This is a genomic window from Planosporangium flavigriseum (assembly GCF_011947225.1).
In the GTDB taxonomy this organism is placed as follows: Bacteria; Actinomycetota; Actinomycetes; order Mycobacteriales; family Micromonosporaceae; genus Planosporangium; species Planosporangium flavigriseum.
Genome location: NZ_JAATVW010000012.1, coordinates 57,672 through 115,342 on the forward strand (window position 1 = coordinate 57,672; position 57,671 = coordinate 115,342).

General features: G+C 69.5%; 51 protein-coding genes, 1 tRNA gene and 1 pseudogene (2 of these 53 cut by a window edge). 38 read left to right on the forward strand and 15 right to left on the reverse strand.

The genetic code is table 11. The annotated features are described in order from the left end of the window. Both HC028_RS17245 and HC028_RS17250 read right to left on the reverse strand, forming a co-directional pair. Nucleotides 1-951, reverse strand: the 5' portion of a protein-coding gene (locus HC028_RS17245) for an NAD(P)-dependent oxidoreductase (RefSeq protein WP_168078375.1). The gene continues 576 nt to the left of window position 1, outside the view; only the first 951 of its 1,527 coding nucleotides appear in the window; its start codon is at nt 949-951; the stop codon falls past the left edge of the window. Nucleotides 952-1,387: 436 nt separating this feature from the next. After that, complete coding sequence (locus HC028_RS17250) at nt 1,388-1,660, reverse strand: hypothetical protein (RefSeq protein WP_168078376.1); 273 nt, start codon at nt 1,658-1,660, stop codon at nt 1,388-1,390. A gap of 436 nt (nt 1,661-2,096) precedes the next feature. Between HC028_RS17250 and HC028_RS17255 the strand changes: the two genes are divergently transcribed. The 4 genes from HC028_RS17255 to HC028_RS17270 all read left to right on the forward strand — a co-directional run bounded on the left by HC028_RS17255 (nt 2,097) and on the right by HC028_RS17270 (nt 5,550). Then, nucleotides 2,097-2,948 carry a helix-turn-helix domain-containing protein gene (locus HC028_RS17255; RefSeq protein WP_168078377.1) on the forward strand — a complete coding sequence of 284 codons (852 nt, stop codon included), beginning with the start codon at nt 2,097-2,099 and terminating at the stop codon, nt 2,946-2,948. Nucleotides 2,949-2,966: 18 nt separating this feature from the next. Then, on the forward strand, nt 2,967-3,167 hold the full coding sequence (locus tag HC028_RS17260; protein ID WP_168078378.1) for a DUF397 domain-containing protein: 201 nt from the start codon (nt 2,967-2,969) through the stop codon (nt 3,165-3,167). A 185-nt stretch (nt 3,168-3,352) separates the two neighbouring features. Beyond that, complete coding sequence (locus tag HC028_RS17265) at nt 3,353-4,681, forward strand: NsdA family TPR-like regulatory protein (RefSeq protein ID WP_239075545.1); 1,329 nt, start codon at nt 3,353-3,355, stop codon at nt 4,679-4,681. Beyond that, a complete protein-coding gene (locus tag HC028_RS17270) occupies nt 4,678-5,550 on the forward strand; it encodes an aminoglycoside phosphotransferase family protein (RefSeq protein WP_168078379.1) in 873 nt (290 codons plus the stop codon). The genes HC028_RS17265 and HC028_RS17270 overlap by 4 nt, the downstream gene beginning before the upstream one ends. A gap of 468 nt (nt 5,551-6,018) precedes the next feature. Here the strand turns inward: HC028_RS17270 and HC028_RS17275 are convergent, their stop codons facing one another. Together HC028_RS17275 and HC028_RS17280 are read right to left on the reverse strand one after the other, a co-directional pair. Further along, nucleotides 6,019-9,393 (reverse strand): hypothetical protein, encoded by a 3,375-nt coding sequence (locus tag HC028_RS17275; RefSeq protein WP_168078380.1) that lies wholly within the window; start codon nt 9,391-9,393, stop codon nt 6,019-6,021. A 203-nt stretch (nt 9,394-9,596) separates the two neighbouring features. Further along, entirely contained in the window at nt 9,597-9,767 is a 171-nt protein-coding gene (locus HC028_RS17280; RefSeq protein ID WP_168078381.1) for a hypothetical protein, read from the reverse strand. Nucleotides 9,768-9,962: 195 nt separating this feature from the next. Between HC028_RS17280 and HC028_RS17285 the strand changes: the two genes are divergently transcribed. Continuing rightward, entirely contained in the window at nt 9,963-10,379 is a 417-nt protein-coding gene (locus tag HC028_RS17285; protein WP_239075546.1) for a helix-turn-helix domain-containing protein, read from the forward strand. Continuing rightward, nucleotides 10,367-11,515 (forward strand): tyrosine-type recombinase/integrase, encoded by a 1,149-nt coding sequence (locus HC028_RS17290; RefSeq protein ID WP_168078382.1) that lies wholly within the window; start codon nt 10,367-10,369, stop codon nt 11,513-11,515. The genes HC028_RS17285 and HC028_RS17290 overlap by 13 nt, the downstream gene beginning before the upstream one ends. 171 nt (nt 11,516-11,686) lie before the next feature. Here the strand turns inward: HC028_RS17290 and HC028_RS17295 are convergent. Then, nucleotides 11,687-11,761 (reverse strand) — tRNA-Val (locus tag HC028_RS17295). A gap of 94 nt (nt 11,762-11,855) precedes the next feature. Next, the gene (locus HC028_RS17300; RefSeq protein ID WP_168078383.1) at nt 11,856-12,203 is read right to left on the reverse strand and encodes a PGPGW domain-containing protein; all 348 of its coding nucleotides are present in this window, start codon (nt 12,201-12,203) and stop codon (nt 11,856-11,858) included. 384 nt (nt 12,204-12,587) lie between these two features. Here HC028_RS17300 and HC028_RS17305 point away from each other — a divergent pair, with 384 nt between their 5' ends. The 3 genes from HC028_RS17305 (at nt 12,588) to HC028_RS17315 (ending at nt 15,582) form a co-directional block, all read left to right on the forward strand. Continuing rightward, a complete protein-coding gene (locus HC028_RS17305; RefSeq protein ID WP_168078384.1) occupies nt 12,588-13,019 on the forward strand; it encodes an SsgA family sporulation/cell division regulator in 432 nt (143 codons plus the stop codon). Between the two features lie 134 nt (nt 13,020-13,153). After that, nucleotides 13,154-13,963: an SDR family oxidoreductase gene (locus tag HC028_RS17310; protein ID WP_168078385.1), complete on the forward strand. Its 810-nt coding sequence runs from the start codon at nt 13,154-13,156 to the stop codon at nt 13,961-13,963. Further along, nucleotides 13,963-15,582 (forward strand): CocE/NonD family hydrolase, encoded by a 1,620-nt coding sequence (locus tag HC028_RS17315; protein ID WP_168078386.1) that lies wholly within the window; start codon nt 13,963-13,965, stop codon nt 15,580-15,582. Before HC028_RS17310 ends, HC028_RS17315 begins: the two co-directional genes overlap by 1 nt. Nucleotides 15,583-15,641: 59 nt before the next feature. Here the strand turns inward: HC028_RS17315 and HC028_RS17320 are convergent, their stop codons facing one another. Next, entirely contained in the window at nt 15,642-16,103 is a 462-nt protein-coding gene (locus HC028_RS17320; protein WP_168078387.1) for an SRPBCC family protein, read from the reverse strand. Nucleotides 16,104-16,438: 335 nt separating this feature from the next. On the opposite strand from HC028_RS17320, the gene HC028_RS17325 reads away from it, so the two are divergent. Continuing rightward, nucleotides 16,439-17,269, forward strand: coding sequence for an MHYT domain-containing protein (locus tag HC028_RS17325; protein ID WP_168078388.1), 831 nt, complete (start codon nt 16,439-16,441; stop codon nt 17,267-17,269). 147 nt (nt 17,270-17,416) lie between these two features. Here HC028_RS17325 and HC028_RS17330 read toward each other — a convergent pair whose 3' ends face one another. After that, complete coding sequence (locus HC028_RS17330) at nt 17,417-18,181, reverse strand: hypothetical protein (protein WP_168078389.1); 765 nt, start codon at nt 18,179-18,181, stop codon at nt 17,417-17,419. Here HC028_RS17330 and HC028_RS17335 point away from each other — a divergent pair. From HC028_RS17335 to HC028_RS17345, 3 genes are all read left to right on the forward strand, one after another. Beyond that, nucleotides 18,180-18,899: a hypothetical protein gene (locus HC028_RS17335; protein ID WP_168078390.1), complete on the forward strand. Its 720-nt coding sequence runs from the start codon at nt 18,180-18,182 to the stop codon at nt 18,897-18,899. The genes HC028_RS17330 and HC028_RS17335 overlap by 2 nt on opposite strands. Nucleotides 18,900-19,043: 144 nt before the next feature. Continuing rightward, on the forward strand, nt 19,044-19,703 hold the full coding sequence (locus HC028_RS17340; RefSeq protein WP_168078391.1) for a response regulator transcription factor: 660 nt from the start codon (nt 19,044-19,046) through the stop codon (nt 19,701-19,703). A gap of 53 nt (nt 19,704-19,756) precedes the next feature. Continuing rightward, complete coding sequence (locus HC028_RS17345) at nt 19,757-21,118, forward strand: sensor histidine kinase (RefSeq protein WP_203981395.1); 1,362 nt, start codon at nt 19,757-19,759, stop codon at nt 21,116-21,118. Here HC028_RS17345 and HC028_RS17350 read toward each other — a convergent pair. Both HC028_RS17350 and HC028_RS17355 read right to left on the reverse strand, forming a co-directional pair. Further along, on the reverse strand, nt 21,075-21,332 hold the full coding sequence (locus tag HC028_RS17350; protein ID WP_203981390.1) for a GntR family transcriptional regulator: 258 nt from the start codon (nt 21,330-21,332) through the stop codon (nt 21,075-21,077). The genes HC028_RS17345 and HC028_RS17350 overlap by 44 nt on opposite strands. Nucleotides 21,333-21,887: 555 nt before the next feature. Continuing rightward, nucleotides 21,888-22,298 carry a hypothetical protein gene (locus HC028_RS17355; protein ID WP_168078393.1) on the reverse strand — a complete coding sequence of 137 codons (411 nt, stop codon included), beginning with the start codon at nt 22,296-22,298 and terminating at the stop codon, nt 21,888-21,890. A gap of 181 nt (nt 22,299-22,479) precedes the next feature. Between HC028_RS17355 and HC028_RS17360 the strand changes: the two genes are divergently transcribed. Next, nucleotides 22,480-23,034 (forward strand): MerR family transcriptional regulator, encoded by a 555-nt coding sequence (locus HC028_RS17360; protein WP_168078394.1) that lies wholly within the window; start codon nt 22,480-22,482, stop codon nt 23,032-23,034. 26 nt (nt 23,035-23,060) lie between these two features. Next, entirely contained in the window at nt 23,061-25,439 is a 2,379-nt protein-coding gene (locus HC028_RS17365) for a VIT domain-containing protein (protein WP_168078395.1), read from the forward strand. Here HC028_RS17365 and HC028_RS17370 read toward each other — a convergent pair. Together HC028_RS17370 and HC028_RS27110 are read right to left on the reverse strand one after the other, a co-directional pair. Further along, the gene (locus tag HC028_RS17370; RefSeq protein WP_168078396.1) at nt 25,436-26,581 is read right to left on the reverse strand and encodes a class I SAM-dependent methyltransferase; all 1,146 of its coding nucleotides are present in this window, start codon (nt 26,579-26,581) and stop codon (nt 25,436-25,438) included. The two genes, HC028_RS17365 and HC028_RS17370, sit on opposite strands and share 4 nt — an antisense overlap. A 42-nt stretch (nt 26,582-26,623) precedes the next feature. Continuing rightward, the gene (locus tag HC028_RS27110) at nt 26,624-28,663 is read right to left on the reverse strand and encodes a GGDEF domain-containing protein (RefSeq protein ID WP_239075548.1); all 2,040 of its coding nucleotides are present in this window, start codon (nt 28,661-28,663) and stop codon (nt 26,624-26,626) included. Nucleotides 28,664-28,784: 121 nt separating this feature from the next. Between HC028_RS27110 and thrS the strand changes: the two genes are divergently transcribed. From thrS to HC028_RS17390, 3 genes are all read left to right on the forward strand, one after another. Continuing rightward, on the forward strand, nt 28,785-30,782 hold the full coding sequence (gene thrS / locus HC028_RS17380) for a threonine--tRNA ligase (RefSeq protein WP_168078397.1): 1,998 nt from the start codon (nt 28,785-28,787) through the stop codon (nt 30,780-30,782). A gap of 73 nt (nt 30,783-30,855) precedes the next feature. Next, a complete protein-coding gene (locus HC028_RS17385; RefSeq protein ID WP_168078398.1) occupies nt 30,856-31,416 on the forward strand; it encodes an HIT family protein in 561 nt (186 codons plus the stop codon). A 308-nt stretch (nt 31,417-31,724) separates the two neighbouring features. Further along, nucleotides 31,725-32,534, forward strand: coding sequence for a polysaccharide deacetylase family protein (locus HC028_RS17390; RefSeq protein WP_168078399.1), 810 nt, complete (start codon nt 31,725-31,727; stop codon nt 32,532-32,534). A 45-nt stretch (nt 32,535-32,579) separates the two neighbouring features. Here HC028_RS17390 and HC028_RS17395 read toward each other — a convergent pair whose 3' ends face one another. Beyond that, the gene (locus HC028_RS17395; protein ID WP_168078400.1) at nt 32,580-34,739 is read right to left on the reverse strand and encodes an elongation factor G-like protein EF-G2; all 2,160 of its coding nucleotides are present in this window, start codon (nt 34,737-34,739) and stop codon (nt 32,580-32,582) included. A 168-nt stretch (nt 34,740-34,907) separates the two neighbouring features. On the opposite strand from HC028_RS17395, the gene pgsA reads away from it, so the two are divergent. The 16 genes and pseudogenes from pgsA (at nt 34,908) to HC028_RS17475 (ending at nt 51,016) form a co-directional block, all read left to right on the forward strand. Beyond that, nucleotides 34,908-35,519 (forward strand): phosphatidylinositol phosphate synthase, encoded by a 612-nt coding sequence (gene pgsA / locus HC028_RS17400; protein WP_168078401.1) that lies wholly within the window; start codon nt 34,908-34,910, stop codon nt 35,517-35,519. Next, nucleotides 35,516-36,478 carry a phosphatidylinositol mannoside acyltransferase gene (locus tag HC028_RS17405; protein WP_168078402.1) on the forward strand — a complete coding sequence of 321 codons (963 nt, stop codon included), beginning with the start codon at nt 35,516-35,518 and terminating at the stop codon, nt 36,476-36,478. The genes pgsA and HC028_RS17405 overlap by 4 nt, the downstream gene beginning before the upstream one ends. Nucleotides 36,479-36,492: 14 nt before the next feature. Next, on the forward strand, nt 36,493-37,638 hold the full coding sequence (locus HC028_RS17410; RefSeq protein ID WP_168078403.1) for a glycosyltransferase family 4 protein: 1,146 nt from the start codon (nt 36,493-36,495) through the stop codon (nt 37,636-37,638). A gap of 14 nt (nt 37,639-37,652) precedes the next feature. Then, complete coding sequence (locus tag HC028_RS17415) at nt 37,653-38,174, forward strand: LemA family protein (RefSeq protein WP_168078404.1); 522 nt, start codon at nt 37,653-37,655, stop codon at nt 38,172-38,174. Between the two features lie 108 nt (nt 38,175-38,282). Continuing rightward, nucleotides 38,283-39,203 carry a pyridoxal 5'-phosphate synthase lyase subunit PdxS gene (gene pdxS / locus HC028_RS17420; RefSeq protein ID WP_168078405.1) on the forward strand — a complete coding sequence of 307 codons (921 nt, stop codon included), beginning with the start codon at nt 38,283-38,285 and terminating at the stop codon, nt 39,201-39,203. 81 nt (nt 39,204-39,284) lie between these two features. Further along, nucleotides 39,285-39,893 (forward strand): pyridoxal 5'-phosphate synthase glutaminase subunit PdxT, encoded by a 609-nt coding sequence (pdxT, locus tag HC028_RS17425; RefSeq protein WP_168078406.1) that lies wholly within the window; start codon nt 39,285-39,287, stop codon nt 39,891-39,893. Beyond that, nucleotides 39,893-40,645 carry a YebC/PmpR family DNA-binding transcriptional regulator gene (locus HC028_RS17430; protein WP_168078407.1) on the forward strand — a complete coding sequence of 251 codons (753 nt, stop codon included), beginning with the start codon at nt 39,893-39,895 and terminating at the stop codon, nt 40,643-40,645. Before pdxT ends, HC028_RS17430 begins: the two co-directional genes overlap by 1 nt. A 136-nt stretch (nt 40,646-40,781) precedes the next feature. After that, a complete protein-coding gene (locus tag HC028_RS17435; protein ID WP_168078408.1) occupies nt 40,782-41,891 on the forward strand; it encodes an aminotransferase class V-fold PLP-dependent enzyme in 1,110 nt (369 codons plus the stop codon). A gap of 41 nt (nt 41,892-41,932) precedes the next feature. Next, nucleotides 41,933-42,430 (forward strand): annotated as a pseudogene (gene ruvC / locus HC028_RS17440) (crossover junction endodeoxyribonuclease RuvC); the annotation flags it as partial. A gap of 107 nt (nt 42,431-42,537) precedes the next feature. Beyond that, on the forward strand, nt 42,538-43,140 hold the full coding sequence (ruvA, locus tag HC028_RS17445; protein WP_168078410.1) for a Holliday junction branch migration protein RuvA: 603 nt from the start codon (nt 42,538-42,540) through the stop codon (nt 43,138-43,140). Continuing rightward, nucleotides 43,137-44,177, forward strand: a complete 1,041-nt coding sequence (ruvB, locus tag HC028_RS17450) for a Holliday junction branch migration DNA helicase RuvB (protein WP_168078411.1) — start codon at nt 43,137-43,139, stop codon at nt 44,175-44,177. The genes ruvA and ruvB overlap by 4 nt, the downstream gene beginning before the upstream one ends. Nucleotides 44,178-44,321: 144 nt before the next feature. Further along, nucleotides 44,322-44,666 carry a preprotein translocase subunit YajC gene (gene yajC, locus HC028_RS17455; protein WP_373313950.1) on the forward strand — a complete coding sequence of 115 codons (345 nt, stop codon included), beginning with the start codon at nt 44,322-44,324 and terminating at the stop codon, nt 44,664-44,666. A gap of 53 nt (nt 44,667-44,719) precedes the next feature. Beyond that, the gene (gene secD / locus HC028_RS17460) at nt 44,720-46,519 is read left to right on the forward strand and encodes a protein translocase subunit SecD (protein WP_239075549.1); all 1,800 of its coding nucleotides are present in this window, start codon (nt 44,720-44,722) and stop codon (nt 46,517-46,519) included. A gap of 2 nt (nt 46,520-46,521) precedes the next feature. After that, a complete protein-coding gene (gene secF, locus HC028_RS17465) occupies nt 46,522-47,667 on the forward strand; it encodes a protein translocase subunit SecF (protein ID WP_168078412.1) in 1,146 nt (381 codons plus the stop codon). A gap of 42 nt (nt 47,668-47,709) precedes the next feature. Next, entirely contained in the window at nt 47,710-48,294 is a 585-nt protein-coding gene (locus HC028_RS17470) for an adenine phosphoribosyltransferase (RefSeq protein WP_205861471.1), read from the forward strand. 106 nt (nt 48,295-48,400) lie between these two features. After that, nucleotides 48,401-51,016 carry a RelA/SpoT family protein gene (locus HC028_RS17475; RefSeq protein WP_275408262.1) on the forward strand — a complete coding sequence of 872 codons (2,616 nt, stop codon included), beginning with the start codon at nt 48,401-48,403 and terminating at the stop codon, nt 51,014-51,016. 61 nt (nt 51,017-51,077) lie between these two features. On the opposite strand, the gene HC028_RS17480 is transcribed toward HC028_RS17475, so the two are convergent. After that, on the reverse strand, nt 51,078-51,851 hold the full coding sequence (locus HC028_RS17480; protein ID WP_168078478.1) for a peptidylprolyl isomerase: 774 nt from the start codon (nt 51,849-51,851) through the stop codon (nt 51,078-51,080). A 112-nt stretch (nt 51,852-51,963) separates the two neighbouring features. Next, nucleotides 51,964-52,785, reverse strand: a complete 822-nt coding sequence (locus HC028_RS17485) for a peptidylprolyl isomerase (RefSeq protein WP_168078414.1) — start codon at nt 52,783-52,785, stop codon at nt 51,964-51,966. Between the two features lie 222 nt (nt 52,786-53,007). Between HC028_RS17485 and HC028_RS17490 the strand changes: the two genes are divergently transcribed. From HC028_RS17490 to aspS, 4 genes are all read left to right on the forward strand, one after another. After that, on the forward strand, nt 53,008-53,694 hold the full coding sequence (locus HC028_RS17490; protein ID WP_168078415.1) for an MBL fold metallo-hydrolase: 687 nt from the start codon (nt 53,008-53,010) through the stop codon (nt 53,692-53,694). Between the two features lie 8 nt (nt 53,695-53,702). Next, on the forward strand, nt 53,703-55,055 hold the full coding sequence (gene hisS, locus HC028_RS17495; protein WP_168078416.1) for a histidine--tRNA ligase: 1,353 nt from the start codon (nt 53,703-53,705) through the stop codon (nt 55,053-55,055). Nucleotides 55,056-55,247: 192 nt separating this feature from the next. Beyond that, nucleotides 55,248-56,045, forward strand: coding sequence for an ATP-binding protein (locus HC028_RS17500; protein ID WP_168078417.1), 798 nt, complete (start codon nt 55,248-55,250; stop codon nt 56,043-56,045). An 89-nt stretch (nt 56,046-56,134) separates the two neighbouring features. Then, a protein-coding gene (aspS, locus tag HC028_RS17505) for an aspartate--tRNA ligase (RefSeq protein WP_168078418.1) crosses the window boundary here: on the forward strand, nt 56,135-57,671 show its 5' portion. It continues 314 nt past the right edge of the window; 1,537 of the gene's 1,851 nt are visible here — the first part of the coding sequence; it begins with the start codon at nt 56,135-56,137; its stop codon lies beyond the right edge, outside the window.

Below are 57,671 nucleotides of genomic sequence, written 5' to 3' on the forward strand. Positions count from 1 at the left end.
GAACCCGAGCACCAGCGCCGCCTGGCCCTCGAACTTCTCGTGCGGCGTCAGCGCCAGGATGTTGCGCACGGCGGCGTCGGCGACGCCGTAGGACTCGATGGTGGCCTTCAGCCGCGACTCGGCCACCGAGAACACCGGCACCGGGATCGCGCCGGCGAACGGCGCCAACCTGGTGATGCCGGAGATGGTCTGCTCCACCAGCCCGACGAACGCGCCAGCGAGGTCCGGGCGTTGCGTGAGCAGGACCGGCAGGGTGTAGCCGCCGTCGTCGACGAGCAGCCCGGCCCGGCCGAGCGCACGTGCGCGACGGGTGTGGTCGTCGAGCGCGGCCGCGGTCGCCGTCCACGGCCACACGGCGATACCGGCCCGACGTAAGTGCGCGTCGACGCGGTGGGTGTGCCGGTACCGGTAGCCCTTGTCGATGACGGTGAGCGCCTCCGGCAGCACCCCCATCGCCTGGATCGCCTCGACCATCACCAGGAAGTCGGTCATGTGGTGCACGGTGAGCACCGGCGCGATGCCGGCAAGACATCGCGCCGGCAGGTAGGCGGGCATGGTCGCGGTCAGCGGCAGTTGCGCGCGCAGTTGGCGCAGCTCGCCGTCGGTGAACCCGATGCGGCCCACCGCGGCGGCGACCTCGCACAGTCGCCCGTCGGTGAGTCGGCCCGGGTCGTCGATGACGACCGACACGACGGAGCTCGGAGACGGGTACGCCTCGGGCCGCGCCGGGGCGGTGACGCTGACCCGCACCACCGCCCCGCCGTCGAGGGTGAGCCGCAGGTCGCTGCCGGAACCGACTTTCCCGGTGACGCCGACGATGGCGGCGATGGCGTCAACGACTTGCGCGACGAGATCTGGCCGGTCCGCAGGGTCCGCACCGACCGTCACGGTGGCCACGGACGGGGTCCCGGTTCGGTGCCTGTCGATCACGGGTGCGGTCGCGGTGATCATCCCAGGACTCCGTCGGAGGTGGCGGTGGCGACGACTGGCAGGTAGTGCCCGTCTACGTCACCGAAGGCTGCGATCGGGACATCGTGCATCTTGTGTCTCCTTGGAGCGGCTGATGCGGGTGGCGGGGGACCAACGCGGCTGGAGTGGTGCAGTGCGAGATACCAGTCCGCGACGCAGGGGTGGGGTCGCCGGGGCAGGATCACCTGGGTGAATAGGGCAGAGGAGCGCCGGACTAGCGCCGTAGCGGGTACTCATCGGCGGCTAGCCGGCTGTCTCGGCCATGCGGCCCGCCACCCAGGCCGACGGGTACACGTCGGGCACACCAACACATCGCCGCAATGGGGGCACCAGGCAGTAACTGCCCGCAGGTACCACCCAAGGGCAAGTCCGATAATCATTGCGCTGGCCGCGATGGCGGTACCGGCGATCAGCGTGGTCATGCCGCACCGTCCTCACCCGCAGCCGCGGCCCAAACCGACGGACCGGACAACGGACGGAGTCCGGCCAGATACGCCCTAGTTGCCTGTGGCGCTCGGCGAGGCAGCTCGCCGCGTAGGGCAAGGGTTCGCATCGCGTCCTGGGCAACGGCGCAGGGCCCCTCGACGCCGCACGCCGCGCATAGCTGGGTCCAGAGCGTCACGTGCTCGGCCAACTGGCGGTGCGCCTCGGCGATCACCTCGGCCGTCGGGCGGAAGGTGGCGGCCGGCATCAGGCGCTCGCTCTGAGGAGAGCCGACTCGTCATGCCCTAGGCGAAGAACCTCGGGCAGCGTGGCGAGGACCTGCTTGGCCCACTGCGCGGTCAGGCAGGGGACAGATGCCCATTGGCCCAACAAGGCCCAGCGTCTGCGGCGCCAGCCACCTATATCGGACAGGGACGGCGATAGCGCCGTTCCTGGTGTCGTTGTCACCCGGTGTCACCTCCCGCCTCGTCGGCGTGACTGGTTCCACGGTGGCCAAACGTCGGAGGGGCGCGGCAGGGATTTAGGCAGGGAGGGATTTGGGGATTTCCACCGGCCGGTGGAAATCCCGACCACGCCTGGGAGAAGTTCCCTGGCGCGTGCGGACAGGTCGCCGTTGTACGCTCGGCGCATCGACGTGCATGGCGGTGCACGGTGCGGGTGAGCGCTACAGCAGGAGGTAGGGCGTGATCAGTCCGTACGTCCGCCGCCTACGGTTGGGCCGGGAACTACTGGCGCGGCGCCAAGAGCAAGGGATGTCGTCAGAGCAGGTCGGACGGGCCACGAGACTGCACCGGACCTCGATCTCGCGATTGGAGAATGGGCAGGTCCGACCGGACGTCAACAACGTCATCAAGATCCTTGATTGCCTTGGGGTGACCGGCGACGACTGGACGAAGCTGATCCAGATCGCCCGTGAGGCCGGCGAGCGGGGTTGGTGGGAGTCGCACGCCGAGGAGATGGGCGAGCGGCAGGCGATGGTGGCGAACTTGGAGGCCGGAGCAGCCAGCATTCGCGAGTACCACCTGACGCTGATCCCCGGCCTGCTACAGACCCCGGAGTACACCGCAGCGCGCGCCGCCGTTGACACCGCAGAACGCTCGGCCGCCTTCAACGCCGCCCGCTCCATCGAGGCACGGGCGGCCCGGCAACGGATGCTGCACCGTCCCGGCGGCCCAACCTACGAAGTAATCGTCGACGAGCTGGCGGTGCGGCGCCTGAGCGCGGCGGTCTCCGTCATGCGCGGTCAGCTCGCCCACCTGGCGAAGATGGCGCAAGCCTCGCAAGTCACTGCGTACCTGCTGCCCGTCGATGTCGAGATCGAAGGCCACACCGTCCCTCGATCCTCGTTTTCGATCTACACCTATCCGGACCCCGATGATCCAGTCGTTGTCGCGGTCGACACCGTCACATCCGATCTCGTCTTGACCGAGCCCGACCAGGTCGGCCACTACCTTGCGCTCTATGAGCGCCTGCGCACCAGCGCACTGGCCCCTGCAGAAAGCGCCCGAGTTCTGGCCAAGGCGGCCAAGCGATAGTCCAGGAAGGAAAGCACCGTGAGCGATGGACGCTTCGACAACTGGCGCACGTCGAGCTTCAGTGGCGGTGGTAGCAACTGCGTAGAGGTCGCTTTCACTCCCGATTTGGTGGGCGTCCGGGACAGCAAGAACCGAGACGGTGGAGTCCTCGCGTTCGGCGCCGAGCAGTGGCACCAGTTCATTGCCGCCGTCCGTGAGGGCGAATTCGACCTGGACTAACGAACGGTTTCCCGGCGAGGCCGGGCCAGCAGGGCAGACCTCGCGGTGCCAATTCCGGCAGTGATCGGCCGCTTACCGATCCCTTGTCATCGATGGAGCACGGTGCCATGCTGTGCACTGTGCGCGGTGCAACAGGCTGAGGCGCTGTACTGCTCCATCGGCAAGGGAAGTCCTTCGGAGGACCGGTGGCCCGCAACGACAAGCTCATCCACGCTCGCCTGCGGCAGCCGTCGCGAATACGGCCCGGCAAACCAATGTCGCGCGAAGAAGTGGTTGAACTAGTCAACAAGATCGTCGACCCCGACCCCGCGGTGAAGAGCTCGTTTGACGCCAACCACCTAGGCAAGCTGGAAAGCGGGAAGATCGGTTGCCCTCGGCCCGCGCTGCGAGCGGCGTTGCGGGCGGTTCTGAAGGCCGACTCGGATGCCGACCTTGGATTCGCACCACCGGCCGCCTGCGCCGTTACCGTCGACGACATGAATCGACGCGAGATGCTGTCCACCAGCATCGGCACTCTCGCAGGCACGGCCCTTGCCGTGTATCCGGTGATCGAACTGCTGGCGGCGACCGATCCACAGAACGCGCCCGCGAGCGTTGGCCGCGACCACATCGATCACGTCCTGTCAGTCGCGGATCTCCTAGAACACTGCGACAACACTCGCGGCGGCGCCGTGGCCGCACGTACCATCGCCGACCAGCAGCTCCGCGAAGCGGCCCGGCTGCTCACCGTCCCATGCTCTCCGGACCTGCGCGCCGACCTGTACACCGCGCTGGCCCATCTCGCCGGCGTCGTCGGCTTCATGCTCTTCGACGCCTACGCTCACGACGATGCGCGAAATCGCTTCACCTTCGCGTTGCAGTGCGCTGACATCGCCAACAACTGGCACCAGCGCGCCATGCTGCTGTCCAGCATGGCGCGGCAGGCGGTGTGGTGCGGGCAACCCGACGACGGCCTGACATGGACCGAGATGGGACTGGTCCGCGCCGACCGGCTCACCGCCACCGAACGCGCGATGCTCCACACCGTGCGGGCGCGTGCCTTGGCCAAGCTCGGACCCGCGCGGGCGCAGGACGTCCTCGCTGCGGTCGGCGCGGCGGACGAAGCGTTCGCCAAGTCCGACCCGGGCGAAGATCCCCCGTGGATGCGCTTCTATGACGTGGCCCAGCACCACGGCGACACGGCCCACGCACTGTTTGATGTCGCGATGCGTACCGGGCTCACCACGGAAGCCGCTGACCGCTTCGCGTACTCAGTGCTGCACCACGCACCGGAGTACGCCCGGTCGCGCGCCATTTCCCGCACGAAGCTCGCCACGCTGACGATGATCAAAGACGATCCTCGCAAGGCCGCCTGCATCGGCCACGAGGCCCTCGATGATGCCGGTCCTGTCCAATCACTGCGCGCCAGAGACGACCTACGCGCCCTGTACCGGGCCTCCGGTAGGCACGCCACGATCGAAGACGTCCGGGACCTGCGCACCCGGGTCGCCGCGACCGTCGGGGTCGGCACTTGACCGCCCGGCAGGCACTCGAGTTGACCGCCAAACAGGCCGGGTTCGACAGCACGGACGCCGAACTCATCCGAGCGGGGGAGAACACCCTCTTTCGCCTCGTCGACGGCGTTGTCGCCCGTGTCGGGCGACCCGGCCAAGAAGCGGCCGCGAACAAAGAGGTCCAGGTGTCACGCTGGCTGTCCACGGCGGGTATCGCGGTCGTCGAGGCGATGCTCGAGATCACCCAACCGATCGTGGTCGATGGCGTGCCGGTCACCTTCTGGCGAGAGCTGCCTCTGCACCGGGAAGGCTCGGTGGACCAAGTCGCCGACGTCCTTCGCCAACTCCACGCCCTTCAACCACCGCCATACCTCGATCTGTCGCCGCTAGCGCCCTTCGTGCGGCTGGACGAGCGGATCGCCGAGGCTTCCGTGTTCAGCGACGCCGACCGACAGTGGCTGCACGAACACCTACACCGTCTACAACAACGGTATGCCGAGCTGCCCGCGGGGCTGCCGCGCGGCGCCGTCCACGGCGACGCGTGGGGCGGCAACATCGTCGCTACCGCGGGCGGACCAGTGGTCCTCGACCTGGAACGATTCGCGTACGGGCCCCCAGAGTGGGACCTGGTCAGCATCGCCGTCGATCACTTCACGTTCGGGTCACTCTCCGACGCGGAGTGGGCTGAATTCTGCCACCGCTACGGCTACGACGTGACCGACTGGGCCGGGTACACGGTCCTCCGGGACGCACGAGAGCTGCGGAAGGTGACCTTCGCGGCTCAGATGGCCGCTCAATACCCCCACCTGCGAAAGCAGGCGCAGTACCGCCTAGCGTGCATCCGGGGCGAGCGCGGCTCGCGGCCGTGGAATTGGGAGCCGGTGCCCTAGCTCCGGCTGGGCGGCCTGCCAGAAGTCGTCCGGCGCCCAGGTCCTGACCATGTTGACAACGACGTCCGTCACTCAATCAGGATCACAGAGCAGGCCGCAGCCCAACCATCTGGGATGAGCCCTTACACGGCGATGCGCTCGGTGTCGCTCCCGATCGTCAGGCAAACACGAGGATGCCCCGGCGTAGATGCCGGGGCATCCTCGTGTGGTCATGTGAGCGGAAAACATACTTCTACGTTCAGTAACCGACCGGCCACGTCTCGTTTTTGCAGTTCTGTACCGTGCTCCCGGCTAGACACAAGCCTGCATGACCGACTCGTGGATTGTGCCGACTTGAGCTGCAAGAACATATCGGTTGGCCCGCGGGGGTTCGGCTCCTTAGTAGGTTGCAGGTTGTTGGTTCCACGTGCCCTACCCGGTCGGCCCGGACATCCCCAGCGGGCGGCCATGAAGTGGACGGCGGCGGCATCAAGTCGGAGTAGCACTGCCTGGCAAGGACGTCACAAGCCCGGCTATGTAGCTGCGGATGCTCCGTCGGGCGTCGGAAGCCAAGATGTTGACCACCACGTTGGTTGTCTCGTCGTTCGTCGCAAGACCGTGGTTGTCACGTACAGCGCGAGCCAGCACGTGTCTTACTCGGTGGTCGTCATCGCGGGCCAGTTGGACGGCGGTTGCCGCTGGTAAGGCTGCTGGATCCCGTGCCCACCGTAATGCGGCGAGCGCTCTCAGAGCTGGGCTCGGATGGACGGCGCAATGATCCAGTCGAAGTTCGGAGGCACGGGCCGGAAGCAGAGCGAGCGCACGACCGATACGCCACTGGCCGGGCTCGTCAGCGGTGCGCAGTAACGCAATACCAATTTGCTCGACCGCCACGAGGTCGGACTGGTCAGCGGCAAGACGTGCGGCGCACTCGAGAGCGAGATCCGACAAAGTCGGCGACCCATCCGCGATCTTGAGCATGCTAAACCCGCTGGAGCCATGGAGAATGTCGTCGGCCGGGCCACCGTCGTGTTCGCCGCGAGCCATCTCCAAGACGGACGGCAGGAGGGTCGCCCGGGTGCTGTCGTCGACGTCAGCGACGATGTTGATCAGTCCTTTTAGGCTGTCTCGGCGGCTGACGGTAGCTTCCCTGCGGTCCAACGCCCGGTCGAGCATGGTGCGGGCAACCCGGATGCGAGTTTCCGAGTCGAGTACCGATGCCAAGATTGCGACCTGAGCCGCGCCAGCGTAGTAGGTGATCCGCCCAGGCTGGTGCTCGCGGGCGGTCAGTTCTTGATCAACTCGGCTCCTCGCGTACTCCAACGCCGGCGCGGGCTCCACGCCAGCGAGAATGAGCGCAAGGCAGGCGTGCTGCTTGGCTGGAGCGGCGGGCTCAAGGAGTTTGCCAACCACGTCCTTGTGCGTCTTGAAGACGTCTGTCGCTCCAGCAAGAATGATCTCCGCCATCCGCTGGTCCGCGAGCAGCGCCCGGACCAGCAGCGGCACCACGTCAGTGCGCTTCGCCGCTGCCGACATCAGGATCTTCGCGACGGCCTCGTCGGTGTGCCTGTAATGATCCGCTGGCCGGTCGATCAGCGGCGCTACGAGCAGCAGCAGCTTGTCGACCTGGTCGTCGGACAAGGAGTCGCAGAGCGCGGCGAGGGCGTCGAACGCCTGCAACCGGGCCGACCGGCCAATCAGCCGCTCGTCATGATCGGCGGCGATTTCCGCGAGTGCGGCGTCTGCCCACGTCCGCGCATCGTCGTCGCTGATCAGGTCGGCGGCAGCGGCGACGGCCGCGTAGGCGGCGGTACGGCATGACTCGACTGGGGCGAGCATATCCGTGTCGAGGTGGGCGGGCGCATCGGGAAGGTAGCGTGCGGCTGCAGCGGCCTCTTTCTCCGCACCGGCGCGGACGAAGCATTTGATTGCGGCTTGGATCTCGTCATGCCGCTGGAGCAGCGTGCCCAGCGACTCGACCGCATCGATTTCTTCAGTGAGCTGGGCGCGGACGACGGCTTGCCACCGCCACCGCTGGACTCGTTGAAGCGCCTCGCGCGGCTTGCCCTCATCCAGCATGGCGCGGAGAGCGTGCTCCGCGGTGTGGGGTGACCCGGGAAGTTGGCTGGGTTTCGCGTTGGGTCGTAGGGCCTGCGCCAACGGGTGCTGGTCATCGGTCTCGAAATCGGCGTACCAGAATCGCACCGTCCGCAGGGCGTAGAGCCAGTCGGCAGCTTCGTCGAACATCTCGGCCACGCAGGCGCGTTCGATCGCGAGCAGGTACTGCGTCTGAGCGCCAGCGCCATCACCGGACAGCGCGAGGTGGCGGCCATATCGGGCGTGCGCCCACGCCACAATCGGCCGGGGGTACCGACGATGGATTTCCGGGAGAAGCGGAGCCCACTGGCCGGTGGCATCCGCGATACACATCTGGATACGCGCACCGCACCGTCGCGTCGGGCCGTCGCCGTGACCCGCCGCTGTACGCGCGACTGCCTCCAGCAAATCGCGGCGGTCCAGCATCACGTCTGGCCGGGCGTCGGCGATGGCCTCCTCACACAAGAACGCCGCCGCGCGCTCGCGGTACGGATCGCCCTCCTCAAGCCCGTCGAATGCCGTAACAAGCCCGTCAAGATCGGAACCCTTGGCGACCCAGACTGCGGCGTCCACCGCCTTGCTGACACGGGCCGCCAACGCGCTGACCCGCTCGGCCACCCCAGGCCGCCGTCCGTCGTTGAGCGCGAAACCCGCCTCCCACGGTTGAACCGCATCGAGATGGGCCCACGCCAGGCCGACCCTGCCGATGACCGCATCGTCTGAGTAGCCAGCACTCTGACGTGCGTCCGCCTCACGTCGGCGCATGATCGCCGCGTGCGGCCAGAATCGAGCCTCCTCCAGGCGGTTAGCCATGTCGGCAAAAAGATCGGCCGCCGATGGATCCCCAGCAGCGAGCAGCCGCTCGGCCTGGTCGAGGGCGCCGTCGAGTTCCAAGGCCGCGACGGGGCCACGAACGACCGCGTCGGCGTCAACCTTGTGTGGGTCGACCACCGGGCCATCCCCAGCGGTCTTTCGAAGGCCCAATCCACGGCGTCGGAGTTGGCGGCGGATGCTGGTCGCGTCGACCACGCCAGCCACTACCCCCCAGCCCTGTGCCAGCGACGCGAGGTGCCCGAACAGATCTACTGGATTCACACCGAACGACTCGGCGGCCGGAGTGAGCCGGTCGAGTGCCGCCAGATAGTCGGCCCCGTCATCCCCATCCGACACGCGCCAGACGTGCAGGGCTGAGAGCAACGCGTGGGCGGAGACCGCTACGCCTCCAAGATCAGGTGCGCCCTCGGCGATGGCGGCCTCGACCGCCTTGCGTACCTGATCCCGACGGTCCCGTAGCGGTTGATTCACTACACCCGGCTCGAATACGTCCGCGAACGTCTCCTCCGCCGTGTGGCCACGGGCGAAGTTGGTCAGCGCGGCGAGTTGGTCCAACGCGTCCTGATCGCCACGTGCGATCAGGCCCAGGTCGAGATCGCCGCGAGCGACGTCATCGGCTCGTTCGTCCAGCACGTGCAGCGCCTGGGTGATCACCGAGACGAACTGCCAGTCTGCAGCGGTCACACTGAGCGTGAGCTTCACCTGGTACTCGGTACACAGGGGGTTCGGACTGGGTTCGGCCGTCACCACGATGTCATCGAGCAAATGTCCCCGCACGCGCTGCTGGAGGCCCACGCCAGCGATCGACACCGCCAGACCCGGAGGGTGCGCGCCGGACAGCAGGTAGCTGTACGCGATGGCAGCCACGCGGTACTCGAACAGCGTGCCGGCACCCCCGCTGGCCGCCGGTGATACGGGGTTCTTTTTCGTCATCGATTCCTGCTCACCACCGGAGGGCCCTGCGGCGTGTTGAGGCGAGTCTAGGTCTAGTCCGAGCCGCGCAAGACATGGCTGCGGCGCTGGCCGAGGGCCAGCGCCGCGACGACGTGAGTCTAACCGAGGGGAAGTCGGCCTCCACGAACAGTAGCCAGTCGATCGCGGGCCCCGAACCTCAGTTCGGGGCCTCTTGAGGCGTATCAGGCAAGCGAGAAGGTTGCTTCCACGGTCAGGGGTCGATCAATCACGCTGCGTTGTTGTAGTTCTGTGGCGTTCCCGGCGGCCACCAGCCTGCGCTGCCGGCCATCCGTATAGGTGATCCCGCGGATCGGGTTGGATCGCCTGCCGGACACCCGACTGCTTGCGCTCATCTTGTCAGCGCTGCGCCGGTTTTTCGCGATCTGGAGTAGCCGGCGCCCGCGAGATGAAGTCGTCGATGAAATCGTAATCCTTCGATTCCGGTAATCGGATCTGACGCCCGGTACCCGCCTCTAGCGGGTACCGGGCTCGGCGTTTTCAAACCCCCTTTCCGGCCATGCGGCCGGACCTTCATCAAGGAGTCCTTTGTGTCCCCAGGTCGTTCCAATCCTGGCCGTCTGTTCCAATCTCCGGTCCACCGGCAGCCAGCCGACGTCACCGTACTGACCGAACCGCCGCCGGCAAAGGAGGGCAACCAGTTGTTGTATACCCCGGTCGAGGCCGCCGCGCAGCTGCGCATTCGCGAGTCGTGGCTGCGGCGTCAGGCCGCCGCCCGGCAGATCCCGTGCACCTTCCTCGGCAAACACCTGCGCTTCTCCGCCGCCGACCTCGCCGCCATCGTGGCCCAGCACGGTCAGGCCCCGACCGGCCGCCGCCCACGGCGACGAGGATCCCGGTCCACCGTCCGGGATCGCGACTTGCCTACCAGGCCGATGCGAAGCGTGGATCCACCCGACCGCGATGACCACAACCGCGACGATGGGAGCACGCCATGGCATGGGTAGAACGGCGCAGCAGTGCGTTTCGGGTCCGGCTCCGGCTGCCCGACGGCACCGTGATCACCGACTCCGTACACGAAAAGAACGCCGACGCGCAGCTACGCGCGCAGGAGATCGATATCGAGCTGGCTCGGGAGACCTTTGTTGACCCGCGCGATGGTCGCATCAGCCTGGCCGAATGGGTCGATCTCTGGGCGGCCAGCCACCATGCCGGGCCGGCGACCTGGTCGGCCTACCGCAGCCACCTGCGGTTGCACATCCTGCCCCGACTTGGTCGCCTCGAACTGGTGGCGATCCGCCGCCACCACGTCAAGACCCTTGTGCTCGAACTGCGCAAGAAGCTCGCGCCCCGGTCGACCGCCGACGTGATCACCGTGTTGTCCATGGTGCTGCAGGAGGCGGTCGAGGACCGGCGGATCCCGTTCAACCCCTGCCGCGGGGTGCGGGTGACCACATCGGGCCGGCCGGAACGCCCACATGCGAGCACCGAGCAGGTGGCCGCCATCGCCGCCCGGATGCGCCGACCGATCGACGAACTCATGGTCATCACCGCCGCCTACACCGGCATGCGCTGGGGTGAACTTGCCGGCCTGGACCGCGCCAACGTCGATCTCGACAAGGGCGTCATCTTCGTGCACCCCGAGGTGGGGGCGCTGCACGAGGTGGGCGGCAAGCTGTTCCTCGGGCCGCCCAAGACGCCCGATTCGGTGCGTGAGATCGACCTGCCGTCGTTCTTGGTCGGCCGACTCCGCCAGAGCCTCGAGACCCATGATCACCCGATGGTGTTTCCCGGTGCCCGGGGCGGCTTCCAACGGCGCTCCAACTTCAACCGCCGCGCCTGGACCCCGGCCGTCACCGGCGACCCCTCAGCCGGCGTCCCGCCCATCCTCGAAGGCATGCACTTCCATGACCTCAGGCACACCCACAAGACGTGGCTGATCGAGGACGGCATCCCCGAGATCGCCCAGGCCCGACGCATGGGCCACCGCCTCGGCGGCGTCCGGGGCATCTACAGCCACGTCACCCCCTCCATGCGTCGACACCTCGTCGACGCGCTCCAGCGCCGGTGGGAATCCCTCCAGCCATCGGCACCGGCCGCCGACGACTGCGGCCGCGCGGTCGGGGAGCAGGCGGCGGCGTGACGGCCGCCGCCCGCAACGCCGCGCCGGAGCCGGGGATCAATGTCGCCCAGGGTCTCCACAAGCGAACCCAAAGACGATCATGTGCTCCCAGTTTGCTCCCAACGTAATGGGCACAACGGGAAACGCCCGTTACCGGGCTGCCGGTAACGGGCGTTTGACCTGCCTAAACGCTGGTGGGCGATACTGGGATCGAACCAGTGACCTCTTCGGTGTGAACGAAGCGCTCTCCCGCTGAGCTAATCGCCCGGGCGAGGTACGACTGTACCTGATCCAGGTGGCGGTCCGCATTCCCGGGGGTAGCTCGCGTGTCACCGGGCCTCTCCGGTGCCGATCAAGTCGATCATCCGGCCCAACCCACCCCCAGCACGTAGTCGATCACGTCGAAGCCGAACGTCTGCTTGATCGACAGCCACACCACCGTGGCGGTGATCGCCAACACGGCCAGGAGCAGGAAGACCCGCACCAGCCAGTGCTGGCCGCGCTGCCAAACATTCCACCGGTACAGCTGCTCCGTCGTGTATCGCAGCAGGTGCCGGGCCCACATGAACTCGATCGCCCAGATGGCGACGCCGCCGAGCACGATTACCCAGCCGGGGCCGGGTAATGGCACGAGGGCCAGGCCGACTGCGACGACGACGAGGCCGGTGAGTCCGACCAACAGCCGGAACAGTGCTGGGCCGCCCGGCACTGAGTGGAACCACGTACGAATAGGACCGATCCGTGCGGTCAGGGACCGTTTGATCAGAGGTGTACGGGAGGGTGGCCGTTCGTCGGAATCGAACCCCTCCATTTCTGCACTCCCTGTCCGAACGTACCCGTCACTGACGGCTCCACCGAGCGTTACCAAAAGCGAGTCCGACGTCTGAAAGATCCCGGCGCCGAGCAGAGCCGACAACCTGAATCGAACAGGACATCGTACTGCTTTCCATTCATTTCAGGGTTTAAACGGTACTGCTGTATCCCACTACTGGGTGACATCAGCGGATGACGGAACGTATTAGAAACGGCTAACGGCTAACCATGGGGGCTGAGGAGCAAGATCGCTCCGAAGCGGTGCCGGGGGGAGTACGAGATGAGTGCGATTCGACCGACCACTGTCGAGGTCGAGACGTCGTTGCGGCTGGTGACGCCGGACGCCATGGGCTTGCCCGTGCGTGCGAGCCTCCGCTTTGACCCAGAAGACCCGTACGCGGTCCACGTGCTGTTCCACGCGGAGTCCGCGACCGGTGAGCCGGTGGGCTGGTCCTTCGCCCGGGAACTGCTGGTGACCGGCCTTGACGAGCCTGCCGGGATCGGCGACGTGCGGGTCTGGCCGTGGGCCAGCGCACGCGGGGACCTGATCGCGCTCGCGCTGTCGTCACCTGACGGGAACGCCCTGTTCGAGGTGCCCCGCAGCGTCCTCGTCCGGTTCCTGCGCCGCACCTACATCGCCGTCCCGCGGGGTCGCGAGAGCGAGCACCTCGACGTGGACACGGCCGTCACCCGCCTGCTGGCCGAACGCTGACCGTACCGTCCGGCGCCACGATCGTGCCGGACGCGGAAGACCACTCCGAACGCCGGTGCCCGTAACGGGCGCCGGCGTTCGTGTCAAAACCCACGCTGACGTGTGGTGACGCGATCGACGGGTACACCGTGAGTATGCCCAAACGATTCGACGACTATGACCGGGTGGCGGTGGTCACCGGCGCCGACTCCGGCATCGGCGAGGCGATCGCCGTCACGCTGGCGAATGAGGGTTTCGACGTCGGCGTCACGTGGCACACCGATGAGGCCGGCGCCCAAGGGGTCGCCGAAACGGTCATTGCCGCCGGCCGTAAGTGCGAACTCCGCCACCTCGACCTGACCCGGCTGCCCGACGCCGCCACCGCCGTCGACGAGCTTGCCGGCGCGCTCGGCGGCCTGGGCGTACTGGTCAACTGCGCCGGCACGGGCATCAGCACGAAAGCGCTGGACACCACCTACGACCAGTGGCGGCAGGTGCTCGCCGTCGACCTGGACGGGCCGTTCCTCTGCGCGCAGCGGGCCGCCCGCCGGATGCTCGCCGCCGGTCGCGGTGGCCGCATCATCAACATCACGAGTGTGCACGAGCACGCGCCGCGGGTGGGATCCGGCGCGTACTGTGCGGCAAAGGGTGGGCTGGGCCTGCTGACCAAGGTGATGGCCCAGGAACTCGCGGCCGACGGCATCACGGTGAACGCGGTGGCGCCCGGTGAGATCGCCACGCCGATGACCGGCAACGAGGACGTCGACCCGTGCACCATCGAAAGGCCAGGTGTACCGGTCGGGCGTCCCGGTGACGCCAACGAGGTCGCCGCGGTCGTGGCGATGCTCGCCAGCCCCGGCGCGTCGTACGTCACCGGCTCCTCCTACGTCGTCGACGGAGGAATGCTGCTCATGGGGCCCCAGGCCGGTTCGCACCTGCACAGCGGGGACTGGCGTAACGGTTAATGGGCGCTGTCAGTCGGATCGCCCGCCGGGTGTTCGGTCTGCCGCGACCCCGCACCCGACGCGTACGCGTAAATCGGGGCCTCGCCGTTCCCATGCGCGACGGGGTGGCGCTGAGAGCCGACCATTTCGCGCCGCGTCTGCCGACCGCGCCGGCGGTCCTGATCCGCACCCCGTACGGGCGCGGCTTCCTGATCAGCGTCCTCGCCAGAACCATTGCGGCGCAAGGGTTCCACGTCATTGTCCAATCCTGCCGGGGTACCCACGACTCGGGCGGCGTGTTCGAGCCGATGCGCCACGAGCGCGACGACGGGCTGGACACGGTCGACTGGTTGAGCCGGCAGCCCTGGTACTCCGGCGAACTGTGCACGTACGGGCCGAGCTATGTCGGTTTCGTGCAGTGGGCCCTCGCCGCGGACGCCGGCCCGGACCTCAAGGCCATGGCCACCATCGTGACGACCGCGGACTTCCACGACTCCACGTACGCCGGCGGTTCGTTCTCTCTCGACGCCGTGCTCACCTGGGCGGCGCTGCTGAGCGCGCAGCGCGGACCGCGCCTGGCGAAATTCGTGGAGCTGCGCCGGGGGCAGCCGAAGTTGCACCGGGGCCTGGCGCACCTGCCGCTGGGCGAGGCGGATCTGGTCGCCACCGGGGAAGAGGTCGCGTTCCTGCGGGCCTGGCTGGCGCGGCCCGGTGCGGAGTACTGGGCCGAACGCGGCCATGCGACGCGCCGCGCGGACGTCACCGCGCCGGTCCTGATGGTGGGCGGCTGGCACGACATCTTCCTGCCCTGGCAACTCCAGGACTACGCGGCGCTGCGGGCGGCCGGCGCTCGGCCCCGGTTGACGATCGGGCCGTGGACGCACGGCAGCCTCGGGCTGGTCTGCCACTCGGTCGGTGAGTCGATCGCCTGGTTCCAGGCCCACACCGGGGACGGGAAGACGTCGCCGCGCGAGGCGCCGATACGCGTACACGTGGGTGGTGCCGGCGAGTGGTGGGAGCTTGACGACTGGCCGCCGGCCGGTACCCGTACCCGGGACTGGTTCCTGTCGCCCGACGGCGGTCTCGGGCCGCAGCCGGGGCAACCGGACGCGACGCCCGCCCGCTTCCGCTACGACCCGGCCGACCCGACGCCGTCCGTCGGCGGGCCCAGGCTGGTCGCCACCCATGCGGGCAGGCTGGACAACCGCGAGTTGGAGGCGCGCCCGGATGTGCTGACGTTCACGAGCATGCGGCTGCGGCAACCGGTGACCGCCCTCGGGCCGGTGGCGGCGACGATCCGGGTACGCGCCAGCGGTGAGCACTTCGATCTGTTCGTCCGGCTGTGTGACGTCACGCCGGACGGTCGATCGTGGAATGTGTGCGACGGTCTCGTCCGGGTTGCGCCCGGCCGTTTCCCGGCCGGTGACGGCGGAGTCCGCCCGGTGCGGGTCGAGATGTGGCCGACGGCGTACCGGTTCCGGGCCGGCCACCGTGTCCGGGTCCAGGTCAGCGGGGGAGCGCACCCGAGATTTGCCAGAAACACCGGTACGGGTGAACCGCTCGCCACGGCCACCAGACTGCTGCCGGTCGACGTGGAGGTTTTCGCGGCGTCGGCATTGCACCTGACCGAGAAGGCTTAGCACGGCGAAGGGTCGCACCGGACGGATCCGGCGCGACCCTTCGGTCGTACTGTTCGTCGTTACGGCATGGGCCGGTCGACGTCGCCTCGCCAGGCGCCCGTCTCGACCCCCCGGGACTCGATGTACTCCCGGAACCGCTTCATGTCGCCCTTGACTCGCATGTCAACGATGCCGGCCTTGTCGCCGACCTTCTCCACGAAACCGTCCGGGTCAATCTCCATCTGGGCGGTGACGCGGGTGTGGCTCTCGTCGAGGCGGTGGAAGGTCACCACGCCTGCGTGGCGCGGCCCGTCGAGCGAGTTCCACGCGATCCGCTCGTCCGGGTGCTGCTCGGTGATCTCGGCGTCGAACTCGCGGTGTACACCCGCGATGTCGACCACCCAGTGCAGGTGGGTGTTGTCAAGTTGACGGACCTCCGTCACGCCCTCCATGAACCGTGGAAACTGTTCGAACTGCGTCCACTGGTTGTAGGCGGTCCGGACGGGTACAGCGACGTCGACGGTCTCGACGACAGTACTCATGCCTACTCCTCTCACGCGCTTTGTCTGCTCATTTGGCTACCCGGCTTCGCGTTCGTGCAAACGCCATAGACGGGCTCCCTTGTCCGTGGCGAGGAGCACGCCTAGGGTGCGCTGGGTGTGGGCTCAGGCCCATTGCAGAAGTTCGCTTTCCCCGCTCCACACCGGCTGGCAGGGCGGCGACAGGCTTCTCCACGGGCGGTGCGCGCGGGTGTTAGCCGCTGTCGTAATCGGAGCACGCACCACTCTTCCAACGGTTCACGGCTCAATCCCATCGGGCACTGTCGACTGCCGCCGGTCCACTTCGACTTGGGCTGCTGGCGAGGAAAGGGGCTGTCGTGGCGGAGGTTCATCACTTCGCGTTCGGGTGGATAAACCCAGTCCTGGCGTACGTGCTGTCGTTTCTGGGCTCCCTGCTCGGCCTCGTACTCGCGGCGCGCGCACGGGACGTGAGCGGCAAACACCGGGTCCGATGGCTCGCCCTCGCGGCCGTGGCCATCGGCGGCACCGGAATCTGGCTCATGCACTTCATGGCGATGGTCGGTTTCGACGTACCGTCCACAGCGGTGCGATACGACACCCTGATGACGTTGGTCAGCGTGGTCATCGCCGTCGTGATCGTCGGTTTGGGGCTGCTCATCGTCGGCACGGGGCAGCCGCGGCTGTGGAAGCTGCTCGTCGGCGGGCCGATCGCTGGAGTCGGGGTCGCGGCGATGCATTACGGCGGCATGGCCGCCATCCGCATGGGTGGTGTCATGTCGTTCGACCGGACCAGGGTGGTGCTGTCTATCGTCATCGCGATCGTGGCCGCGACCGTCGCGCTGTGGTTCGCCCTGGTCATTCGTGGTGCCTCCGCCACCGTCGGCGCCGCGCTGCTCATGGCCGTGGCGGTGTGCAGCATGCACTACACCGGCATGTCCGCGATCCGGGTGCGGCTCGCTCCGGAGGGCGGCACGATCGAGGGCGTGAGCCCGCTGGTGCTGCTCATGCCGATCAGCATCATGGCCTGTGTCGTCATCACCGCGCTGGCGTACGCGACGGTCGGGCTCTCGGTGCAGCGGGAAAACCGGCGGGGCGTGGAAGTGCCCGACGCGATCGCGGCCCCGCCCTCCACCGACCGGCCGCAGACCGCTGCCATGCTGCACCCCCGGCTCAGCAGGCAACCGTAGGCGCGCACCGAGCGCCCGTGGCCCCGGAAGACGACCAACCCGGCACCGAGGTGCCGGGTTGGTCTGCCACCCTTCTGGAGACGGGTCTGGGCCGCGGGCTTTGCGGCCCAGACCCGTCGCAACGGTCAAGCGGTCAACCCATCACGGTCACCGCTGTGCGGCCGCCGCGTACAGCAGCGGTGGCGGCACCGCGCCGGCCAGCACCCGGCCGTCGTCGGTGAACAGGATGGTGATCAGCCGGCTGGTGAGCAGGTGACCGGAGCCCCACGGGCCGCTGACCCGTGGCAGGTTTTCAATCTGCAGACCCCCGCCCGGGCTCGCCGGCGCTGTGCCGGGTTGCGTGGTACCGGCCGGCGGGCTTGTGGCCGGCGGGCTTGTGGCCGGCGGGCCGCTCGGTGACGGGCTCGCGGTCCGCGGACTTGGAGTGGCTCGTGGTGGCATCTTCGCGATGATCACGCTCGTCCAGCCCTTGCCGACGACGACCGGCGGCTGCGCGCCCGGCGGCGGGCGATGGGGCTGGGCTTCCTTCACCGTGGCGCCGGGCGGTGGGGTGAAGTTGAACTGGGCCGGATTCGGCGGCGAGAAGTTGATCTGGGTGAACGCCGTCTCGAACGCCGGGTTGGCGTAGTTGCGCGCGAAGATCCGCGCTCGCAGTGGCACGTGCCGCTGGGCGTCGACCGCCAGTGTCACCCGTGCGACCAGGGACCTGGTGTCACGCGGGACGAGGACCAGTTCGTTCGCGGTGCGGTTGGCGACCATGGTCGGTCCGGTCGTTGTGATGTTGGTGTACGGCTGGAGCTTGTTGATTATCCAGTTCGAGGTCTCCTGTGGCGTCATCGTCGTGGCGCTCGCGGAAGGCGTCTCGGTCGGGCTCTGACCCGGCATCCCGAGCGGCATTTCGCTCGGGCTCATGCTGCCGCTCGGGCTCATGCTTCCGCTCGGGCTCATGCTTCCGCTCGGGCTTGGCGTCGCGAACGGTACGACCGCGCCCATGGTGGCGGTCGCGGTCGGCGCGGAGGTTTCGGTCGGGCTCGGCGTGGACGTTTCGGTTGCGGATGGCGTGGACGTCGCGCTTGGCGTGGACGTCGCGCTTGGCGTGGACGTCGCGCTTGGCGTGGACGTCGCGCTCGGCGGCGACGTCGGGCTCGGCGTCTGGCTGGTGCCGGGAGACTGCCCCGCACCGCCGTACCGCAAGGTCTTATGGGTCGCGGTGTTCTTCTGGCTGTCCCACACCCACAGGTCCCGGCCGTTGCGGATGACGTCGGTCTCTCCCAGCGTGCCGATCAGTGCTATTCGCGACTGGGTGGGGCCCGCGTACCAGACGCGTAGCGTGTGTGAGCCGCTCAGTAGTGAACGTAGGTTCGAACTGCCGCCGTTCGAGGCGAGCTGCGCGGGTAGGCCGAGATCGGCTCGTTCGACGACCGTGCCGGAGACGGGTTGGTTGCGGGCGTTTTGTATGTCGGTCAGCAACTGGGCCGGCGACGGCCTGGACGGGCTGGGAGTCTGGGCTGAAGCGGTGAGGGGACGGGCGGTCGCACCGCCACCGAGCATCGCCACGAAAACAGCGGCCGGTACCACCCAGCGCAGGGCCGGCCGAGTCGTGAAGATCGACATCGGGTACACCTCCTAGCCCCATGCTGCTGCCGGCCCGCTGAGAGACGGCTGAGAGCATCTCCGTCCGCTGAGAACCCGCTGAGAACACCGCTCCGAGTTGGCTGAGAGTTGGCTGAGAGCCGTTCCGTATTCGGAACAGCCGACGTGACACGCTGAGACGATGCGGTTGCTCGTCGTGGAAGACGAGGCGCGCCTCGCCCGGGCACTGCAGCGTGGCCTGGCAGTCGAGGGCTTCGCGGTCGACATCGCGTACGACGGCCCACAGGGCCTCGAACTCGCCCGCCACGGCCAGTACGACGCGATGATCCTGGATGTGATGCTGCCGGGCCTGTCGGGCTACCAGCTGATCCGGGTCCTGCGCGCCGAGCGCAACTGGCTGCCGGTGCTGATGCTGTCGGCCAAGGACGGCGAGTACGACCAGGCCGACGGGCTGGACTGCGGCGCCGACGACTACCTGACCAAGCCGTTCTCGTACGTCGTCCTGCTCGCCCGGCTGCGCGCGCTGCTGCGCCGGGGCGCTCCGGAACGCCCGACCGTGCTCAGCGTCGGTGATCTCGTGCTCGACCCGGCCACCCGCCAGGTCCAGCGGGGCGACGCTGAGATCATCCTGACGACCCGGGAGTACGCGCTGCTGGAGTACCTGATGCGCCGCGCGGGCCGGGTCGTGTCAAAGGTCGAACTGCTCGACCATGTCTGGGACGCCGGCGCCGACAGCGCGCCCAACGTCGTCGAGGTGTACATCGGGTACCTGCGCCGCAAGGTCGGCCGCGAGGTGGTCGAGACGGTCCGGGGCGCCGGGTACCGGGTGGCCGAAGCTTGAACTCCCCGGTACGGCTGCGTCTCTGGCGCCGGCTCAGCCTGCGGTCCCGGCTCCTGCTCATCGGCGCCGGTGGGCTCGCCATCGGGTTCGCGCTCGGCGGGCTCGTGCTGATGGCCGCGCTCGGGCATGCCCTCCAGCGCGGGGTGGACACCGACGCGGTCGGCACCGCCCGCGGGGTGGCGGAACTGGTCAACGTCCGGGCGCTGCCGCAGCCCGTACCGGTCTCCGGCGGTCAGATTGTGCAGGTCGTCGACGCGCAGCACCGGGTCCGTTCGGCGTCTATCGGCGCCGACCGCCTCGTCCCGCTGCTCCGCCCCGACGAGCTCGCTGAGGCCAGGGCAGGCAAGAGCCGGTACGTGGACGGCTCCCGCGCTGGCGTTTCCGGCCCACTGCGGGTCGTGGCGGTGAAGGCGGGCCCGCCGGACGATCCGCAGACGGTGATCGTGGCCCGGCCCGTGTCGAGCCTGCGCGCGAGCGTGAACGTCGTACGCACCGCGCTGCTCACCACGTACCCCCTGCTCATCGCCGTCCTGGCGCTGTTCGCGTGGCGGGTGGTCGGCGCGGCGCTACGGCCCGTGGAGGAGCTACGCGCCGGGGCCGAGACGATCACGGGAGGTGGGAGCAGCGACAGGTTGCCGGTATCCGGCTCGCAGGATGAGATCCAGCGGCTCGCGGTGACCCTCAACGACATGCTCGACCGGCTCGCGTACGCGCGGGCCCGCCAGCGAGCGTTCGTCGCCGACGCCGCGCACGAGCTGCGCAGTCCGCTGGCCAACATGCGTACCGAGCTGGAAGTGGCCAAGCGCATCGGAGATCCGGCAGAAGTCGATGACCTGCTCGTCGACGTCGAGCGGCTCAGCCGGCTCGTCGACGACCTGCTGCTGCTGGCCCGCGCCGACGACGCACCGGGGCTGGCCCGTACCGAGCCCATCGAGCTGGGCGCGCTGCTGCGGGAGACGGCCGAGCGCTACAGCGCCGCGCGGGTACCGGTGACCATCGCCGTCGGCGCGGCGCAGTGGACGTCCGGCGACCCGCAGGCGCTGCGGCACGTACTGAGCAACCTGGTCGACAACGCCGTCCGCCACGCCACGTCGCGGGTGACGCTCGCCGTCGTCCCGGGCGGCTTCACCGTCATCGACGACGGCCCCGGCATCCCGGCCGCCGACCGGGAGCGGGTCTTCGAGCGCTTCACCCGCCTCGACGACGCACGAGCCCGCGACGCCGGGGGAGCGGGGCTGGGGCTCGCGATCGTCCAGGAGCTGGTGCACCGGCACGGCGGCACGGTCACCCTCACCGACGCAAAACCGGGGGTACGGGCACGGGTACGGCTACCGATGCTGCCGTTACTGAGGAGGGGCGGTTCACCGTTTCTTAGCGCTCGGCTACGAATGATCCGCGTGCCTGGATCGTCGTGATCAGTCCGCGCTCGCGGAGTACCCGCATCGCCATCCGCACTGTGCCGCGCGATACGTCATACGTCTGCTGAAGGTGAAGCTCAGACGGCAGCAGTTGTCCCGGCCGGAGCTCTCCACGCTCGATCTGCCCTGCCAGCAGGTCGGCTAGCTGCTGGTAGAGCGGTACCGCAGAGAGCGGATTGGTCATGGGCCGCAGGTTAGAGCGCACGTACATGTCCTGTACGTGCGCCCTTATACAGCGACTATACGTTCAGGCTCTATACGTCCTGAACATGTACAGGTACGGTTGCAAGGGTGGCGGTCGACGGGCTGCGATCCTCGGCCGTCGACCGCCACCGAGGGCGAGTGTTCAGGATGAGAACCCGTTTTTCCTAGGGAGGCGACCCGATGCCGAGCATGAAGGCGTGTCACTTCGCGCCGGTGGCGCCGCTGCACGTCCAACCTGTCGGCCCGTACGCCACGCCAGGCGACTGCGCCGATGTCCTGGCAGACGCGCTCAGAGGAGTTGCGCTCGGCGGCTATGACGAACTGATCTGCGTATGGCTGGTGCAGCGCCTCGACCTGTCGACGCTTCGCGTGCTCGTGAGCCTGTTGGAGCGCGTACGCCAAGCGGGTAACCGTGAAGCCGCCGCGACCGTACTTCCCGATCGTCATCCACAGCCGCCGAATCGTCATGCTGACGGGGGTGCCGCCCCACTTCCCCGGCGGAATGATCGCCACGGTCGGTACGACGGGCCCGGTTTCACCGCTGGCAACTCGGGTCCAGGCTTCAGTTGACCGACGGTACGGCCAAGGCATGCTGGATGGCCGCCGCCGCAGTCTCGTGCGCTCGAGCCTCCGCCTCCACCGCATCGGGTCGGACCAGGCCCGGGCCGCCGACCAGTGCGTCTCCCGGTCGGTGGGGCGCGAGGTTGAAGTGCAGGTGTGGGACCCGATCGCCGAACACGTACACGTAGATCTTGTCCGCAGCAGTCGCCCTTCGCATGGCGGCGGTGACTCGTGGCAGGACCGTCCCCAACGTCGCAGCCTCCGGCCCGTCGAGATCGGTGATGAATGGTATGTGCCGGTGGGGTTCGAGGTGGGCGAGCCCGACCACGGCACCGTGAAGCACGACCGAGAGGCGCCAGTACTCGTTCTGCCAAACCCGGCGGCGATTGAAGAACGCGTCCGCATCGCTCACGCGGCACAGTAGGCATTCATCGTTGACCATCTGTTGAGTATTCCTTGCGCGTCGGTCTGCGCTGAGACCCTCTTGGTCAGGAAGGTGCCCCGCTCGCTGCGTAGACGCGTACAGGGGCACCTTCCTGGCGCAGGCCCAAGACACGTTGACACTGTCACGCTGACAGTGACACGGTGAAGAGGTGTGGACCCTCGACGAGTTGCTGGACCGGGTCCGCGTCGCGCTCGCGGTGGCGGAGTACCCCGGCGCGCCCAACGGACGGGTACGCGACGTGCCCGACCGCCGCGCCGTCCGGTGGTACGCGACGACCGGCCTGGTCGACCGGCCCGTCGCCATGCGGGGGCGGAACGCGCTGTACGGGCCGCGGCACCTGCTTCAACTCGTCGCCGTGAAGCGCAGGCAGGCCGAGGGTCGATCGCTGGCTCAGATCCAGGCGGAGCTGGCCGGGGCAACCGACGCCGCCCTCGCCGATATCGCTCGTGTACCCGATGAACTGCTCGATGGCGGTGACAACGGTGCGGAGCTCGCGCCGCCACGTGACCGCTTTTGGGCAGCCGCACCAACGACACTCGCACCGACCACGCTCGCCGGGGTGCCGTTGGCCGGCGGTGCGGTTCTCCTCCTGCCGGCCCACCCTGGACCCGACGACGTCGTCGCGATCCACGCCGCCGCACAGCCGCTGCTCGACCTGCTCGCTGCCCGAGGCCTACTGACGAAACCGCCCGAGGCCTACTGACGAACCCCTGACGAACGGAGCGCGACATGACCCTCTCCGTGACCACCATGACCCCTGACGAAGCGGCGCGGGTCGCTGCCCCGGTCGACGAGGCCGGCGTCGGCGCCCTGCGGACCGAGCGTGGCAACCTTCCGCTCGACCGCCTCGACGTGCGGGCGCAGATCACCGGCCTCGTCAGTCGCGTCCAGCTGACGCAGGAGTTCGTCAACGTCCACGACACCGCCCTCGAGGCGACGTACGTGTTCCCGCTGCCGGACCGGGCCGCCGTCACCGGCATGACGATGACCGCCGACGGCAGGGTCGTCGAGGCCGAACTGCGTGAGCGCGGGGCGGCGCGGGAGGAGTACGACCGGGCGATCGCCGCCGGCCGGCGCGCGTCGATCGCGGAGGAGGAGCGGCCCGACGTGTTCACCATGCGAGTCGGCAACATTCTGCCGGGAGAGCGGGTCGCCGTCGCGCTCCGCCTGGTCGGACCGCTGTCCTATGAGGACGGCACGGCCACCTTCCGGTTCCCGCTGCTCGTGGCGCCCCGATACATTCCCGGTACGCCGATGCCGGGCCCGAGCGTCGGCGAGGGGTACGCCCTCGACACCGACGCGGTGCCCGACGCCTCCCGGATCACGCCGCCGGTGCTGCTGCCGGGCTTCCCCAACCCGCTGCGATTGTCGCTCGACGTCGACGTCGACCCCGCCGGCCTACCGCTGGGCGAGGCGCGCTCCAGTCTGCACGCCGTGGTGACCGAGGGGAACCGGCTCAGCATCAAGCCCGGGGAGCGGGCCGACCGCGACTTCGTGCTGCGGCTGGCGTACGGGGCGCCGGTCGAGACGTCGACGGCCGTCTGCGTCGCCGATGACGAGGGCGATGAGGGGACGTACCAACTGACCGTCCTGCCGCCCGCCGACTCCCGCCCGACCCGGGGCCGGGACGTCGTCCTCCTGCTGGACCGCTCCGGCAGCATGGGCGGCTGGAAGATGGTCGCCGCGCGGCGGGCCGCGGCGCGCATCGTCGACACGCTCACCGCCGACGACCGGTTCGCCGTCTTCACCTTCGACCATGAAGTCCAGCCCGTTGAAGGCCTCCCGGCCGGCCTCGTTGAGGCGAGCGACCGGCATCGCTTCCGCGCGGTCGAGCACCTGGCCCGCGCGGACGCGCGCGGCGGCACCGAACTGCTGGCGCCCCTGCGGGAAGGGTTGGCGCTGCTCTCCGGTGACTCGCCGCGAGAGCCGGTGCTCGTACTCGTGACCGACGGGCAGGTGGGCAACGAGGACCAGATCCTCCACGAGATCCCGCCAGGCCGGGTACGCATCCACACCGTCGGCATCGACCGCGCCGTGAACGCCGGGTTCCTCGGCCGGCTGGCAGCCGTCGGCGGCGGGCGGTGCGAACTGGTCGAGAGCGAGGGCCGGCTCGACGAGGCGATGGAGCACATCCAGCGCCGGGTCGGTACGCCGCTCGTCACCGACCTGGCGATCACCGCCGACGGGCTCACCCCGGTCGACGGGTCCCGCACCCCGCAACGGCTGCCGGCGCTGTACCCGGGGGTGCCGCTGGTCGTCTCCGGGCGGTACCGGGGGCCGGCGGTCGGGTCGCTCACCGTCAGCGGACGTACCCGCGACGGGAAGGCGTGGCAGACCACCGTGACGGCCCGCGAGAAGGAAGCCGAGGCGGTCACCGCGCTGTGGGCCCGCGCGCGGCTGCGGGACCTGGAGGACCGGTACGCGGCCGGCTCCGGCGGCGCCGACGTGGAGCGCGAGGCGGTCGACACCTCGCTGCGCTTCGGCGTGCTGTGCCGGTTCACCGCGTACGTGGCCGTCGACAGCCGGGTGGTGACCGAGGGCGGGCAGCCGCACCGGGTGGTACAGCCCGTGGAGCCGGCGTCCGGCTGGGACATGCTCACCGCACCCGGCGCCGGACCCGGCGCCGCGCCCGCCCCGCCGCCGGCCGGTGGGATGCGCCTGATGGCGATGGGCCTGCCCGGCCCGGCCCGAGGGGCGCGGATGGCGGCCGGCGCGCCGTCGTTCGGTCCGGCGGTCGCCAGCGCGGCGGGCGGCGTGCTGGGCGCCATCCAGGGGGCGGTCGGCATGGTGACCGGAGCGCCCAGGCAGTCGCAGTTGCGCGACGTCCGGGAGGTCACCGCCGTCGAGGCGCGGCGCCTGCGGGAGGCGGCCGGCCTGCCGGAGTACGAGCGGCGCGAACTGCTCGCCGACCTGGTCAGCCGGCTCCAGGCGCTCCTCGGCGGGAGCTGCGAGGGCGAGGACGCGTACGCATCGCTGCGGCGACTCCTCGCTCAGCTTTCGGCCGGCGGGGAGCTGGAGCCGTTGTGGGCCGAGGCGGTACGGGTACTGGAGGAGTTCGCAGCCGACAGACCGTCCGACCGCCGCCGTGACTTCTGGAAAAAGAGCTAGGCCGGTAGGCGCAGGACCCAGCGGTACGCCTGGACCAGCCCGCTGTCGAACCCGGCCGCCGAGCCCCACAGGAAGAGCCGGAACCGCCGGTACATCGACTCGCCCCAGCGGCGGACGACCTCCTCGCGGGCGTCGTCCAGCCGCTGGGCCCAGGCTTTGCAGGTCAGGTGGTAGTTGTGGCGGTCGTCGTCGACGCCGACGAGTTCGAACGGCGACCGGGCCACGTGCCGCAGGTACTCGTGCAGCAGCAGCGGCGACTGCCGGCCGGGGTAGATGTACCGGCTCATGAACGTGGACACGCTGTGCTTGGTGCGCATCGCGAGCGCGTCGAGGTAGATCGACCCGCCCGGTTTCAGCAGTTCCCGGTACTTGCACAGCGTCGACTTGTAGTCGGGCAGGTGCTCGGTGACCCCCATGTTGACGATCGCGTCGTAGCGGCGGTCGCTGGCGTACCGGAGGAAATGCTGCCGTACGACGGTGGCCGGCAGGTCTTCGCGTCCGATGAGATCGCGCAGGTACCGCTCGGATTCACCCGAGAGCGTCAGCGTGGTGACCTCCACTCCGCGCGCGCCGGCGTACTCGACGAAGGCGCCCCAGCCGCCGCCGACCTCGAGCACCCGGTCACCCGGCCCGACCCCGATGGCCTTCAGCGCGATGTCCATCTTGCGGGTCATGGCGTCTTCGAGCGGCTCGTCGTCGGTGGCGAACACACCCTGGGTGTAGCAGCGGTGCCGGCGGTCGAGGAAGGTCAGGAAGAACTCGGAGTCCTCGTCGTAGTGCGCCGAGATCGCGCGGCGGTCGTGCTCGTGGTGGCCGCGCAGCAGCACCGGGGCGAACCGGCCGAGCCAGGCGACCGGGTGGAAGTCGGGGAAGAACTTGCGCATCTTCAGCGCCGCCATCACGTCGCCGTCGATGTCGAGCCAGCCCTTCAGGTACGCGACCGCGATCTGGAACTGGTCGAGCGAGGCGAGCGCCTTGGCGCCGAGGCGGTCGGCGACGGTGATGACGAACTCGGGCTCGGCCGGGCCGAAGGTGTGCTCCGGCGCGCCGAGCGGCTTGACGGCGAAGGACACCGGCGAGCGGGATTCGAAGTACGTCCGGTAGCGCCGGTCCAACGCCCGGACGACGTCCGTGGCGGCCACCGAATCAATCTAACGCGATGAGTGGCCCGGCGCACCACCCGGTCAACCCGCTTTCGGGTACACCTCGGCCGTCAGGAGTTGCCGGCTCCGCTTCACCCGGTACATCGCGCTGTCCGCCCGGTTCAGGACGTCCTCGCTGCGCTCACCGGCGGTGTACAGGGTGCCGTCCACGCTGAGCCGCACCTGCAGGCTGGTGCCGGCGATGGTGACTGGCTCGTCGAACGCCTCGCGGATCCGCTCGGCGAGCTTGTGCAGCTGAACCTGGTCTTCCATCCCGCGGGCCAGGACGACGAACTCGTCGCCGCCCAGCCGGGCGACCAGGTCGCCGGGGCGGTTACGGCCCCGCAGTCTGGCCGCGACCACGGCGAGCAGTTCGTCACCGGCGCTGTGGCCCAGGCTGTCGTTGATGCCCTTGAACCCGTCGAGGTCGATGAAGAGCAGCGCACCGGGGCGTTTGAGCACCGCCTCGCTGAGCTGGGCCATGAACGCCCGACGGTTGGGTAAGCAGGTGAGCGGATCGACGTGGGCGAGCTGCCAGGTCTCGTCGAGCAGCTCACACGTACGCAGGACGTTGGCGGCCTGGTCGGCGATACCGGGCATGCGGTCGACGAACTGCCGGGCGCGAGCGGCGCCCTGCTCGCCGGTGAAACCGGCGACGAGCACGCCGTACAGCCGGTCGGGCAGGGCGATGCCGACGGCGGCCATCACGTCCATCCCGGCCTGCCGCATCACCTGCTGGATCATGGGATCGTCGCTGGTGCTGTCGTAGACCCGGGTGGTGTCGGGGTTGGCCCGGCGGGCCTCGAAGATCAGCGGGCTCTGCTCGGCCTCCAGGACGAGCTTGTCCAGCCTTTGGTGGACCTCCGCCGGCCAGCCCACGTGGGCAACCATGTGTAGCCCACCGGCCTCGTCGAGCAGCAGCATCGCCGCCTTGTCGGCGTGCAGGACGGAGTGCGCCGCCTCCGCGGTCACCCTGGCCACGTCGGCCGGGGTCCTGGCGTGGGTGAGCGAACGCGCCAGCCCGAGCAGGTTCTCGGCGGTGCGTTGCCGCTCCTCGGCGGCCTCGAAGGCAGTCAGCGCGTCGAGGGTGACCGCGGTGAGGTTCGCGTACGCGTCCAGCAGTGGCTGCTCGGTCTCGAGGAACGTGTCCTCGAACGTGAACGCGACGAGGTAGCCGTAGCGCCGAGTCGGGGAGACGATCTCGGCGATGAGCCGGTCCGGGCCGGGCTGGACCTCTCTGCCGTCGCCGGTGAGCTGGTCGAACTCGGCCGGGGTGAGGCCGAAGCCGTACACCTGGGGCGGCTGGTCCGGTGATGGCTGGGCAACGAGCAGGAACGAGTGGGCGCTGACGGCGAACCCGGCCCGCTCGGCGACCAGGGCGAGCACCCGGTCGGTGGACCGGGACGAGACCAGTTCGGCCACCGTGTGCTGCAACTGGGTGAACTGGTCGGCCATCGCGCCCTGGAAGGTGCTGGCCGCGTCGTCACCGCCCCGGCGCTTCAACCAGAACCGGCGCGGTTGGTGCCAGCGCACCTCGTACACGCAGGCCGGCGCGCCGTCGACCTGGCACTCGGTATGGGTGATGGTGGCCAGCGGGAGTCCGAACCCGCAGGGGACCTGCATCAGCAGACCCAGGGTGTACTCGCAGTCGTGCCGGTTCGGCGTGTACTGCGGGAACACCTGGTAGGTGATCGTCGCCGCGCCGCGGCGGACCCGCACGGCGGTCATCGCGGCGCAGGAGGAGAACCTGGTGCAGACCTTTGGAGCGACCCGGTAGAACGGGACGGGGCCGCCGATCAGGGACATCGCGAGGATCATCGCGGTGTTGACGCTGTTCTGGAGGAACGTGATGCCGATCTTGCGGGCGATGCCGGGGTCGTCGACCGCGATGGACGCGGCCTCGAAGAGCCGGAGCTTGAAATCCCACGTGTACCAGCGGCGCGTGTCCTCGTACGCCTCAGGACTCTCGGTCGCGCCGGCCAGCGCCAAGGTACGACTCACCGCCTCGGGACCGCCCGCCGTGCGGACGTACCCGAGGATGGCGCCTACCGTGATGCCCGACGTTTCCCGTACCGAGTCCATCGCCGTCCTCCAGCTGCCCACATCGGCATGCCCGCGGCGGTCCTGAGGAAGACCGCGCAGCCTACTGTGCCGTTGCGGATAGCATTCGTCGAGTAGCCGCATGACCTTCAGGGAGTAAACAGTGTCCGTGCCCCGTACCGCAGCCCTGTCCGAGCCCGTCCTGGTGCCGGCTGGAACGACCGCCGCCGACGCGGTAGCTGCGGCTGGGCTGCCCGGCGCCGGTCCCAACGCGATCGTGGTCGTCCGCGAGGCGGACGGGCGGCTGCGTGACCTCGACTGGGCGCCCGAGGTGGACACCACCGTCGAGGCGGTGGCACTGTCGGAGCCCGACGGGCTCAACGTGCTGCGCCACTCCACCGCCCACGTGCTCGCGCAGGCCGTCCAGGACGTGTTCCCGGAGGCCAAGCTCGGTATCGGGCCGCCCATCGAGAACGGCTTCTACTACGACTTCGACGTGGCCCGGCCGTTCAATCCCGAAGATCTCGACAAGCTCGAGAAGCGCATGCAGGAGATCGTCAAGTCCGGCCAGGTGTTCCGCCGGCGGCGCTTCGACTCCCTGGAGCAGGCCAAGGCCGAGCTGGCGGGCGAGCCGTACAAGCTGGAACTGGTCGACATCAAGGGCGACGTGGACGCCTCCGAGGTGATGGAGGTCGGCGGCGGCGAGCTGACGATCTACGACAACATCGACCCCAAGACCGGCGAGCGCTGCTGGGGTGACCTCTGCCGGGGCCCGCACCTGCCGTCGACCCGGTTGATCACCGCGTTCAAGCTGATGCGCAGCGCCGCGGCGTACTGGCGCGGTTCGGAGAAGAACCCGCAGCTGCAGCGGGTCTACGGCACCGCGTGGCCGACCCGCGACGCGCTCAAGGACTACCAGCGGATGCTGGAGGAGGCCGCCCGCCGCGACCACCGCAAGCTGGGCGTGGACCTCGACCTGTTCAGCTTCCCCGACGAGCTGGGCTCGGGGCTGCCGGTGTTCCACCCGAAGGGCGGCATCATCCGGCGGGAGATGGAGAACTACTCCCGGCAGCGGCACGAGGAGGCCGGGTACTCGTTCGTCAACACCCCGCACATCACCAAGGGCCACCTGTACGAGGTCTCCGGCCACCTCGACTGGTACGCCGACGGCATGTTCCCGCCCATGGAGGTCGAGGGCGCGAACTACTACCTCAAGCCGATGAACTGCCCGATGCACGACCTGATCTTCCGGTCGCGCGGGCGGTCGTACCGCGAGCTGCCGCTGCGCATGTTCGAGTTCGGCACCGTGTACCGGTACGAGAAGTCCGGCGTGATCCATGGTCTGACCCGCGTGCGGGGCATGACCCAGGACGACGCGCACATCTTCTGCACCCCGGAGCAGATCGAGGGCGAGCTCACCTCGCTGCTCCAGTTCGTGCTCGACCTGCTGAAGGACTACGGGCTGACCGACTTCTACCTGGAGCTGTCGACCAAGAACCCGGACAAGTACGTCGGTTCCGACGAGGTGTGGGAGGTCGCGACCGAGACCCTGCGCCGGGTCGCCACCCAGTCCGGACTCGAGCTGGTGCCCGACCCGGGCGGTGCGGCCTTCTACGGCCCGAAGATCTCGGTGCAGGCGCGGGACGCCATCGGCCGTACCTGGCAGATGTCGACGATCCAGCTCGACTTCAACCTGCCCGAGCGGTTCGAGCTCGAGTACCAGGCGGCCGACGGCACCCGGCAGCGGCCGGTCATGATCCACCGCGCGCTGTTCGGGTCGATCGAGCGGTTCTTCGGCGTGCTGACCGAGCACTACGCGGGCGCGTTCCCGGCGTGGCTGTCGCCGGTGCAGGTGATCGGCATTCCGATCCGGACCGACCACGTCGAGTACCTGCGGGCGTTCGCCGAGCGGCTGCGGGCCGAGGGGATCCGGGTCGAGGTCGACGACTCCGACGAGCGGATGCAGAAGAAGATCCGCAACGCCCAGCAGCAGAAGATCCCGTTCATGGCCATCGCCGGTGACGACGACGTGGCGGGCGGGACGGTGTCCTTCCGCTATCGTGACGGATCGCAGCGCAACGGCGTACCGCTGGACGAGGCGGTCGCGCACGTGGTGGACGTGGTGCGCTCGCGGACGAACGTGGGCCCGTCGGCGGCCTGATTTCTTCGCGATCTTGGACACCCGGACCGCCTATGGCCGGTCCGGGTGTCCAAGATCTACGAAAAGGAGAGCGATGGAACCGGACGGCGTAGGGGTGCCCGACGAGCTGGACCGGCTGTGGACGCCGCACCGGATGGCCTACATCAAGGACGGCGACCGGCAAGGCGAGAACTACGACCAGCCGGCCGGGTGCCCGTTCTGCCGCGCTCCGGGGCGCACCGACGAAGAAGGGCTGGTCATCGCCCGGGGCAAGACCGTGTTCGCGGTGCTCAACCTGTACCCGTACAACCCCGGCCACCTGATGGTCTGCCCGTACCGGCATGTCGCCGACTACACCGACCTCGACGAGGCCGAGACGGTCGAACTGGCCCGCTTCACGCAGACGGCGATGCGGGTGATCCGCCGGGTGAGCGGCGCGCACGGGTTCAACCTCGGGATGAACCAGGGCGCGGTGGCCGGCGCCGGCATCGCCGCGCACCTGCATCAGCACGTCGTGCCCCGGTGGGGCGGCGACACCAACTTCATGCCGGTGGTGGGGCGTACCAAGGTGCTGCCGCAACTGCTCGGCGACACCCGGCGACTGCTCGCCGAGTCCTGGCCGAGCGCGGAGGCCGAGACCGCGTCGTCGGGCTGAACCCGCCGACGTCCGTGCCGGGCGATTCCGCGAAAGGGATAGCCCAACAAAGGTCAAGTCCGAACCGGACCTGCCGAATGGCAGGTTGCCGGTTGAGCAGGCTGCCCGATCGAGCGGGATGGCCGGTTGAGCAGGCTGCCCGATCGAGCGGGGTGGCCGGCTGAACAGGCTGCCCGACCAGTCGGTCTGCTCAAAGCGGCATGTCGAGTGGATGACCTTTTTATGACTACATAGCGGATTCAATCCGCTGGCCTTCGACCTCGTGATCTTCAATGATGATGCGACGGGGAAGGCAGGGAGAACTTTCGATGAAATTGACCAGGCGGGCGTTCGTACGGGGAGCCCTGCTGGTCGGCGGGGGCGCTGTCGCGGGCGTCGCCGCCACAAAGGCGCCGCGGTGGCTCGGCCCCGACCGGCAGCCGCTGGGCGGCGGGTACGCGGCAGCCGCCGACCAACTGTCCGTGGTTCGGCACCCGAGCACCTCCGTCACCTACTACGTGCAGACCAACGAACCCGTCATCGCGTTCACGTTCGACGACGGGCCCGCTCCGCTGTGGACCAAGATGGTGCTCGACACGCTGGACGAGTACCGGGTGTCGGCGACGTTCTTCATGGTCGGTGAGCGACTCGCCGCCCACGGCGACGTGGTGCGCGGCCGGCTGGACCGCCACGAGGTCGGCAACCACTCGTGGTCGCACCCCGACCTCGCCGAACTCGACTTCAACGCGGTGCGCCACCAGCTCGTGCGTACCCACGACACGATCCACAAGGTGACCGGGCGGGAAGCCACGCTGATGCGCCCGCCGTACGGTCACCTCGGCGGCTCGACGCTGCTCGCCGCGGACTCCCTCGGCTACGACGTGGTGCTCTGGTCGCAGGCCATGCACGAGGCGACATACCAGTCGAACCCGGCCGCACAGGTGGCCGACATCGTCGACCACGCCACGCCCGGCTCGATCGTGCTCGCGCACGATGTCGGCAACAACACCCGCCTCGTCGCGCTCCGCCGACTGGGCGAGATGATCACCGGCTTACGGGCCCGTGGATTCCGGTTCGTGACCGTGAGCGAGCTGAGGTCGCTGGGGGAGCCGGTCGTCACTTCGCGTACGCGCACCTGAGGCCCACGGCGCCGGTCGGAGCTGACGCCGTGGGCGGGTGCCGGATCATCCGTGCCGGACGGCGGCTTCCTTTTTCACCTGCTCGGCCAGGTGGGCCGGCATCGTCTCGTACCGGACGAAGGAGCGGGCGAACGTGCCGGAGCCAGAGGTCATCGCCCGTAGCTCCACCGCGTAGCGGACGAGTTCGGTGGTGGGCACCTCGGCGCGTACCACCGCCCGGTCGCCGTTGCCGGTCTCGGTGCCGAGCACCCGGCCGCGCCGCCCCGACAGGTCGCTCATCACCGGGCCGACGAACTGGTCGGGCACCCAGACGGTGACCGTGTCGACCGGTTCGAGCAGGACGACCTGCCCCTTCTCGGCCGCCTCGCGCAGCGCCAGGGCGCCCGCGGTCTGAAACGCCGCGTCCGAGGAGTCGACCGAGTGCGCCTTGCCGTCCACGAGCGTCACCCGCAGGTCCACCACCGGGTACCCGGCCGTGATGCCGCGCTCCATCTGGGCGCGGACGCCCTTCTCGACGCTCGGGATGTAGCTGTTCGGCACGGCCCCGCCGACGACCTTGTCGACGAACTCGAACCCCGATCCGCGCGGCAGCGGCTCCACGTCGATGTCGCACACGGCGTACTGCCCGTGCCCGCCGGACTGCTTGACGTGGCGACCGTGGCCCTTGCTGGCCGCAGCGAACGTCTCGCGCAGCGCCACCCGTACCGGCTCGGTTTCCAACTCGACCCCACCGGCGCGCAGCCGGTCGAGCACCACGTCGGCGTGCGCCTCGCCCATGCACCACAGGACCAGTTGGTGCGTCTCGGGGTTGCGCTCCAGGCGCATCGTGGGGTCGCCGGCGACGAGCCGGCCCAGGTTCTTGGCCAGGGCGTCCTCGTCGGAGCGGCTCTTGGCGACGATCGCCACGGGCAGCAGCGGCTCGGGCATCTCCCACGGTTCGACGAGCAGCGGAGCGTCCTTGGCGGAGATGGTGTCGCCGGTCTCCGCGGACGTCGACTTGGTCACGGCGACGATGTCCCCGGCGATGGCGCAGGGCACCTCCCGCAGGCTGGACCCGAGCGGCGAGTACAGGTGGGTGAAGCGCTCGTCGGAGTCGTGGTCGGGGTGGCCGCGGTCGGCCATGCCGTGCCCGGCGATGTGCACCGGCTGGTCGGGGCGCAGCGTGCCGGAGAACACCCGCACGAGTGAGACGCGCCCCACGTACGGGTCGATCGTGGTCTTGACCACCTCGGCGGCGAGCGGGCCGGCCGGGTCACAGGTCAGGGGAGCGCGCGGCGAGCCGTCGAGGCCGGCGACGGCGGGCAGCGGATGCTCCAGCGGCGATGGGAAGCCCCTGGTGAGCACCTCGAGCAGGGCGTCCAACCCGACAGAGGTCTCCGCGCACACTCCGACGACCGGGTAGAAGTGGCCGCGGGCCACCGCCTTCTCGAGGTCGTCGATGATCACCGACTCCTCGATCTGCTCGCCGGCCAGGTACCGGTCCATGAGCGTCTCGTCCTCGCTCTCGGCGATGATGCCTTCGAGCAGGGCGTTGCGGTACTCCTCGATCGCCGGCAGGTGCTCGGGATCGGGTTCGCGCACCGCCGGCGGGTAGCCCTCGGAGTAGTCGAAGACGCGCTGGGTGATCAGGCCGATCAGCCCGGCCACGGTGTGCCCGTCGTCGCCGAACATGGGCAGGTACAGCGGCAGCAGGTTGTCGCCGAAGACCCGCTGGCAGATGGCGACGGTCTCGTCGAAGTCGGCGCGCTGGTGGTCCAGGCGCGTCACGGCGACCGCGCGTGGCATCCCGACCGCCGCGCACTCCTCCCACAGGGCGCCCGTGGCCGCGTCCATGCCGTCGGCCGCCGACACCACGAACAGGGCCGCGTCGGCGGCCCGCAGCCCGGCGCGCAGCTCGCCGACGAAGTCGGCGTAGCCGGGTGTGTCGAGCAAGTTGACCTTGATGTCGTTGTACATCAGGGGAGCGCACGCGAGCGCGACCGACCGCTGCTGTTTCACCGCGGCCGGGTCGTGGTCGCTCACTGTGGTGCCCTCGGAGACCGATCCCGCGCGGCTGATCGTTCCGGTCGCGGCCAGGAGGGCCTCGACCAACGTGGTCTTGCCGGCGCTGGAGTGGCCGACAAGCACCACGTTACGAACCCTCCCGGGTTCTTCCACCACCGGCGCGGGGCCGGTGACCCCTTTCTCCTGACTCTTCTGTGCCATCGCACGCCTCCCGTCAGGTGACAACTGTTAATTTGTCTGTGATCAATTTCACGCCGGGGGCCTCTCTATTGATCCCACACCCGAAACAACGCAGGCACAAGCCCAGCCGGCGTGGCGCAGGGTGGGCGATATGCCGCGCCTGCAGTGCGCCGATAGGGTGAGAGCGCCATGGCGAAGATCTTCAGTGTTGTGACCAAAACGGGTTTGCTCCGTGTCGTCGACCCGGTGGCCCGGGCGCTGCTGCGCGCGGGCGTATCGCCGGACGTGGTGACGGTAGCCGGCACCGTCGGTGTCGTTGTCGCCGCGGTGGGGTTGGCCACCCGCGGTCACCTGGTGATCGCCGCCTTTGTGATCACGGCGTGCGCGTTGACCGACATGCTCGACGGGGCGATGGCCCGGGCCCGCGGGACCACCAGCCGGTTCGGCGCGCTGCTGGACTCGACGATGGACCGGATCGCCGATGGCGCGATCTTCGGCTCGCTGGCGTACTGGCTCGCCACCCAGAACCTGCGCGGCACCCTCGCCGCGGCGCTGATCTGTCTGATCGCCGGGCAGGTCGTGTCGTACGTCAAGGCCCGCGCGGAGGGTCTCGGCCTCGAGGCCAACGTCGGCATCGCCGAGCGGACCGAGCGTCTGCTCATCATCGGGCTGGGCGGGCTCGCCTGGGGCCTGCACATCCCGTACGCGCTGGACGTCGCCCTCTGGTTGCTCGCAGTCCTGTCGGTGATCACGATCGGGCAGCGGATGACCCACGTCTACCGGCAGGTGCGCGCCTCGTGAGTCTGGCGGAGTTCGGGTACGCCGCGGGGTGGCGCGTGGTCCGCGCGCTGCCGCGCCGGGTGACCTGGCCGGCGTTTGCCGCGGGCGCCGACTACGCGGTGCGCCGGCGGGGGCGGGGCGTGCAGCGGCTCGCCACGAACCTGCGCCAGGTGGTCGGGCCCGACGTGCCCGACGCCGAACTCGACGACCTCGTCCGGGCGGGCCTGCGGTCGTACGCCCGGTACTGGCTGGAGGCGTTCCGGCTGTCGGCGATGAGCCGTGACGAGATCCTGCGGACCTTCCGGCTGGAGAACGAGGACGTGCTCGCAGCCGAGATCGCGGCCGGCCGCGGCGTCGTCGTGGCGCTGCCGCACGCCGGGAACTGGGACCTCGCCGGGGCGTGGGTCGCCGCCAAGGGCTGGCCGATCACCACCGTCGCGGAGCGGCTCAAGCCGGAGCGGCTGTATGAGCGCTTCCTGGCCTTCCGGCGGGGGCTCGGGATGGAGATCCTCCCGCTGACCGGCGGTGAGCGCCCTCCGATGGACGTGCTCGATGAGCGGGTGCGCGCCGGCGTCGTCGTCCCGCTGCTCGCCGACCGGGACCTGTCCGCGCGCGGGGTCGAGGTGGACTTCTTCGGCGCCCGTACCCGGATGCCACCCGGCCCGGCGCTGCTGGCGCTGCGCACGGGCGCGCCGCTGTACACCGCAACGATGTGGTTCGAACCCGACGGCGCCCGCGCCCGCCTGGTCGGGCCGCTGCCGCCACCGGAGGACGGGCCGCTGGACGCGCGGGTGCGTCAACTCACCCAGCAGGTGGCCGACGGCCTCGCCCAGGGCATCGCGGCGCATCCTGAAGACTGGCACATGCTGCAAAGAATGTGGTCTTCGCGCTCGCCTGACGGCTCGAGCGGTCTTGCGCCCTCGCCGGACGGCTCGGCCGATAGTGGTCCAGCTACTGCCGCCCGTCACGGGCGAGGTTAAAGAAGGGATCTGGAGTGCGTATCGGCATCGTCTGCCCGTACTCCTTTGACGTACCCGGGGGCGTGCAGAACCATGTCCGTGACCTCGCCGAGACCCTGATCCGGCTCGGTCACGACGTGAGCGTGCTCGGCCCGGCCGACGAGGACGCGGAGCTGCCGCCGTACGTGGTCCCGGCCGGCCGGGCGGTGCCGGTGCCCTACAACGGCTCGGTGGCCCGGTTGGCGTTCGGGCCGCTGTCGGCCGCCCGGGTGCGCCGCTGGCTCGCCGCCGGCCGCTTCGACGTGCTGCACGTGCACGAGCCGTTCAGCCCGAGCCTGTCCATGCTCGCCGTGCTCGCGGCGCGCGGCCCGGTGGTGGCCACCTTCCACACGGCCATGACGCGCTCGCGGGCGATGGCGGCCGCTCAGGGCGTACTCCAGCTGGTGTCCGAGAAGATCACTGGGCGGATCGCGGTCAGTGAGCTCGCGCGCAAGGTGCAGGTGGAGCACCTCGGCAACAGCGCGTGGGAGATCCCCAACGGCGTCGACGTCGCCCGGTTCATCGCCGCCGGGCCGCTGCCGGGCTGGCCCGGCCCGGGTGGCGCGATCGGGTTCCTGGGCCGCTACACCGAGCCGCGGAAGGGTTTTGCCCTGCTGCGGGACGCGTTCGCGCTGCTCGCCCCGGCGCGTCCGGAGCTGCGGCTGTTGGTCGCCGGGCGCGGTGAGCCCGACGACGTCACCCGGGATCTTCCCGACAAAATACGTGAGCGGATCGTCTTTCTGGGCATGGTCTCCGACGACGAGAAGGCGCGGATGCTGCGCAGCGTCGACGTGTACGTGGCGCCGAATACCGGAGGAGAGTCGTTCGGGATGATCCTCACCGAGGCGATGGCCGCCGGTACGGCGGTGGCCGCCAGCGACCTGGACGCCTTCCGCCGGGTTCTGGACAACGGCCGGGCCGGCGCGCTGTTTCCCAACGGCGACGCCAACGCCCTCGCCGCGCTGCTCGACCGGCTGCTCGACGACCCGGCCGCCCGGGACGCCCTGGTCACCCGGGCCCGTGAGGTCGTCTCCGGCTACGACTGGCCGGTGGTTGCCGGCCGGGTCCTGGAGGTCTACACGACGGCCATCGAAGCGACCGCGGGCGTGGTGATCGACGAAACGACGGACCCCGTTCTCTAGGGGTGGGCATTACGATGCGCGGCATGTGGTGGGTCGTCGCCGTCGTGGCTGTCGTGATGCTGGTAGCCACCTATCTGACCTGGACGGCGTCCCGCGTCGACCGGCTGCACGGGCGCGCCGCCGCGGCGTACGCGGCGCTCGACGCGCACCTGGTGCGCCGGGCCGTCGCCGCGTCCACGGTGGCCGAGGCGGTGCAGATGCCCGAGCTGATGTACGCCGCCCGGACCGCGATCGAAGCCGATCCGGCGGAGCGCGACATCGCCGAGAACGATCTCACCCGCCAGCTGCGGTCCGTCGTCGCTGAACCGGACCCCCCGGCCTTCGCCGAGCTCGTCGCGGTCAGTCGGCGCGTGGCGCTGGCCCGGCAGGTCCACAACGACGTCGTGCGCGACGCACTTGCGGTACGTCGCCGCGTGCTGGTCCGGGCGCTAGGGTTGGCCCGCAAACATCCCCGGCCGGCGTACTTCGACGTCGACGACCCGACGCTGGAGCCGGCCCCGGCGGCGATGGTGACCCCGCCCGCGGTCCAGGCCTGACCGCCAGGCAGGCCGCGACCTGCGAATTGGCCGTCGGACGCGGTCCGGCCAGGGCGTACCATTTAGGCCAAGATCTTGAACCCTTTCCCGCTAGGAGCCGGTACCGCAGTGTCCGAACAGACCCCCTCGTCCACCAGCAGCAACGCGCCCGTGACCGGATCCGCCCGGGTCAAGCGCGGCATGGCCGAGATGCTCAAGGGCGGCGTGATCATGGACGTGGTCACCCCGGAGCAGGCGAAGATCGCCGAGGACGCCGGCGCTGTGGCCGTCATGGCTCTCGAGCGCGTACCGGCCGACATTCGGGCGCAGGGTGGCGTGTCTCGCATGAGCGACCCCGACATGATCGACGGCATCATCAACACCGTGTCGATCCCGGTGATGGCGAAGGCCCGGATCGGCCACTTCGTCGAGGCGCAGGTGCTGCAGTCCCTCGGTGTCGACTACGTCGACGAGTCCGAGGTGCTCACCCCCGCCGACTTCGAGAACCACATCGACAAGTGGGCGTTCACCGTCCCGTTCGTGTGCGGCGCCACCAACCTCGGTGAGGCCCTTCGCCGCATCAACGAGGGCGCCGCGATGATCCGCTCGAAGGGCGAGGCGGGCACGGGTGACGTGTCCAACGCGACGACCCACATGCGCAAGATCCGCCAGGAGATCCGCCGGCTCACCTCCCTGCCGGAGGACGAGCTGTACGTGGCCGCCAAGGAGCTGCAGGCGCCGTACGAGCTGGTCAAGGAGGTCGCGGCCACCGGCAAACTGCCGGTCGTGCTCTTCACCGCGGGCGGCATCGCCACCCCGGCCGACGCCGCGATGATGATGCAGCTCGGCGCCGAGGGCGTCTTCGTGGGCTCCGGCATCTTCAAATCCGGCAACCCGGCGCAGCGCGCCGCCGCGATCGTCAAAGCGACCACGTTCTACGACGACCCGGACGTGATCGCCAAGGTGTCCCGCGGCCTGGGCGAGGCGATGGTCGGCATCAACGTCGACGACATCCCGGTCCCGCACCGCCTCGCCGAGCGCGGCTGGTAGTCAACTTTTCGGCGATCTTGGACACTTGGACCGGGTATAGGTGGTCCAAGTGTCCAAGATCGTGTGGTTTGGGGGAGAACAGTGATCATCGGTGTACTCGCCCTGCAGGGCGACGTCCGCGAGCACCTGAACGCGCTGGCCGAGTGTGACGTCGTGGCCCGGCCGGTGCGCCGCCCCGAGGAGTTGGACTCGGTCGACGCCCTGGTGATCCCGGGTGGCGAGTCGACCACCATGAGCAAGCTGGCGATCGAGTTCGGCGTCCTCGAACCGCTGCGCAAGCGGGTGGCCGGCGGCATGCCGGTCTACGGCTCCTGTGCGGGAATGATCATGCTCGCCACGGACGTTGTGGACGGCAGACCTGACCAGCAGACCCTGGCCGGTATCGACATGGTCGTCCGGCGCAACGCCTTCGGTCGGCAGGTCGACTCGTTCGAGGGGCCGGTCGAGATTGCCGGCATCGACGGCGGTCCGTTTCATGCGGTTTTCATCCGCGCGCCGTGGGTCGAATCGGTCGCCGCTGACGTTGAAGTATTGGGACGGGTCACGGAAGGGCCGGCCGCCGGTAGGATTGTCGCGGTTCGGCAGCGGAACCTGCTCGCGACCGCCTTCCATCCGGAGTTGACGGGGGACCTTCGGGTCCACCGGTTCTTCGTGGAGATGGCGCGGGCCGCAGAGACGACGGAGGGGTAATGTCCGGCCACTCAAAGTGGGCGACGACCAAGCACAAAAAGGCGGTCATCGACGCCAAGCGCGGCAAGCTGTTCGCCCGGCTCATCAAGAACGTTGAGGTGGCGGCTCGTACCGGCGGTGGCGACCCGGCCGGTAACCCCACCCTGTTCGACGCCATCCAGAAGGCCAAGAAGAACTCGGTACCCAACGACAACATCAACAACGCGGTCAAGCGGGGCGCGGGCCTGGTCGCCGGCGGCGCCGACTGGCAGACCGCGATGTACGAGGGGTACGGCCCGAACGGCGTCGCCATCCTCATCGAGTGCCTGACCGACAACAAGAACCGGGCGTCGACCGAGGTGCGCACCGCGCTCACCCGCAACGGCGGCAACCTCGCCGACGCCGGCAGCGTGTCGTACATGTTCTCGCGCAAGGGTCAGGTCATCGTGCCCAAGGCCGATGGGCTGACCGAGGACGACCTGCTGCTGGCCGTGCTGGACGCGGGCGCCGAAGAGGTCAACGACCTGGGGGAGTCGTTCGAGATCGTCTCCGAGCCGAGCGCTCTGCTCGACGTGCGCAACGCCCTGCAGTCGGCCGGCATCGAGTACGAGTCGGCGGAGTCGTCCTTCGTGCCGAGCGTGACCGTGCCGCTCGACGAGGAGGGCGCGCGCAAGGTCTTCAAGCTCATCGACGCGATCGAGGACTGCGACGACGTGCAGAACGTGTACGCGAACTTCGACGTCAGCGATGACGTTATGGCGGCGGTGGGCTGAACGCCCGTTCTTCCAGGATCACCGAGGGTTTGTGGGGTCGTATAGCCACGCAAACCCTCGGTGATCTTTTTTTGGCGGGCCACTGGGCCGCGATTGGCGCTCGTAAAGCCGTTGCGCGCCCTTCTAGCGTCGGGTCATGGAGATTTCGTCGGCGCAGAAGCTGTGGGATCCGCTTCCCGGCTGGCTCAACACAGCCAGTTACGGCCTGCCACCACGGCCGGCCTTCGACGTGACCCAGGCCGCCCTCGAAGGCTGGCGGGTCGGTCGCACGTCCTGGGAGCCGTGGGGGGAGTCGACCGTACGGGCCCGGGCCGCGTTCGCGCGGCTCGTCAACGTCCATCCGGACAACGTTGCGATCGGCAGTACCGTGTCGCAACTGCTCGCCCCGGTCGCCGCCGCGCTCCCCGCCGGCACCCGCGTGGTGGCGCCGGAGATCGAGTTCACCTCGAATCTGTTCCCCTGGCTGGTCGCGCCCGGCGTCGAGGTTCGGACGGTGCCCGCCGACCGGCTCGCCGACAGCATTGACGCGCGCACCGACCTGGTGGCGTTCAGCCTTGTTCAGTCGGCTGACGGGGCGGTCGCCGACTACGACGCGGTCGTCGCGGCCGCCCGGGCGCACGGTGCGCTCGTCGTCGTCGACGCCACCCAGGCCTGCGGCTGGCTGCCGTTCGACGCGGGCCGGGCGGACGCGGTCGTCGTCGGCGCGTACAAGTGGCTGATGTCCCCGCGCGGCTCAGCGTTCGCGTACCTGGCGCCTGAGCTGCGGGAACGGCTGACCCCGTACGCCGCCGGCTGGTGCGCCGGTGAGGACGTCCACGACTCGTACTACGGGCCGCCGCTGCGGCTGGCCTCCTCGGCTCGTCGCTTCGACATCTCGCCGGCGTGGTTCTCCTGGGTGGGCACGGCGCCAGCGTTGGAACTCGTGGAGGAGATCGGCGTCGAGGCGATCCACGCGCACAACGTCGCACTGGCGAACCGGTTCCTCACCGGCCTCGGGCAGCCGCCGGGTAACAGCGCGATCGTCACCGTGGACGTCCCGGGCGCCGAGGAGCGGCTGGCCCGCACGGGCGTACGGGCCGCGGTCAGGGCTGGCCGGGTCCGCGCGTCCTTCCATGTGTACTCGACCGACGCCGACGTCGACCTGGCCCTCGAAGCGCTGCTCGGGGAGGGATGGCGGGGCGGCAGTGCGCGTGACGCCGGCACGTCTGCCCGTGTCGCGCCCGAATCGTCGCCGGGTGACCGGTAGGGTGTCGAACAGACGTACGGCGACATTGCGGGAGGAAGTCGGTGCGGGTGCTCGGCGTCGATCCGGGGCTGACCCGGTGCGGGGTCGGCGTGGTCGAGGGCGTTCCCGGACGCGCCTGCACGCTGATCGAGTACACCGTGGTGCGTAGCGACCCCGACATGGATCTGCCCGACCGCCTGCTCAACCTCGACGTGGCGCTCACGGAACTGGTCGCCCGGCACCGCCCCGACTCGGTGGCCGTCGAGCGCGTGTTCAGCCAGCACAACGTCCGTACGGTGATGGGCACGGCCCAGGCCAGCGCCGTGGCCATCCTCGCCGGAGCGCGGGCCGGGCTGCCGGTGCAGACGTACACCCCGAGCGAGGTGAAGGCGGCGGTGACCGGCTCCGGCACTGCCGACAAGGCGCAGGTCACCGCCATGGTCACCCGGCTGCTGAACCTGGACGCCCCGCCCAAGCCGGCGGACGCGGCGGACGCCCTGGCGCTCGCGATCTGCCACGTCTGGCGGGGCGGCATCAAGTCCAAGCTCGCCGCCGCTGCTGCTGCCGAGACCAAGCTGGCCGCCGCGTCCAAGCTGGCCTTCGCGTCCAAGCTGGCTGCGGCTGCGGCTGCGGCTGCCGCAGCCGGCAGTCGTCGAGGAGGTCAACGGTGATCGCAAGTGTCCGGGGCCTGGTGGCCGCGGTCGGGCCGGACGGCGCCGTGATCGAGGTCGGCGGCGTCGGCCTGGCCGTGTCGTGCACCCCCCACACCCTGGCCGGGCTCCGGGTCGGCGCCGAGGCGCGACTCGCCACCACCCTGGTGGTCCGTGAGGACTCGCTCACCCTGTACGGCTTCGCCGACGACGACGCGCGGGAACTGTTCGAACTGCTGCAGACGGCCAGCGGGGTCGGGCCGCGCCTGGCCCAGGCCGTCCTCGCCGTGCACACGCCGGACACGGTGCGCCGGGCGATCGCCGGTGGCGACACGGCCACCCTGACCCGGGTCCCCGGCATCGGCAAGAAGGGTGCCGAGAGGCTCGTCCTGGAACTGCGGGACAAGGTCGGGCTCGTCCCCGGCAGCGAGGGTGCGCTGCCGGCGGCCGGCGCCGCCTGGGCCGACCAGGTGAAGCAGGCGCTGGTCGGGCTCGGCTGGACGGCCGGCCAGGCTGACCAGGCGGTCGCGGCCGTGGCGGAGAGCCTCGACGGTCAGCCGGCTCCGCCCGTACCGCAGCTGTTGAAGCTGGCGATCCGGATGCTCGGGCGGACCCGGTGAGCGAGTCCCTCACCTCCGCGTACGCGTCACCGGAGGAGCGCGAGGCCGAGGCCAGTGTGCGCCCACGCAGCCTGGATGAGCTGGTGGGCCAGGACCGGGTACGCGAACAGCTCGAACTCCTGCTGCACAGCGCGCTGCGGCGGGGCGCCCCGCCCGACCACATCCTGCTGTCCGGGTCACCTGGCCTGGGCAAGACGACGATGGCCATGATCGTCGCCGGCGAGCTGGGCGTGGGGCTGCGGATCACGAGCGGGCCGGCGATCGAGCGGGCCGGCGACCTCGCCGCCGTGCTGACCAGCATCGGCCCGGGCGACGTGCTGTTCATCGACGAGATCCACCGGATGGCCCGCCCGGCCGAAGAGCTGCTCTACAGCGCGATGGAGGACTTCCGGGTCGACGTCGTGGTCGGCAAGGGCCCCGGCGCGACCGCCATCCCGATCGACCTGGAGCCGTTCACGCTGGTCGGCGCGACCACCCGGGCCGGCCTGCTGACCGGCCCGATGCGTGACCGGTTCGGGTTCGTCGGGCACCTGGAGTTCTACGAGCCGGCCGAGCTCGAGCGCATCGTGCGCCGCTCGGCGCGGATCCTGGGCGTGCCGATTACCGACGACGGCGCCGCCGAGGTTGCTGGCCGCTCGCGCGGCACCCCCCGGATCGCCAACCGGCTGCTGCGCCGGGTCCGCGACTACGCCGAGGTACGGGCCGACGGTGTGGTGACGGGGGACGCGGCGCGGGCCGCGCTGCGGGTGTACGACGTCGACGAGCGGGGCCTGGACCGGCTGGACCGGGCGGTGCTCAAGGCGCTCGTCGAGTCCTTCGGCGGCGGTCCGGTCGGGCTATCGACGCTCGCCGTGGCGGTTGGCGAGCAACCGGATACCGTTGAGGAGGTGTGCGAGCCCTTCCTGCTACGGGAGGGTCTCCTCGCCCGTACTCCTCGTGGCCGGGTCGCGACGGCTGGAGCCTGGCGCCATCTCGGAAAAACACCCCCGCCGGGGGCAGTCGGAACAACGCCCGACCTGTTCAGTGTTGAGCCCTGAGAGCGCCGTAATCGGACCGTGATCGATGCTGGGTCCAGTGGTTTCGCGCACACCGACTAGACTCGCCGCGGTCCGTACTGGACGCGTTACCTCGTCTTGGGCGATGGGACGCCCGAAATGAGCCGATAACGGAAGGCTGGCACCGTGCCTCTCGCCGCAACGAACCAAGGCAGCCCGCTCGGGATGTGGATCCTGCTCGCGCTGTTCATCTTGGCCGCATACTTTTTGATCATTCGACCGCAGCAGCGCCGTCGCAAGCAGACCGAGGAGCTGCAGTCCTCGATCGCCCCCGGCGACGAGGTCATGACGGTCGCGGGGCTGTACGGCAAGGTGGTCGACATCGACGACAAGACCGTGACGCTGGAGGTGGCGCCGGGTGTGACGAACCGGTACGCGCGGCAGGCGATCGGCCAGGTCGTCAACAAGGCGGACGCACCGGCGGCGGAGTCAGAGCCCGAGTCCGAGTCGGCCGCCAAGGACACCGAGTAGCGCCGCCCTCCCCCCGACCTGACATATTCGACAGACCTAGGAGAACGACCGACGTGGCCGCACCTTCCGGACAGCTGAAGGCGTCGCGATACTTCATCGCCCTCGCGCTGATCCTCGTGGCGCTGTTCTCACTGGTGTTCTTCACCGGCGACAAGAAGCCGCACCCCAAGCTGGGCCTGGACCTGCAGGGCGGCACGAGCATGACGCTCAAGGCCGCCACGCTCGGCGGTCAGGCTCCTGACAAGGACCGGCTGGAGCGCGCGCGCCAGATCATCGCCAGCCGGGTCGACTCGACCGGCGTTTCGGAGCCCGAGGTGGTCACCGAGGGCAACAGCAACATCGTCGTGAATGTCGCGGGCAAGAACGACAAGGCGGACCTGCGCAGGCTGGTCGCGCCGGCCGAACTGCGGTTCCGCAAGGTCGTCGCCGCCGTGCCCGACACCGCCGGTGTCGAGCCGACCCCGACGCCTTCCGCCTCAGCCTCCGGTTCCGCCGCCCCGGCTCCGTCGGCCTCCGGTTCGGCCACCCCGGCCCCGAGCGCCTCGGGTAACGCGAGCGCCGCAGCCGGTGCCAGCGCCGCTCCGAGCGCGAGCGCAACCCCGGACGTGTCGCTGGAGAAGCGGCGTGCGGCGGTGATCGCCAAGCTCGGCCCCGCGTACCAGGCGGCCCAGGCGATCCAGAGCCCCGAGCAGGTCACCCCGCAGCAGTTGGCGGCGCTCAAGCCGTTCGGCGAGCTGAGCGCGGACGAGGTAGCGGCGTTGCCGGCCGACATCCAGTTCAACGTCCCGACGATCACCTGCAAGCAGCTCAACGGGCGCATGCCCGGATCGATCAGCGATCCGAAGCAGACCGTCGTCGCCTGCGGTAAGGACGTCGGCGCCACGGAGAAGTACAAGCTGGACGTCGCCAAGGTCGTCGGCGAGGACGTCAAGGACGCCGGCTTCACCAACCAGCCGACCCAGGGCTGGGTGGTCAACCTGTCCTTCAAGAACCAGGACAAGTGGACCAACCTGTCCAAGGAGGTCTTCGGTGCCGGTGCCGCCGACAAGTCGCAGCGGCAGGTCGCGATCGTCCTGGACAACCAGGTCGTGTCCGCGCCCTCCATCGAGGGCGTGATGACCGGCGACGCGCAGATCTACGGCCAGTTCAGCCGTGAGGACGTGGTCACGCTGGCGCAGCAGCTCAAGTACGGCTCGCTGCCGCTGTCCTTCGCGATCGAGGACTTCACCACCGTCACCCCGACGCTCGGCACCCAGCAGATGAAGATGGGCCTGCTCGCCGGCGCGATCGGCGTGGCGCTGGTCATCCTGTACTGCCTGTTCTACTACCGGGCGCTGGGCCTCGTGGTGATCCTGAGCCTGCTCGCCTCCGGCGTGCTGGTCTTCGCCTCGCTGGTACTGCTCGGCCGCTTCCAGGGCTACACGCTCAGCCTCGCCGGCATCGCCGGGTTCATCGTCGCGATCGGTATCACCGCGGACTCGTTCGTGGTGTACTTCGAACGACTGAAGGACGAGGTCAAGGACGGCCGGACGGTCCGTAGCGCGGTGCCGCGGGCCTGGGTACGCGCCCGGCGGACGATCCTGTCGGCCGACACGGTGTCGTTCCTGGCCGCTGCGGTGCTGTACGTCCTCGCCATCGGCGCGGTCAAGGGCTTCGCGTTCACGCTCGGCCTGTCCACGCTGATCGACGTCCTCGTCGTGTTCCTGTTCACCCACCCGCTGGTCGCCCTGCTGTCGCGGTCGAGCACGTTCACGTCCCCGCGGATCTCGGGGCTGGGTAACCTCCGCTCCGACAAGGCGATCACCGCCAGCCAGACCGGCCGGCTCGGCGCAGTGCGTACGAAGGAGTCCTGAGAATGAGCATTTTTCACAGGCTCTACCGCGGTGAGACGAAGACCGATTTCATCGGCCACCGCAAGCGGTGGTACATCGCCTCGGCGATCATCATCCTGATCTGTCTCGGCAGCCTCGTCTTCCGCGGCTTCAACTTCGGGATCGAGTTCGCGGGCGGCAGCCAGTTCCAGGTGCCGAAGCAGCCCGGCGTTTCGCTCGAGGACGTGCGCGGCGCCGTGGAGGGCCAGGGCATCACCGTCGTCTCGGCGCAGGCCACCGGCAGCGGGGACAGCGGGCGGTACGTCGTCCGTACCCCGCAGATCAAGGACGAGGTCCAGCGCACGGCGGCGATCAACGCGGTCGAGAAGGCGGCGCACGTCGAGAACGTCACCATCAACGAGGTCAGCTCCTCGTGGGGCAAGGCGGTCACCAACAAGGCGCTGCTCGCGCTGGTGGTCTTCCTCGTCGTGGTCGGCGCGTACATCTGGATCCGGTTCGAGCAGAAGATGGCGATCGCGGCCATCGCCGCGCTCGGGCACGACCTGCTGCTGACGGCCGGGATCTACTCGCTGGTCGGGTTCGAGGTCACCCCGGGCACGATCGTGGGTCTGCTGACGATCCTCGGCTTCTCGCTGTACGACACCGTCGTCGCGTTCGACAAGGTCGACGAGAACACGCGCGGCCTGCTCGGCAGCTCCCGCTACACGTACGCCGAGGCCGCGAACCTCGCGGTCAACCAGACGCTGATGCGGTCGATCAACACCTCGCTGATCGGTCTGCTGCCGGTGGCCGGTCTGCTGTTCGTCGGCGCCGGGATGCTCGGCGTCGGTACGCTGAAGGACCTCGCGCTCGTGCTGTTCGTCGGCATGCTGACCGGCGCGTACTCGTCACTGTTCCTCGCGACGCCGTGGCTGGTCGACCTCAAGCTGATGGACCAGCGCTACAAGCTGCACACCCAGCGGGTGCTCGCGAAGCGGGCCGCGGTGGCCAAGTCGGCCGAGGCCGGCGCGGAGGACAAGGCGGTCCGGGCGCGCGCTGGCGCGGACGGAGCCGACGACGAGGACGCGCACGCCCTGGCGGCCTCCTCGGCGCCCCGGGTGGGCGCGAAGCCGACCGGCGGAAAGCAGGCGCAGCAGCGGAAGCGATCGGGCGGCGGTAAGCGCCGCTGACGCGCGCCGCGATGGCGGTGACCGTGGAGATTCTTCCGCGAATTGGCGTGGAGGAATCTCCACGATCATGATGGAGGCACAGTGGTAGACGGCGACAGCGGGGCCGAAGCAGCGCGTCGGGTGGCGGAATTGGCCCTGGACGTCCCGGATTTCCCGCAGCAGGGGATCCTCTTCAAGGATCTGACCCCGCTCTTCGCGAGCGGACCGGACTTCGCGGCGACGATCGACGCGATCGTTGCGCACCACGGTCCGGACTCGTTCGACGTGGTGGCCGGCATCGAGGCCCGCGGCTTCATGATTGCGTCAGCGATCGCGTACGCGACCGGCGTCGGTGTCGTGCCGGTCCGCAAGGTCGGCAAGCTACCTCGGCAGACGCTGCGGGCGACGTACGGGCTCGAGTACGGGCAAGCAACGCTCGAACTGCACACCGACGCGTTCCACCCCGGACAGCGGGTGCTCGTGGTCGACGATGTGCTGGCGACCGGTGGTACGGCGGAGGCGACGCTGAACCTGATCGAGGAGGCCGGTGGGGTCGTGGCCGGATTCACCGTGATCCTGGAGTTGGCTTTCCTGGAGGGTCGCAAACGCCTCAAGCCACGTTCGGTGCACGCGCTCTTGACGGTTTGACGGTTGTATCTCACTGACCGAACGGCTGGACACCGGACGATCTGGTCGTAATGCTTCCCTCGACAGGTAGGATTGCCTTTCCGCCGACGGCGATGAGGAGCGGCGTGTGTCAGGGGATATCGCCCCTCCTGCGGAGGGCACGACCAAGCCGATGAACCCTGCCCGGGATGAACCGGCTCGTGGGGGAGCCGGCGACGGCTCGGCGGCCGAGCCGACCACCCTTCCACGGGCGAGCGCCGGCAACAATCCCCGGTCGTCCGCCGGCGACGGCGGGTCAGATCCGACCAGCGCCGTCGTCCTGCCATTTCGTCAGGGTGAGGACGGCGGCCGGGAGACGAGCGCTCCCGCCGACCGGGCTCCCGACCGCCGGCCACCGGCCGCCGCGACCCCAGCGGGCAGCGGCGCGGTCCCCAGCCGCGTACCGCCGGGCAACGGGCTCGGCGGCGGCACCGGCCACCCGTTCGCCGGCGCGCCGACCGGCCGTCGCGTCCGCGCCCGGCTCGCGCGGTTCAACGCACCCTGGCAGACGCCGACGGTCAGCGAGGCCCTCGAACCGCTGATCGCCAACCACCGGGCCAGCCACCCGAAGGCGGACATCCGGGTCCTGCAGCGGGCCTACGACACCGCCGCGCGCTGGCACACCGGGCAGTACCGCAAGTCCGGCGATCCGTACATCACGCACCCGCTCGCCGTGGCCGGGATCCTCGCCGAGCTGGGGATGGACACGACCACGCTGGTCGCGGCGCTGCTGCACGACACGATCGAGGACACCCCGTACACGCTCGATCAGATGCGCACCGACTTCGGCGGTGAGGTCACGCTGCTCGTCGACGGGGTCACCAAGCTCGACAAGGTCAAGCTCGGCGACGCGGCCAAGGCCGAGACCATCCGCAAGATGGTCGTCGCGATGGCCAAGGACCCGCGGGTCCTGGTGATCAAGCTCGCCGACCGGCTGCACAACATGCGTACCCTGACCTTCCTGCCCAGCGCCAAGCAGGAGCAGAAGGCCAAGGAGACGCTCGAGATCCTGGCGCCGCTGGCCCACCGCCTCGGTATGAACACGATCAAGTGGGAGCTGGAGGATCTGGCGTTCAAGACGCTGTTCCCCAAGCGCTTCGAGGAGATCAACCGGCTCATCGCCGAGCACACACCGCAGCGCGAGGCGCTGCTGCGGCAGGTCACCCAGCGGGTCGCGGTCGACCTCAAGTCGGCCAAGATCAAGGCCGAGGTGAACGGGCGACCCAAGCACCTGTACTCGGTCTACCAGAAGATGATCGTGCGGGGCCGCGAGTTCGCCGACATCTACGACCTGGTCGGGGTGCGCATCCTCGTCGACACCGTCCGCGACTGCTACGCGGCTCTCGGTGTGATCCACGCGAACTGGCAGCCCGTGCCGGGCCGGTTCAAGGACTACATCGCGATGCCGAAGTTCAACATGTACCAGTCGCTGCACACCACCGTGATCGGGCCGACGGGCAAGCCGGTGGAGATGCAGATCCGCACGTACGCGATGCACCGCACGGCCGAGTACGGCATCGCCGCGCACTGGCGGTACAAGGAGACCAAGGGCGCGACGATCGCCGGGCCGCCGGCGCACATCGACGAGATGACCTGGCTGCGCCAGTTGCTGGACTGGCAGCGCGAGGCGAGCGACCCGAGCGAATTCCTCGACGCGCTGCGCTTCGACCTGTCCAGCCAGGAGGTGTACGTCTTCACCCCGAAGGGTGACGTGATCGCGCTGCCGACCGGCTCCACGCCGGTGGACTTCGCGTACGCGGTGCACACCGAGGTCGGCCACAAGTGCATCGGCGCGCGGGTCAACGGCAAGCTGGTGTCCCTCGAAAGCACGCTGTCCAACGGCGACGTGATCGAGATCTTCACCTCGAAGTCGGCCACCGCCGCCCCGTCGCAGGACTGGCTGGGCTTCGTCAAGAGCCCGCGGGCGCGTACCAAGATCCGGCAGTACTTCAACAAGGAGCGGCGTGAGGAGGCGATCGAGGCCGGCAAGGAGGCGATCGTCAAGGCCATGCGCAAGCAGGGCCTGCCGCTGCAGCGCCTGCTGACCTCCGACGGCCTGCTCACCATCGCGCGGGACCTGCACCTGGCCGACGTCGCGTCGCTGTACGCCGCGGTGGGCGAGAGTCAGGTCTCGGCGCAGTCGGTCGTGCAGAAGCTCGTCGCCGGATTCGGCGGCGAGGAGGGGGCGGTCGAGGACATCGCCGAGACGGCGATGCCGACGCGCCGCCCCCGGCACGCCAGCGCCGCCAGCGACCCGGGCGTGGTCGTGAAGGGCGCCGAGGACGTCTGGATCAAGCTGGCACGCTGCTGTACGCCCGTACCCGGCGACAAGGTCTTCGGGTTCGTCACCCGCTCCGGCGGGGTGAGCGTGCACCGGGAGGACTGTGCGAACGCGGGCGACCTGGAGGCCCAAGCCGAGCGGATCCTCGAAGTGACCTGGAAGCCGACGTCGGCCTCGACGTTCCTGGTCGCGATCCAGGTGGAGGCGCTCGACCGGCACAAGCTGCTCGCCGACATCACCAAGTCGCTGTCCGAGGAGAAGGTCAACATCCTCTCGGCGACGGTGACCACGACCCGTGACCGGGTGGCGGTGAGCCGGTTCAGCTTCGAGATGGCCGACCCGAAGCACCTGGGGCACCTGCTGGCCGCCGTACGGCGCGTCGACGGCGTCTACGACGCCTACCGGGTGACCTCTGGCGCCTGAGCTGTTCACGTAGTGAGGGGCGGGCCCGTACGGGCCCGCCCCTCACTCGTCGACCGGTCGGTTACGACTGCGCCGGTGCGCCCATCGTCAGCGACTGGATGGTCACCTTGGTCTTCGGCCCACCGTCTCCCGGGCCGTTCGTGTCGTCCACCCCGCCCTCGGCGACCTTCTGCACCACGTCGAGGCCCTGCGTGACCTTGCCGAAGACGGTGTAGTCCGGCTGCAGCTCGGTGTCCTTGTACACGATGAAGAACTGGCTGCCGTTGGTGTCGGGGCCCGAGTTCGCCATCGCGATGGTGCCCGCGGGGTACGCGGGGCGCTTGTCGGTGGGCAGGTTCTCGTTGGCGAACTGGTACGCGGGGCCGCCGGTGCCGGTGCCGGACGGGTCGCCGCACTGCAGCACGTAGATGCCCTGGGTGGTCAGCCGGTGGCACGGGGTGTTGTCGAAGAACTTCTTGCCGGCCAGGTGGGTGAAGCTCGCCGCCGTGCACGGCGCCTTCGCCGTGTCGATCTGCGCGGTCACTACCCCGACGTTGGTGGTGATCGTCATCGTCTGGGTGCCGGTACGCGGCTCGCCGGTGGCCGGCGGGGTGCCGACGTCCTTGGCGGCCGGGTTGGCCGGCTGGCCGGTCTTGGCGGACGGGTTCCACTGGCAGTTCGTGGGGGTGGCCGACGCCGACGAGGCGGGGGCGGCCGTGTTGTCCCGCTTCTTGTCGTTACCGGTGAGCGTCACGATCAGGACGACGCCGACGATCAGTACGAGGACTGCCGCACCGGCGCCGATGCTGGCCTGCAGCCGACGCCGCCGCTGGGCCGCCTCGGCGCGCAGCGTCATCTCGTGCTCGAGCCGCGCGCGTGCCGCCGCGCGTTGCTGCCGCTCCCGGTTGGATGTCACGGTCTCTCTCCCTGGGTGGACGTACTACGGGTGTCGTGGTCGGTTGGCGGTGTCAGGCCGGCGTTGGTGCCACTGTGAGGGACTGGATCGTCACCGCGGTCTTGGGCTCGCCGTCGGTGGGGCTGTTGCCCGGGTTGACCCCGCCGGCGGCGACCTTCTCGACGATGTCCAGGCCCTTGGTGATCTTGCCGAAGACGGTGTAGTTCGGGCTCAGCGCGGAGCCGTCCTTGTACACCATGAAGAACTGGCTGCCGTTGGTGTTCGGGCCGCTGTTGGCCATCGCGAGGGTGCCCGCCGGGTAGAGGTTGGCGCTGGGCGCGGCGCTCGCCGACGGAGCCGCCGACGGAGCGGTCGGCACCTTCTCGTCCGGGAACTTGTACGCCGGGCCGCCGGTGCCGGTGCCGGACGGGTCGCCGCACTGCAGCACGTAGATGCCCTGGGTGGTCAGCCGGTGGCACTTGGTCTCGTTGAAGAACTGCTTGCCGGCCAGGTGCGCGAAGCTCGCGACCGTGCAGGGCGCCCCGGCCCGGTCCAGTTGCGCCTCGACCACGCCCTGGTTGGTAGTGATCGTCATCGTGGAGGTGCCGGTCTTGGCGATCCCGGTCGTCGGCGGCCTGCCCACGTCCTTGACGGTGCCGGTGGCCGGGATCGGGGTCCAGGCGCAGTCGTCGGACGCGTTCGTCGTCGATTTCTTGCTGCTGTCGAAGCCGCCGACGGCCCACACGATGCCGACCACGACCGCGATGACCGCGAGCCCGGCGGCGACCGAGGCCTGGATCTGCCGGCGCCGGCGGGCGGCCGCCGCGCGGCGGGCGATCTGGCGCTCGTGCTTGGCGCGCGCCAGCGCGCGCTGCCGGGACTTGCTTGGGGCCACCGGGCGCTCCTTCCGAGCGGTCGACAATGGCTGAGGCGCACGCCACAGCCGGCCCAGAGTCTACGGCGACCCGGCGGTAACCGGTGAAACCAGCCTGGCCCAACCGCCCGACAAACCGGTTTCCGTACGCGACTACGCTCGGATAGCCGTGTCGTTAGGCTCGTGGAAGGCGCGGCTCGTGGAAGGCGCCGCTCGTGGAAGGCATACAGGAGGGACGAGGGTTTGCTGGTCGCCGGATTTCCCGCCCAGGCGTTCGGGACGAACTGCTACGTCGTCGCTCCCGGGCCGGGCGAGCAGTGCGTGGTGATCGACCCGGGTATCGGCGTCGTCGACCAACTCGACGCGGTGCTGTCCGAGCATCGTCTGCACCCCGCCGCGGTGCTGCTGACCCACGGCCACCTCGACCACACGTTCTCGGTGACGCCCGTGTGTGGCGCCCGGGGCGTCACGGCGTACATCCACCCGGACGACCGGGCGTTGCTCGCCGATCCGACCAAGGGGCTGTCGACCGACATGAGCGCGCTCTTCGGGGGCCGGCTGCAGTGGAGCGAACCCGAGGACGTCGCCGAGCTTCCGGACGGCGGTCCGATCACCGTCGCCGGCCTTGAGATCACTGTCGACCACGCGCCCGGCCATACCGGCGGGTCGGTGCTGTTCCGGCTGCCCGGCGACGACGCGCCGCTGTGCTTCAGCGGGGACGTCCTGTTCGCGGGCTCCATCGGGCGCACCGACCTGCCGGGCGGCGACTCCGCGGCGATGATGGTGAGCCTTCGCGAGAAGGTGCTTCCGCTCGCCGACGAGACGGTCGTCCTGCCCGGCCACGGGCCCGCGACCACCATCGGCCGTGAGCGAGCCAGCAACCCGTATCTCCGGGAAGCCGGCACGGCCGCACCTAAAAGAGGCTGGTAGAGACTTTCATGACCCGTCCCACCCCGATCAGCGGCTTCCCGGAGTGGATGCCGCCGCAGCGGATGATCGAGCAGTACGTCCTTGACCGCATCCGCAACACGTTCGAGCTCTACGGGTTCGCCCCGCTGGAGACCCGGGCCGTCGAGCCCCTCGATCAGCTCCTGCGCAAGGGCGAGACCTCCAAAGAGGTGTACGTGCTGCGCCGGCTGCAGGAAGCCGGCGAAGGCGGCCCTGGTGGCGCAGCGGCGGATTCCGCAGATTCCGACGCGCTCGGGCTGCACTTCGACCTCACTGTCCCGTTTGCCCGGTTCGTCCTTGAGAACGCCGGCAAGCTGCAGTTCCCGTTCCGGCGGTACCAGATCCAGAAGGTGTGGCGCGGCGAGCGGCCCCAGGAGGGGCGCTACCGGGAGTTCACCCAGGCCGATATCGACGTGGTCGACCGGGACACCCTGCCGTTCCACTACGAGGCCGAGATGCCCCTGGTGGTCGCGGACGCGCTCGGTGGCCTGCCGATCCCACCGATCCGGATCCAGGTCAACAACCGCAAGGTCTGCGAGGGCTTCTACCGCGGCGTCGGCATCTCCGACCCGGAGGCGGCGCTGCGCGCGGTCGACAAGCTCGACAAGATCGGCCCCGACCGTGTCGCGCAACTGCTGATGGAGACCGCTGGGGCCACCGAGGCGCAGGCCAAGGCCGTTCTGGCCCTCGCCGAGATCTCGGCCGGCGACGCCTCCTTCGCCGACGCCGTCCGCGCCCTCGGCGTGGAGAACCCGCTGCTCGACGAGGGCCTGGACGAGCTGGTCCGGGTCGTCGAGACGGCGAACGAGCACGCGCCGGGTCTCCTGGTGGCGGACCTGAAGATCGCCCGCGGCCTCGACTACTACACCGGCACCGTCTACGAGACGCAGATGCGCGGATACGAGCGGTTCGGCTCGATCTGCTCCGGCGGGCGGTACGACAACCTCGCCTCGACCGGCGCCGAGCGGTACCCCGGCGTCGGCATCTCGATCGGCGTCACCCGCATGCTCGGCCTGCTGTTCGGGGCCAACGCGCTGACGATCAGCCGGCCGGTCCCGACCTGCGTGCTGGTCGCCGTGCCCACCGAAGCCGACCGCCTGGCCTGCGACCGCATCGCCCGCGCGCTTCGCCAGCGGGGAATCGCGACCGAGGTGGCGCCGGCCGCCGTCAAGTACGGCAAGCAGATCCGGTACGCCGAGCGCCGGGGGATCCCGTACGTCTGGTTCCCCGGCGAGCCGGACACGGTCAAGGACATCCGCTCCGGAGAGCAGATGGAGGCCGAGGCATCGACGTGGCAGCCGCCCGCCGAGGACCTGCGCCCGGTGGTGAAGGGCGCATCGTAGGCCGGATTCACTTACCGCGCTCAACCTTGATTGTGGGGTTGGGCGCGGTGTTTGCTGGGTACCTGCAGTCGCGAAGCCCGATGAGTCGACCGTCGCCCCCGCGTTCGGCTCGCGGGCTACCGCCCGTTCCGAGCCGGGTAGGAGAGCAATGTTTCGCCGCGGTTCCGTCGTCGTCGGCGCCCTGGATCCCTCGTGAGGCTGGCGTGGGAGATCGAGACCGACCTACCCGTGGCGGTCATCCGGCTCGCCGGTGAGCTCAGCGTCGAGACCGCGCCCGAGGTGCGGCTCGCCGTCGCGACCGCGCTGGCGATCCAGCCGGCCGCCGTGGTGGTCGACCTGGCCGCACTGACCGCGGCCGACGATGTCGTCCGTACCGTCTTCAGCGAGTGTGCCCGGTCCGCCGCGGCGTGGCCGGGCTGCCCGGTCGTGCTCAGCTGCCCGAGCGGCGACGTCGCGGCCGGACTCGATCGGCTGTCGGTCAGCCGGTCCGTCGTCGTACACCCGGACCTGGGGCAGGCCCTGGCCGCCCTGGAAGAGGTACCGGCGCCGCTGCGGTTATGGCAGCGGTTGACCGCCACGCCCTCGATCACCGGGCCGGCCGCGCGGGCCACGGTCGTGGCGGCGTGCGAGACGTGGGGAGTGGGCGAGGACGCCGGGCTGCAGCACGTGGCCAACCGGGCCGAACTGGTGGTCACCGAGCTGATCAGCAACGCGATCCTGCACGCGAAGACCGAGATAGAATTGACTGTCGCGCTGCGCGAACCGTTCCTGCACATCTCGGTCGCCGACGGCAGCGGCGCGCCTCCCCGGCTGATGTCGGCCGACTCGGTCGAGACCGTGGGTGGCCGCGGGCTGATCCTCGTCGAGGCGCTCGCGACGAAGTGGGGTTACCTGCCGACGCGGGACGGCAAGGTCGTCTGGGCGATGCTCCGCCTCGATCCGCCCCGGCACGGGCCCGGGGTGGCGACACCGGACCACCCCGCCAACTGAGAGAATGCCGTGGGACCGACCGCGCCCGTAAGCGGGCGCCGGCCACGAAGACCAGGCCATGACGAACAGGCCATGAAGGAGATGCACCTGTGATCCGTACCCATGACGCCGGCACCCTGCGCGCCGCCGACGCCGGCACGACCGTGACGCTTGCCGGTTGGGTCGCTCGTCGCCGTGATCACGGCGGTGTGATCTTCGTGGATCTCCGGGACGCCTCCGGTGTCACCCAGGTCGTGTTCCGAGGAGCGGAAGCGACCGAGGACCAGGGGCTCAGTCGCGAAGAGATGGCCGGCGTGAGCGAAGCTCACGCCCTGCGCAACGAGTTCTGCGTGCTGGTGACCGGCGAGGTGCAGCGCCGCCCGGCCGGCAACGAGAACCCGGAGCTGCCCACGGGTGAGATCGAGGTCAACGCGGCCGAGCTGACGATCCTGTCCGAGGCGGCTCCGCTGCCGCTGCCCGTCGACGACAACATCGAGGCCAGCGACGACCTCCGACTCAAGTACCGGTACCTCGACCTCCGCCGCGGCGGCCCCGCCCGGGCCCTGCGCCTGCGCTCGAAGGCCAACCAGATCGCGCGTAACGTGCTGCACGACCGCGACTTCTTCGAGATCGAGACGCCCACGCTGACCCGCTCCACGCCCGAGGGGGCCCGCGACTTCCTGGTGCCGGTGCGCCTGCAGCCCGGCACGTGGTACGCGCTGCCGCAGTCGCCGCAGCTGTTCAAGCAGCTGCTGATGGTCGGCGGCATGGAGCGGTACTACCAGATCGCCCGCTGCTACCGCGACGAGGACTTCCGCGCCGACCGGCAGCCGGAGTTCACCCAGCTCGATATCGAGATGTCGTTCGTGACCCAGGAAGACATCATCGAGCTCGGCGAGGAGATCGTGTCCAACCTGTGGCGCGAGCTGGCCGGGCACGAGATCACCACGCCGATTCCGCGGATCACCTGGCACGAGGCCATGAACCGGTACGGTTCCGACAAGCCCGACCTGCGCTACGGCCTGGAGCTGACCGAGCTGACCGACTACCTGCGGGGCACCGAGTTCCGGGTGTTCGCCACCGCGATCGACGCGGGCGGGTACGTGGGCGCCGTCGTCATGCCGGGCGGGGCCGCACAGACCCGCAAGGAGCTGGACGGTTGGCAGGACTGGGCCAAGGCGCGCGGCGCCCGGGGCCTGGCGTACGTGGTCCTCGACACGGAGACCGGCGAGCCGCGCGGGCCGGTCGCGAAGAACCTGTCGGCCGAGCACCTCGCCGGCCTGGCCGGCGTGGTCGAGGCCAAGCCCGGTGACGCGATCTTCTTCGCCGCGGCCGCCGAGCGGCGGGAGGCCCAGGAGCTGCTCGGTGCGGCCCGCCAGGAGATCGCCCGTCGCACGGGCATCATCGACGAGGACGCGTGGGCGTTCTGCTGGGTGGTCGACGCGCCGATGTTCGAGCGCACCGACGACGGTGGCTGGACCGCGGTGCACCACCCGTTCACCTCGCCCAACGCGGAGTGGATCGACCGGTTCGAGGAGGCGCCCGACCAGGCGCTCGCGTACGCGTACGACATCGTCTGCAACGGCAACGAGATCGGTGGCGGCTCGGTGCGTATCCACCGCGCCGACGTCCAGCGGCGGGTGTTCG

Coding starts and splice junctions, on each gene's coding strand:
- HC028_RS17320 (WP_168078387.1), bottom strand. CDS start 16,103: ATGAGTACTGTCGTCGAGACCGTCGACGTCGCTGTACCCGTCCGGACC.
- HC028_RS17415 (WP_168078404.1), top strand. CDS start 37,653: ATGCGCGGCATGTGGTGGGTCGTCGCCGTCGTGGCTGTCGTGATGCTG.
- HC028_RS17305 (WP_168078384.1), top strand. CDS start 12,588: ATGAGTGCGATTCGACCGACCACTGTCGAGGTCGAGACGTCGTTGCGG.
- HC028_RS17310 (WP_168078385.1), top strand. CDS start 13,154: ATGCCCAAACGATTCGACGACTATGACCGGGTGGCGGTGGTCACCGGC.
- HC028_RS17250 (WP_168078376.1), bottom strand. CDS start 1,660: ATGCCGGCCGCCACCTTCCGCCCGACGGCCGAGGTGATCGCCGAGGCG.
- HC028_RS17340 (WP_168078391.1), top strand. CDS start 19,044: ATGCGGTTGCTCGTCGTGGAAGACGAGGCGCGCCTCGCCCGGGCACTG.
- pgsA (WP_168078401.1), top strand. CDS start 34,908: ATGGCGAAGATCTTCAGTGTTGTGACCAAAACGGGTTTGCTCCGTGTC.
- HC028_RS17275 (WP_168078380.1), bottom strand. CDS start 9,393: ATGACGAAAAAGAACCCCGTATCACCGGCGGCCAGCGGGGGTGCCGGC.
- HC028_RS17395 (WP_168078400.1), bottom strand. CDS start 34,739: ATGGCACAGAAGAGTCAGGAGAAAGGGGTCACCGGCCCCGCGCCGGTG.
- hisS (WP_168078416.1), top strand. CDS start 53,703: ATGACCCGTCCCACCCCGATCAGCGGCTTCCCGGAGTGGATGCCGCCG.
- HC028_RS17290 (WP_168078382.1), top strand. CDS start 10,367: ATGGCATGGGTAGAACGGCGCAGCAGTGCGTTTCGGGTCCGGCTCCGG.
- secF (WP_168078412.1), top strand. CDS start 46,522: ATGAGCATTTTTCACAGGCTCTACCGCGGTGAGACGAAGACCGATTTC.
- HC028_RS17330 (WP_168078389.1), bottom strand. CDS start 18,181: ATGAGCCCGAGCGAAATGCCGCTCGGGATGCCGGGTCAGAGCCCGACC.
- HC028_RS17430 (WP_168078407.1), top strand. CDS start 39,893: ATGTCCGGCCACTCAAAGTGGGCGACGACCAAGCACAAAAAGGCGGTC.
- HC028_RS17480 (WP_168078478.1), bottom strand. CDS start 51,851: ATGACGCTGCGCGCCGAGGCGGCCCAGCGGCGGCGTCGGCTGCAGGCC.
- HC028_RS17385 (WP_168078398.1), top strand. CDS start 30,856: ATGGAACCGGACGGCGTAGGGGTGCCCGACGAGCTGGACCGGCTGTGG.
- HC028_RS17350 (WP_203981390.1), bottom strand. CDS start 21,332: ATGTACGTGCGCTCTAACCTGCGGCCCATGACCAATCCGCTCTCTGCG.
- HC028_RS17365 (WP_168078395.1), top strand. CDS start 23,061: ATGACCCTCTCCGTGACCACCATGACCCCTGACGAAGCGGCGCGGGTC.
- HC028_RS17335 (WP_168078390.1), top strand. CDS start 18,180: ATGCTGCCGCTCGGGCTCATGCTTCCGCTCGGGCTCATGCTTCCGCTC.
- HC028_RS17435 (WP_168078408.1), top strand. CDS start 40,782: ATGGAGATTTCGTCGGCGCAGAAGCTGTGGGATCCGCTTCCCGGCTGG.
- HC028_RS17390 (WP_168078399.1), top strand. CDS start 31,725: ATGAAATTGACCAGGCGGGCGTTCGTACGGGGAGCCCTGCTGGTCGGC.
- HC028_RS17280 (WP_168078381.1), bottom strand. CDS start 9,767: ATGAGCGCAAGCAGTCGGGTGTCCGGCAGGCGATCCAACCCGATCCGC.
- HC028_RS27110 (WP_239075548.1), bottom strand. CDS start 28,663: ATGGACTCGGTACGGGAAACGTCGGGCATCACGGTAGGCGCCATCCTC.
- HC028_RS17315 (WP_168078386.1), top strand. CDS start 13,963: ATGGGCGCTGTCAGTCGGATCGCCCGCCGGGTGTTCGGTCTGCCGCGA.